Consider the following 57,671-nt stretch of genomic DNA (forward strand, 5'->3'; position numbering starts at 1 on the left):
AGCGTCCGACCCCGGCCGGGACGAAGAGGGGGGTGTCCCTGGGCAGTCTGCGCAGGGTGGGGGCGTCCAGGTGGTCGTAGTGGTTGTGGCTGATGAGGACCGCGTCCACCGGGGGCAGCTCGTCCCAGGCCACGCCGACCGGGGTGATCCTGGCCGGGGTGCCGAGGATGCGGCGCGACCAGACGGGGTCGGTGAGGACGGTGAGCCCGCCGACGCGGACGATCCAGCTGGCGTGTCCGGCCCAGGTGACCGCCGTGGTGTCCACGCCCACGGCGGGCAGCGGTGCGGGCGCGTAGGGCAGCCGGTGGATGCCCCGGAGCCCTTCGGCGTTGGGCCGGAGGGCTCGCTCGCGCGCCAGGCGGGTCATGCCCCTGACACCCGGGAGCGGAGCGGTGAGGCGGTCCGCGAAGCTGCGGGGCCAGGTACGGCGCTCACCGAGCGGGCGCCGCGCGTCGACGGGGCTGCCGATGGGCACGGGGCCGGCACCGGCGGGCGAGCGCTCGGTCTGTTCCGTCATCGAGAGGCTCCCGTCATCGGAGTTCGTCGAGGGCTGCTGCGAAAATGCTCAGTGCTCGGGCGACATGGGGCAATTCCAAGGGCTCCACCGCAGTGAGGGACTCCGTCTGCTCCTGGGGGGTCGAGCCGAGCAGCGGCCCGGTACCGAGCCGCACCCGGAGCGCGCCCAGCTCGTCCCCGAACCGATGGCCGCCGGGGGCGGGGGCGCCGAGTCGCTCCGTCAGGTACTCCTCCAGTTCCATGGAGTCCGTGACGCCCCGGTCGGCCAGCCGGGAACGGAGCGGGCCGAGATCGGCGTAGAGGTGGCGGCCGGCCTGCGGCGGCCTGGCCAGCGCACCGCAGGTGAGCACGGCCCGGTGGGCGGCCGAGGCGACCTGGGCGTGCAGGGCGGCGGCCTGCCTGCTCCGGACGGTCACGGCCTCGGGTTCACCCAGCGCGTGCGCGGCCGCGCGGGCCACGGGTTCCGCGACGAGGGCCCCGAGGGCGGTGAGGACGTCGAGGACGCGGGCGCGCCGGGCGGCCGCGCGTGCGGCGGCCGGGAATCGGGCGACGGCGACCGGCCAGGCGGAGGGGGTCAGCGAACCGGCCAGATCGGTGAGGACGGTGACGTCGTCGGGGCACATCTCGGCGGGACTGACCAGGACGGTGTCGTGGGGCCGGTGCAGCGTGTCGCGCCAGGTCTCGTCACTGACGATGTGCAGGCCCTCGGCGACGGCGGCCTCGCAGGCCTCCCTGACCAGCTCCGGCGGGGCGACGGTCGCGGTCGGGTCGTCGACGACCGAGAGCAGGAGCAGCCGGGGCCTCCCGCCCTCCGCGCGCACTCTGCGGACGGTTTCCAGCAGGGCGTACGGGTCGGGGATGCCGCCGCATTCCGCCGGGGTCGGCACATGGTAGGCGGGCCGTCCGAGCAGGCGCGCCTGCGGCGTCCAGGAGGCCGGGCAGGGGCGGGGCATGAGCACGTCTCCGCCGTAGGCGGCGATCAGCGCGAGCAGGAGGGGCTGCGCGCCCGGGGCGGCGGCGATGTCCTGCGGGGTGCAGTGCAGGCCCCGCCGGTGCCAGTAGGCGCAGGCCGCCTCCCGCAGGCTCGTTCCGCCACCGGGTGGCTCGGGCCTGGGGCAGGCCGCCGACGCGGCCAGTACGCCGGAGAGCTCGGGCAGGACGGGAAGACCGGGGTCGGGCGCCGGGGGGCCGTACCGGACCGGACCGTGGTTCTCCCCGACGGGACGGGACCGCTCGCTCGAGTGCATCCAGGGCCCTCCTCCGCCTGCCGACACCCTCAGGCCCCTTTATACGGAGGTTCTCCGCGGCCCGCCCCCGCACCCGGCCACCGCGGGCGTGCGGAAGGTCATCCCGCGAACGGTGTCCCCGGCAGACCGCGCCCCGCGTCCGGCACCACCAGCAGGGAACCCGACAGCGGATGGGGGGCGTCCTGCCCGGTCCGCGCGGTGGAGATGTACAGGTCACGGAGGTCCGCTCCGCCGAACGCGCACGCGGTGGGCCGCCGCACCGGCAGGCCCACCACCAGGTCCGGCCGGCCGTCAGGGGTGTAGCGCCGCACCGCCGCACCGTCCCAGAAGGCGACCCAGACGCAGCCGTCGGCGTCCACCGTCAGCCCGTCGGGCCATCCGGAGTCAGGCTCCACGGTGACGAACGGGCGACGGTTCGCGACGCGCGGACCGTCCACGTCGAACACGTCGATCCGCCGCGTCGGGGTGTCGATGTAGTACATGAGCCGGCCGTCCGGGCTCCAGCCGGTGCCGTTGCCGACCGTCACCGCGTCCGGGACGACCGTCACCGTGCCGTCCGGCGCGATCCGGGACAGGCTGCCGCCCGCCTCGCGTTCGTCGTACCGCATGGTGCCCGCCCAGAGGGCGCCGTCCGGCGCCACGGCCGCGTCGTTGCCCCGGCGCCCGGGGACGGGGTCGTGGACCAGCCAGGAGAAGGCCCCGTCGGCGTCGTACAGCCCCGTGCCGTCACGCAGGTTGACGACGAGCCCGCCACCGGCCCGCGGTTTGGCCGCACCGACGTGCTGTCCGGTGGTCATGACCGTGCGGCGCCCGGTCGACGGGTCGTACGTGTGGACGCGGGCGGAGAGTATGTCCACCCAGATCAGCCGCCCGGTCGCCGGGTCCCAGGTCGGGCCCTCGCCGAGCTCGGCCTGCTCACGCACGGCCACCTCCCAGGCGGACGTCACGCCTGCCCCCGGTGGTGTCCGAGCCTGCCGGACAGCGCGTCGGCGCCGCCCGAGGCGAGCTGGGCGAGCTCCGCCTCGCGCTCCTCGCTCCAGCGGATCATCGGTACGGAGATAGAGAGCGCGGCGACGACACGGCCGGAACGGTCCCGGACCGGCGCGGCCACACAGCTCACGTCCGGATTGGACTCACGGTGCTCGACCGCTATGCCCCGCTTGCGCACCACGGCGAGCGCGGCCCGCAGCTCCGCGGCGTCGGTGAGGCTGTTGTCGGTCATGGCGACGAGTTCGCGTCCGTCGAGGCGTGCGTCGAGCTCCGCCTCCGGGAGCGCGGCCAGCAGCAGCTTGCCGACGGATGTGCAGTGGGCGGGCAGCTTGCGGCCGGCGGCCGAGACCATGCGGACCGCGTGGGTGGAGTCCACCTTGGCGATGTAGATGACCTCGGTGTCCTCCAGGATCGCCACATGGACCGTCTCACCACAGGTCTCGGCGACCTCGCGGGCCACCTGCTGGCCCTCCGCCGCCAGGTCGAGCTGTTCGGCGTACCGGCTGCCGAGCTGGTACGTGCGCACGCCGAGGCGGTAGCGGCCCGGCTGTCCGGGGACCGTGACCAGGTAGGACCGGGCCGCGAGGGTGGTGAGCAGTTCGTGCACGGTGGTTCGTGGCAGTTGGAGCTTGCGCGTCACCTCGGGAGCGGAGAGGGTTCCCTCGCCCTGGAGGAACAGCTCGAGTACATCCAGCGCCCTGGTCACCGCAGGGACGAGTCGTCCCATGTTCGCCCACCCATCGTGTTCGACACTCCGGCCAATGACCGGAATAACGAACGCAGGCTAGCGGCAGGGAACTTGTCCGGGCAACGTACGCGACGCGGCGATGGGGTAGGGCACAGGAGTGATTCGCCGTATGTGTACCGATATATTTGGATTACTCCGTGGTGCGATGGGCGCGCCTCCTGATTCGCCGCCCGGCGCCAGGGTATTCGCTGTCCCATGCCCACACCGAGCAGTCCTCCCTCGCCGCGCCGCTGGCGCGGCTGGCTCCACGAGCGCGATCTGGCCGCCTTCCGGAGCGTGGCCGAGAGACATTGGCCCGGCGCCGAACCCGTCCTGCCCCGGCTGAGCCGCAGCGCCAATCACGGGCTGCTGTGGTTCGGGGCCGCCGCGGGCATGGCGGCGCTGGGCACCAGCGCGCGGTCCCGCCGGGCGGCGCTGCGCGGGGTCGCCTCGCTGGCCGTCGCCTCCGCCGCGATCAACACGGTGGGCAAGGGGGCGGTACGCAGGGAGCGCCCGATCCTGGACATGGTTCCGGTGATACGGCAGCTGAAGCGGCAGCCGTTCACCACGTCCTTCCCGTCGGGGCACGCCGCGTCGGCGGCCGCGTTCGCGACGGGTGTCGCCCTCGAGTCGAAGGGCTGGGGTGCGGTCGTGGCGCCGGTGGCGGCGGCCGTGGCCGCGTCCCGCGTCTACACCGGCGTCCACTATCCGAGCGACGTACTGGCCGGCGCGGTGCTGGGCGTGGGGGCGGCGTTCGCGCTGCGGGGCGTCGTACCGACCCGTGGACAGCTGCCGGCCCCGGGCCGGCCGCCCGGTGAGGCCCCGGCCCTGCCCGCCGGGCAGGGCCTGGCGGTGGTCGTCAACCGGGAGTCGGGCTCGGCGCCCGCGGCGGCGGCCCTCATCCGGGACGTGCTGCCCCTGGCCGAGGTGACGGTGTGCGCCCCGGCCGAACTGCCGGAGTGCCTGGAGCAGGCGGCGGGCCGGAGCGAGGCGCTCGGTGTCTGCGGGGGTGACGGCACCGTCAACATGGCGGCGGCCGTGGCGGCGACGCACGGCCTGCCGCTCGCCGTCTTCCCCGGCGGGACCCTCAACCACTTCGCGTACGACCTCGGCATCGAGACGGTGCACGACACCGCGGCGGCACTCGCCTCGGGGGACGCGGTCCGGGCCGACCTGGGCCGCTTCCGGCCGGGACCGCAGGGGCCGGACGGGGCGCCCGGTTACTTCCTCAACGCCTTCAGCCTCGGGGTGTACCCGGAGCTGGTACGAACCCGGGAGCACTGGGCACCCAGGATCGGCGGCTGGCCCGCAGGGGTCCTGGCCGCAGCCGAGGCCCTGCGCGGCGCCCGCCCCCTGACCGCCGAACTCCAAGGCAGGAAAAGGCCGTTGTGGCTGCTCTTCGTGGGCAACGGGCTGTTCCGGCGCGTCGGCCCGGCCCCCGGCCGCCGGCACAACCTGGCGGACGGACTGCTGGACGTACGGGTGGTGCACGGCGGCCGGACGCCGGGACTGCGCCTCCTGGCGGCAGCCGTCGCCGGGCCGCTGACCCGTTCACCGGTGCACGCCGCGGTACGGCGGCGCAGGGTGCGGATCTCCGGCCTCGCACCGGGCACCCCCTACGCGTACGACGGTGAAGTGGCGCACTCGCACGGCGAGTTGCTGGTCGACAAACTGCCGGAGGCGCTCACGGTCTACTGCCCCATGCACTTCTGAGCCCACCGGGCCGACATACCGAACAGCGAGACGTGCCGAATAGTGAGACGTCCATCTCAAGATACGACATGGCGGCGTACTGTCGTTCCACCGCTTGCGACTGAAGTCCGAGAGAGGACGTACGGCCATGCCTGAGGAAACCGCCGTCTACACCCATGGGCACCACGAATCGGTGCTGCGTTCCCACCAGTGGCGGACCGCCGCCAATTCGGCTGCCTACCTGGTCGCCGAACTCCGCCCGGGTCAGGCGGTCCTGGACGTCGGCTGCGGGCCCGGCACCATCACGGCCGACATCGCAGGACTCGTCGCACCGGGCCGGGTGACCGCCGTGGACACCGGCCGCGGCATCCTGGACAAGGCGGCCTCGGTGGCGGCCGGACGCGGCCTGGACAACGTCGAGTTCGCCACCGGAGACGTCCACGCACTGGACTTCCCCGACGACTCCTTCGACGTGGTGCACGCCCATCAGGTGCTGCAGCACGTGGGCGACCCCGTGCAGGCGCTGCGCGAGATGCGGCGGGTATGCCGGCCCGGCGGCATCGTGGCCGCGCGCGACAGCGACTACGCGGCGATGACGTGGTACCCGGCCACGGCGGGAATGACGCGATGGCAGGAGCTGTACGGCCGGGTGGCCCGCGCCAACGGCGGTGAGCCCGACGCCGGGCGCCGGCTGCTGTCCTGGGCCCGCCGGGCCGGGTTCACCGACATCACCCCGACCGCCGCGGCCTGGTGTTTCGCCACCCCGGAGGACCGTGCCTGGTGGAGCGGCCTGTGGGCGGACCGTACGACGGCCTCGGCGTACGCGAAGCTGGCGGTGGACGGCGGGCATGCGAGCCCCGGGCAGCTGACGGAGATCGCGGACGCCTGGCGCGCGTGGGGCGAGGAGGCCGACGGGTGGTTCATGGTGCCGCACGGAGAGGTGCTCTGCCGGGCATGACGCCCGGTGGGTGGCCGGGCCGGGGAATCGATCACATCCCCGGGGGCCGCCAACTACCCTGATGGGCATGGACATCCTGGGAACCACGCTGCGCATCTGCGTAGACGACCTGGAGGCCTCGGTGGCCTTCTACGAGGGCCTGACCAGCACTCCGGCGCAGCGCTTCGAGCGCGGCGGGGTCTCGGTCGCCGCGATCGGCTGCTTTCTGCTGATGAGCGGCCCGGAGACGGAGCTGGAGATCTTGCGGAAGGTCACCGCGACGATCGCCGTCAAGGACGTCGACGAGGCCCATGCTGCACTGACGAGGGTGGGCGCGAGGATCGTCGCCGGTCCGGTGCCGACCCCGGCAGGCCGCAACCTGATCGCCCTGCACCCGGACGGCTCCGTGTTCGAGTACGTCGACCGGAACGCGCACGCCTGAACCGTTCAGCTGCTCGACGTCATGGAAGTCCCCGGTCGGCACCTCCGCGCAGTTCCGCAGGACGAAGCCGGTCTGCTCGGGGTCGTGGACCGGTGCGTCAGGCATGCGCCGGCGCAGCGGCCACGAGCGTCGTCTTCCCGCTGCGGGAGGCACAGTTGACCCGGATGATCACCGGGGCGACTTCTCCGGCTCCGGTCCGGTGAGGGCGGCGACGACCAGGTCGGCGAGCAGGGCGCCGGCACTGCCGTCGGGGTCCAGGTCGGGGTCGTAGATCGTGACGTTGAGCCCCGCGCAGTGCGGCGAGCGGACCAGGGTGCGCAGCAGCGGTTCGAGTTCCTCCGGGAGCAGCCCGCCGTCGTCGGGGCTGTCGACGGCGGGCATGACGCCCGGGTCGAGCGCATCGGCGTCGAGGTGCACCCAGAAGCCGTCCAGGGCCTGGACCTCCAGCGTCCGGACCACGGCGCGGGCGATGTCGTCGGCGCCCCGCTCCCTGATCTCCCCGACCGTCGCATGCGTGATCTTCAGCGCGGTCAGCTCGGCACGGTCCTCGTCCCCGTCGCGCATACCGAGGAGCCGGATGTCCTCGTCCCTGAGGTAGGGCCCGAGCCCTTCCAGGTCGGCGAGGTCCGCCTGGCCGCGCCCGGTGGCGAGGGCGAGCTCCTCACCGGCGGCGGCGCCGATCCGGGTGCTGTTGCCGGGGTGCCGGAAGTCCGCCGAGCCGTCGATCGCGGCGAGCCCGTAGCGTCCGATGCGGCGCAGGGCGAGGGTGGCGCCGAGCTGGATGGAGCAGTCGCCCCCGAGGACGAGCGGGAATGCGCCGGCCTTGACGTGGCCCTCGATACGGTCGGCGAGAGTGCGGGTGTAACGGGCGAGCGCGGCGGCGTTGAAGACCCCGTCGCCCTCCTGCCAGTCACCGCGGTCATAGCGCGGAGGGACGACGACACCGCCCTCGAACGCCCCGAGGCGCTGCACGATCCGCTGCTCGCGCAGCGCACCGGCCAGTTTGCAGCAACCGGGCACGGTGCCGGGGGCCGGGGGCCTCAGCCCCAGGTTGGACGGGGCGTCGAGGACCACGATATTCCGCATGCGCGCCATCCTTGCCGTCGTACCCTTCGTCTTCAACGGGTGTCGAGCAGAGGACGGCAGGACGATGGGCACGCAGCACACGTACCGGGTGATCGTGCGGGGAACCTGGGAGGGGCTGCCGGAGAGCGACCGCTTCCGGTTGCTGGCGGAGGTGGAGGAGCACGGCCTCGCGGCCATGCGCTTCACCGAGGAGGGTTCGCTCACCTACGACGCCGCGCTGAAGCACTTCAGTTTCCGGTACGTGGTGACCTCGGACGCCGAGGACGGCGACGAGATGGCGGCGGCGATCGCCGAGGACCGCGCGCAGACGACGCTGCGGGAACGGGGCCTCGGTCACGGCGAGCTGCGCTCCACCGTCACGGACCTGGACACGATGAAGATCAACTACAAGGGGCGGCGGGGGCCGGGCGCGGTGTGACGGCGCACAGGAGGCTGCTGTCGCCGGACGGCGGGCCGCCGAAGGGCAGGCTCCACCAAGAGCCGGCCCACCCGTCGTCCGCGGTCCACGTCACCCCCTCACCATGTGGGCCGTCCACCGCTTCCCGAACCCGCGCTTCGTTGTCACAGCCGTTGCCTCTGCGTCAGACGATCGGGCGTCAGACCATCGGGCGTCAGACCACCGGGCGTCAGACCACCGGGGCGAAGAAGAAGGTGTCGCGGCTGCGGAACGTCCCGTTCTCGGAGAACGTGAAGAAGTCGGCGAAGCGCAGTGACACCTGCCGCTCGTCCTGCAGCGTTCCCTCGAACGTGCCGTACACCGCCGCAGCGTCCTCGTGCACCAGCACGGCCCTCACCGGACCTCCAGGAAGCCCGACTCGTACGCGATCACCACGGCCTGGGTGCGGTCCCGGGCACCCAGTTTGGCGAGGGTGCTGCTGACGTGGGTCTTGACCGTCTGCACCCCCAGACACAGCTCCGCCGCGATCTCCGCGTTCGACATCCCCTGCCCCATCAGGCGCAGCACCTCGGCCTCTCGTTCAGTGAACTGCACGTGGCCCAGCGCGCTCTTGGAGGCCCTCTTGAGCCTCCCCGAGACCAGGCCGCGGATGGCGGTGGGAAAGAGCACCGAGTCCCCCGTGGCCACGGTGTGCACCGCCTGGACGATCTCGGCCGGCCGGGAGCGCTTGAGCAGAAATCCCGAAGCCCCCTCCCGCAGCGCTTCGTAGACGTAGTCGTCGCGCTCGAAGGTGGTGATCATCAGGACGCGCGGCGGATCCGGGACGGTCGCCATCAGTTCGCGGGTGGCGGTGATGCCGTCGACCCGGGGCATCCGGACATCCATGATCACCACGTCCGGCCGCAGTTCCAGCACCTTGGCGACGACCTCGGAACCGTCGGACGCCTCGCCGACGACGGTGATCCCGTCGCTGTTGCCGAGGATGGCGGACATTCCGGTCCGCACGAGTTCTTCGTCGTCGACGAGCAGGACAGAGATGGTCATGTCAGGATCCCAATCGTAGGGGCAGGGAGGCGCTGACGATCCAGCGCCCCGACTCGGCTCCGGCAGCGGCATTGCCGCCCAGGAGTGCGGCTCTCTCCCGCAGGCTGCGCAGGCCCTTCCCCGTACCTGACGTCTGCCCGGCTGTCTCCACCAGCGTATTCGCCACGGAAAGCTCCAACTGTTCCTCCCTTATCTCCAGAACGACGTCCACGGCCGACCCGGGGGCGTGCTTCATGGCGTTGGTCAGCGACTCCTGAAGGATGCGGTACGCCTCGCGGGTGACCACGCCCGGCACCCCCTCGAAGCTCGCGGCCGCGCGGCACGTGACGATCACCCCCGCCGCGCGGCTCGCCTCCAGCAGTGGGCCGATGTCCGCCAGCGTAGGAGCCGCCGTATGGGCGGTGCCGCCCTCCTCCTGCTCCTTCAGATAGCCCAGCGTGCGCTCCAGGTCCTCCAGGGCGCGCCGGCCGACCTCCTCGATGGCGGTCAGCGCGCGGACCGCGAAGTCCTTGTTCACATCGATCAGTTCGCGAGCGGCGCTGGCCTGGAGGACGGTCGCCGTGAGGGCGTGGCCGATGGAGTCGTGCAGTTCGCCGGCGAGCCGGTTGCGGGCCAGCAGGTCGTCCGCCCGGCGCTCCGCATCCGCGAGCCGTTCCGCGGCGGACGGCCCCAGCAACCTCTTGGCGAACGCGAGTTGCAGCTTCCCGGCGCCGACGAGGACGGCACCGAGGAGCAGCAGCAGGGGTGGGACGAACACCAGGTACCAGATGTGCTCGCGGCCCCCCGGAATGTCGAGTCCCAGGACCCGGCGGGTCTGCTCGGCCGCGGGTACGGTCGCCACGGTCCCGGTCACCGACAGCAGCTGGGCGAGAACGCTCACGACGAGGAGCCCCCACCACACCCGAGCGACGAGCCACACACTGGTGCGCCAGCGTGCGGCGAAACCCTTCCCCCCAGCCAGGCTGATCTCGTTCTCGTCCGTCGGCGCGAGCAGTTGCCGGGCCTGGATCCCCTCCGCGCGCCGCACACCCGGCAGCATCCCGAGGAGCAGCAGGACGGGCAGGGGGACGAGCGCCGAGGCGATGAGGGTCCGTGGGAGGGACGGCGAGAAGCCGGGATAGATCAGCACGCACACCGGTCCCACGGCCGCGCCGATGAGCAGATGCAGGCCTCGGGTGTAGGTACGCCCCTTGGCCATGACGGAGAGATGCGTGGTCAACGGTGGCCTGACAGCCATCTCGGGTTCCTCCCTCCCCGGAGGGAGGAGATTCCCGCCCCCGGGGGATCCGCTGCGCGCGGTGAAACGATTGACTCAGGGACATGAAGAGCGACAAGGAATCCACGAACAATACGGGAGCCGGACCCGCCATCGACGTGACAGGTCTGGTCAAGACCTACGGTGACAAGACCGTGGTGAACGGTCTGACCTTCCAGGTACAGGCCGGAGTGGTCACCGGTTTCCTCGGCCCCAACGGTGCCGGGAAGTCGACGACCATGCGGATGATGCTCGGTCTCGACCGACCGACCGAAGGCCGGGTGCTCATCTCGGGCCGGGCCTACGAAGACCTGGGCGAACCGCTGCGGCACGTCGGTGCCCTGCTGGACGCGGGAGCCGTCCACCCCGGCCGGACCGCTCGCGATCACCTGCTCTGCATCGCCCGCGCCAACCGCATCCCCGACTCCCGGGTCGAGGAGGTGCTGGAGCAGGTCGGCATGACGGCCACGGCCAAGCGGCGCATCGGTGGTTTCTCCCTGGGCATGCGCCAGCGTCTGGGCATCGCCGCAGCGCTGCTCGGCGACCCGCAGGTGCTGATTCTGGACGAGCCGGTGAACGGCCTCGACCCCGAGGGCATCCGCTGGCTGCGGCACTTCCTGAAGGACCTGACGGCGCAGGGCCGGGCGGTGTTCATCTCCAGCCACCTGATGACCGAGATGGCGCTGCTCGCCGACCGCCTGATCATCATCGGCAAGGGCAGCCTGCTGGCCGACGTCTCCATGGCCAAGTTCGCCGAGGAGTACGGACGCAGCCGGGTACGGGTGAGGTCCACCGAGCCGGTGCGGCTGCAGGCGGCCCTGGTACGCAAGGGCCTGCGCGTGGAGTCCGTCGCCGACCACAGCCTGGAGGTGTACGCGGTCGGAGCCGACGAGGTCGGCCGGATCGCCGCTCACGAAGGAACCCCCGTCCTGGAGTTGTCGCAGGTCGAGGACTCATTGGAAGACGCTTTCATGCGCATGACCGCCGACTCGGTGGAATACGCGGCACGACCCCTGGGAGAGGTGGCCTGAACATGTCCGTCAACGCAGTTCTCTACTCGGAGTGGACGAAGATCCGCTCGGTTCGTTCGGTCGCCTGGGCCCTGCCCCTGTCCGCCGTCCTCCTCATCGGCATCGGCGCAGGCGTGTGCGGCTCGGTCGGCGCCGCCGAGTCCGACGCCGAGAGCTTCGACCCGGTCCAGCTCGGCTTCTACGGTCTCTTCTTCGCTCATGTCGTCGTGATCGCCTTCGCGGTCCTGGTGGTGGGCAACGAGTACAACACCGGTGCCATCCGCACATCCCTGGCCACCGTGCCCCGGCGCGGTCTCTTCTACGGCGCCAAGCTGACCACCGCGGCGGCCCTGGCCCTCGTGGCAGGAGCGGTCGCCTCGGCCGGCACCTTCTTCGCCTCGCAGAGCTTGCTGGGCGAACACGGTGTCGCGTTCGGTGACGAAGGCACCGTCCGCGCGGTCATCTCCGGCGCCCTCTACTTCCCGCTCCTGGCCATCATGTGCATGGGCATCACCGCGATGCTCCGCAGCCAGATGCTCTCCATGGGCCTCCTGGTGCCGGTGCTCTTCCTCGTCTCCCCCGTCCTGGCCGAGATCCCGGGCCTGCGCGAACTGGCCTGGTACCTGCCGGACCGCGCCGGCCAGTACGCCCTGCGGGTCAACCTCGACCCGGCCGCTCCGTACAGCCCGGTGACCGGCCTGCTGATCCTGGCGCTCTGGGCGGCCGCGGGGGCGGTGGGCGGCTGGCTCGTGCTCCGCAAGCGCGACGCGTGAGCGCGGGCAGGCAACCGAGCAGCAGCTCCGGGAGGCCGCTGGATACAGCGGGAGGGGACGGCGGAACCACCTGCCCTCCCCTTCCGTCGTTCACGGCTCCCGGGCGTGGAGCCGTGTGAGCGGCAGGAACGCGTATCCGTCACCGGCCTCCGCCGGGGGTTCCAGCAGTTGCCGGTCGACCAGCTGCTCCAGCTCCTCCTCGGCCTCCCATGCCCCGCGGCGCAGGACCACGGCCGCCTCACGCGCCGTGAACGCCCGGACGGCGCCTCGTGCCAGAACACGCAGCGTCTCCCGCAGGGCCGGCCCCGGGCCGTCGTGCGCGAGGGGACCCAACTGGACCAGCCGAACTCCATGATGTCGACCCGGCTGCCGTCGTCCACCGGGAGTTCGTAGGCGGCGCCGCGCCGCAAGACGGCCATGCCGAGCAGCACTCCTTCCCCGGCGCACCGGTCGGCCGTCGCTATGCGTTCGGCGATCGAACCGGATACCTGCAACTCGATGTCCGCGCGGGTTGACGTTCCACCGTCTTCCTGCGGGCGGACCCGCTGCCCGCCGTCCCGGCGGGATCCGGCGCGCCCCCCTCTTCCGGCTGGCCCGCTTCCCCCGCCCCGCGCCGCCGCGGCAGCCCTCGACAGCCGGTTTCGCGAGCGCCCTGGTGGCCGCCGTCCCCGCACGGGTGCCCGGGCGGGCCGTCCGGACCCTCCTGTCGATCGCTCGTGGGGTGGCACCGCCGGGTCGGGCGCTTTCGCGGCACGGACCGAGGAGGGTGAGCCGCATGACGCACTGGCTTTTCGGCGACCAGCTCGGACCACACTTTCTGCCGTCGGACGACGCCGGCCCCGGCGATGACACGCCGCTGCTGATGATCGAGGCGCTGTCCGTGTTCCGGCGGCGCCGCTTCCACCGTGCCAAGGCCCATCTGGTCCTGTCGGCCATGCGGCACCGTGCGGCCGAGCTGGGCGACCGGATCACGTACGTCAAGGCGGACACCTACCGGCAGGGGCTCGCGCGAGCGGTCGGCGACTCCGCCGTCAGCGTGCATCACCCGACGTCCCGCGCGGCCCTGCGGTTCGTCCGCTCCCTGCCGCAGGTGACGGTGGGCCCGGCGCGCGGCTTCCTCGTCCGGACGACGGATTTCACGGCGTGGGCCGACGGGCAGGGCGGCGAGCGGCTGCGGCAGGAGGACTTCTACCGGTGGGTGCGGCACGGGCACGATCTGCTGATGGAGGGCGACCGGCCCGCCGGTGGCCGGTGGAACCTCGACCACGACAACCGGCAGTCGCCGCCCCGCAAAGAAGCCACATTGCCGGTGCCCGGCCCCTACCGTCCCCGTGAGGACGCGATCGACGACGAGGTACGGCGGGATCTGGACCGCTGGGAGAAGGACGGCAGCGTCTCCTTCGTCGGCCGGGACGGGCCCCGCCTGTTTCCGGCCACGCGCACGGAGGCCCGTCGCGCTCTGGAGCGTTTCGTCGAACAGCGGCTGCGCACCTTCGGTCCGTACGAGGACGCCATGCTCGCCGCCGACCCCGTGATGAGCCACAGCCTGCTGTCCTCCTCGCTCAACCTCGGCCTCCTCGATCCGGCGGAGTGCGTCGAGCGGGCCGAGACGGCCTGGCGGGAGGGCCGGGCTCCACTCAACAGCGTCGAGGGCTTCGTCCGTCAGGTCGCCGGCTGGCGTGAGTACGTGTGGCAGCTCTACTGGTACTTCGGCGAGGACTACCGGCACTCCAACGTCCTGGGTCACACCGCCCCCCTGCCCGGATGGTGGAACGACCTGGAGGCGGACGACGTACGGGCACGCTGCCTGGCCACGGTCCTGGCCCAGGTGCGCGACACCGGATGGACCCATCACATCCCCAGGCTGATGGTGCTGGGGAACTACGCGCTGCAGCGCGGATGGGACCCCGCGGAGCTCACGGACTGGTTCCACCGGTGCTTCGTCGACGGCTACGACTGGGTGATGCTGCCCAATGTCGTCGGCATGTCCCAGTACGCGGACGGCGGCCGGATGACCACGAAGCCGTACTCGTCCGGGGGCGCCTACATCAACCGGATGAGCGACATGTGCGGGCCCTGCGTCTACCGCCCCACCGATCGGGTCGGCGAACACGCCTGCCCCTACACGGCCGGTTACTGGGCCTTCATGGACCGGCACCGGGCCCGTCTGGAGCACAACCACCGCACGGGGCAGGCGGTGCGGGGCCTGGACCGGCTGAACGATCTGGCCGACGTACTCGCCCAGGAACGGACGCGCGGTGAGGGGCCGCCCTGACGAGGCCGTCCGCCGGCCTGCGCGTGGGCTCGCCGGCGCCAGGGTTCCGGGCCGGGAGCCTGTGCCGGCACACGATCGGCGTCGGTTCGGCCAGGGGCGGCGCCGAGCTCGCGATCACGCCTTCCTCGGGTCGCGGGCGGGCAGCGCACACGCCGCCGTGCCCCCGGGAAGACGATGCCGGTTGTCCGCCACGAGCCGGTACACACCGTGGGCCACCCATCTCAGCGGCGCCAGGGTGAGCAGGGCCCCCAGCACCGGCCATCCCGCCCGCGAACGGAGAAGGAGCTTGGCGACGGCCTCGGATCCGCCGTACACCGGCCCGGCCGGGGTCACCCACAGCACCTCGTGCTCAGCACGCTGCTGCGTCGTACCGAGCGCTTCCAGATCCGCCCACTGCCAGGGGACGGTCACGCAGCGTGGACCGAGGAGTCGCTGCACGACCTTCACCGAGGTGGTGCAGAAGCCGCAGTCCCCGTCGTAGACGAGCACGGGTCGAGTCCGCACGGTCACCTCCCACGCCGGTACCGGAAGCTCATGCAGTCGACGCTACCTCGGCCCGGACCCCAGGCGTGCCGGGCCGGGCCGGCAGCCGGGGCCCTCCCGGGTCGTGCCCCGCCCCCGCGCGCGACGACGGGCCGCGCCCCGGACGACCGGTCCTCATTCGCCGGTCCTCCGCCGTGCGTGCCTATGGTGGAGGGGGCCGCCTGCCGCCGGAGCGCGCTTCGCAGCGGCGGGCCCCGCGTGGCCCTCGTACCGTCGGCCGCCGAACGACAGATCCCGGAGCAGCTATGGACACCCCTCAGCGACACGGCGTGGTTCAGGATCCCGACGCACTGTTCGACCTCGGGGAACTCCGCACCGGACCGGAGGTGCGACGGGCTGCCGGACCGCTCGTCCGTGACTCGGAGCAAGCTCGCCGCATGCTGTCGGTGCGGGAGATCCATGCCGAGCCCGGGGCGGCGGCCTCACCGCGGGGCAGGCAGATCCTCGCGAGGTTCCCGGACGCCGTTGTCCTGCCCACCAGCTCGCACTGGCGCATCCCGGCCCTGCACGGCAACCAGGGCAACGCCGAACGCTGGGTGAGGATCAAGAGCACGGTCCTGGTGCTCGGTGAGAAGAAGACCCTCACCGTCCGGCCCAACGGCCGGTCGGCCGACTGGATCGCTCCGGGAGCCGCCAACGGTTGTGCCATGGCCTGCGCCTACTGCTACGTCCCGCGGCGCAAGGGCTACGCGAATCCGATCACCGTCTTCACCAACGTCGACCGCATCATCGCCCGGCTGGCACGCCACGTCGCCGGCCAGGGACGCAAGAGCGAACCGAACCAGTGCGACCCGAGCGCCTGGGTCTACGACGTGGGAGAGAACAACGACTGCTCGGTCGACGCGCTGATCAGTGAGAACACCGCTGACCTGGTGCACGCCTTCGCCCGGTGGCCCACGGCCAAGGCGTCGTTCGCGACCAAGTTCGTCAATCCCGACCTCCTGCTGCTCGATCCCCGTGGCCGGACCCGGATCCGGTTCTCCCTGATGCCGCCGGACGACTCGCGGCTGCTGGACATCCGTACCAGCCCGGTCGAGAGCCGCATCGCGGCGGCAGCGGACTTCGTCGAGGCCGGGTACGAGGTCCACTTCAACCTCTCCCCCGTCGTCATCAGGCCCGGCTGGGAGCAGGCGTGGTCACTGCTCCTGCAGCACATGGACGACGTCCTGCCCCTCGCGGTCAAGGAGCAGGCGGCGGCCGAGGTCATCATGCTGACGCACAACCGCGACCTGCACGACGTCAACATGGCCTGGCACCCGCGCGCGGAGGACGCGATCTGGCGACCCGACATCCAGCAGGCCAAACGCTCGGAGAACGGCAGCTGGAACGTGCGGTACCGCAATGCCACCAAGGCCGCGGCGGTGGAGACCGTGCGCGACCTGGTGCGCACCCACGCCCCGTGGCTTCCGATCCGTTACGCGTTCTGACCCCCGGCCGCGACGGACGGCCGCCGACGGGACCGCCGGAGGTCCCCGGCCGGGCGGCGAACTGGAGAGGAACATCAGCCGGCACCACCCGGCCGGACCGCAGCGCGCCTGCGTGTGAGCCGGCCGGGAGCCCGGGCCGTCCGGGGCACTTCCGCCGGAGCCGGCCGTCAGCCGACCACCGGCAGCTCCAGGACCCCCGTGTCCTGCGGTGCGCTGACGACCGTGACCGGTTTGATGCCCCGGTTGCCGAAGTACGCCGTGTCGCCGGCGGCGATGACGAACTTCAGCCGGTGGCCCGCCTCGTACCGGTGCACGATGCCCGGGAGTTCCACCGTGAACGGGCGGGTCACGTCCGGGACGCGCACCGGCGCCACCAGGCGGTTCACCAGCTTCTGGGTGCCGTCGGGCGCCACGTCGTACACCTTGGCGAACAGAACCAGCTTGTCCGCGGCGTCACCGCTGTTCTGGACCCGTTCCGTCTTCGGCGAGACGACCTCCAGGGTGGCCTTCGGCGCGCCGACGACGTCCAGCGGTGCGGCGAGCGGGGCACTGGTCCAGCCGAGGTAGGTGCCCGCGGTGTCGTACGGTGCGGGGTCCGGGATTCCGATGAGTCCGGCCAGCGAGCTCTCGGAATGGCTGGTCGGCAGCAGCCAGTTGGTGTACTGGCGGCTGCCACGGACGACCTTCGACCGGCTGTCCACCAGGGCACCGTCCCCGGAGAGGTACATCGTCCGCGAGAGGCCCGGCACGGCGGCTGCCGTGCCGTAGCCGCTCGTCCAGTCGCGGTAGTAGGCGAAGGCGGGCCCGGTGTCGGCGTCCTGGTCGTGGTGGAGGTAGCGGTCGAACCAGCCGAGGATCCGCTGTCCGACGTAGCTGGTCTCCAGATTGCCCGTGGCGAGGTCCAGTTCGCCCGCCACCTGGCCGCCGCTGTGGCCCCACGCCTGCCAGATCATCTTCGTCGTGGTGCCCTGGGCCTCGAGCGCCCGGTAGGTGGCGGTGGCCTCGTTGAGGTTGAAGAGGCTGTCGGCCTGGCCCTGGACGAGCAGGGTGGGCGCGGTGACGCCGGGCAGGTACGAGGCGGGCGAGACGCTGCGCGCGTACGTCAGCATCGCGTCGGTCCTGTCGGCCGGATAGCGGCCGGAGTTCAGGAGGCGGATGGTGTCGCAGGCCCGGGGGGCGAAGTGCAGGCAGGTGAGGCTGCCGAAGCGGGACGGGTCGAGGCTCGGCACCAGGAGCGGCTGGCCCTCGCCCATCAGGTAGAAGCCGTTGGTCCACTGCCACTTGAAGACACCGGGGGTGTCCGAGGAGACGCCCCGGGACGCCCCGGCCGCATTGGGGGCGAGCGAGTACGCCAGGTCGTTCCAGGTGATCAGCGGGACGAGTGCGTCGACCCGGTGGTCGACGGAAGCGGTGGCGAGCTGGACGGCACCGCCGTACGAGCCGCCGATCATGCCGACCCTGGGGTCCCCCGGGCCGTCGTCCGTCACGTAGTCGGCTTCGGTGCCGTCGTCGGCGGCGCGTGTCCCGGCGAGGAAGTCGACGAGCCCGGAGGCGGCCTTGCCGTCGATCGCCGGGTCGTCGAGCGTGATGAGGCAGCCGGAGCCACCGAACCCCAGGCCGGAGTAGACGAGGCTCACGTAGCCCCGGGAGGCGAAGGCCTTGCCGATGGCGTCGGTGGAGCCGTCGGACTTGCTGCCGCCGAAGCCGTTGGTCGCGAGGACCGCGGGGGCGGGGTGCTGGGCGTCGACGCCGGACGGGCGGTAGAGATCCGCGTCGACGGTGCAGGACCGGTCACCCGCGCGCACGGTGAACTTCAGCGGTGTGACGGTGTATTCGGAAGCGGCCGACGCGTGGGTGGCTCCCAGCAGGGCGAGGGGGGCCGTGAGCGCCGCCCCCGCGAGGAAGGTGAGTGGACGGCGGAACCTGGAGACAGCGCGCGACACGTGGACCTCCGTACCGAGGAACCTTACCGACTGGTAAGTACCGGGCTGGACCATGGTGTGACACACGTCATACCGCTGTCAACGCACGTGTCCAGCGTTTCTGACGGCTGAGCAGTCCGGCGGCGGGGCGCGGCGCTTCAGACCAGTGCGGGCACCTCGACGGTCAGTGTGCAACGACCGCCGTCCGCCGGTGCGTCCAGCACCGCCGGCACGCCCAGCGGGACGGTCAGCGCCGTGGGGCAGTGGCCGAAACCCAGCTCTTCGACGACCGGAACACCGAGTCCGCCGAGCCGGTCGGCGAGCACGGCCCGCACCTGCTCGTACGGTCCGCACTGCTCCCACGAGCCGCAGACGACCCCGGATATCCCCTCGAACGCCCCGCTGCGCAGCAGCCGGGTGAGAACACCATCGAGCCGGTACGGATCCTCCATGATGTCCTCGATCATCAGCAGCCCACCCTGCGCACGGGTGCGCGCCTGCGGGGTTCCCGCGTCGGCGGCGAGCAGGCTCACGCAGCCCCCGTAGGTGATCCCCCGGGCCGTGCCGGGCACCAGGGCGGCCGCCGTTCCCAGACCGAGCACGCGCACCGTCTCGGGCTCGAACAGGGTGGAGCGCAGGGCTTCCTGGGTGACGGCGTCCTTGAGGAACACCTCGGCCGCGACCATGGGCCCGTGCAGTGTCGAGAATCCGGCCCGCAGTGCGAACGCCTCGTGCAGCACGGTGATGTCGCTGTACCCGACGAACACCTTGGGGCCGGCCTCCCGTATCGCCGGCCAGTCCAGGAGGTCGACCATGCGATGTGCGCCGTAACCGCCCCGGGCGCACAGCACGGCGTCCACCGACGGGTCGCACCAGGCGTCCTGAAGGTCCCGGGCACGGGCCTCGTCCGTACCGGCGAGGTGGTCCAGCGCCGGGTGGGTGTCCAGGACATGGGCGCCCACCACCGGGTCGAGGTCCCAGCCGCGCAGCAGGTCGAGGCCCCTCGCCAGGCGGTCGGGAGGGACGGGACCGCTGGGCGCGACGACCGCGACCCGGGCGCCGGGCCGCAGCCGGGCCGGCCGGGCGAGGGGGCGGAGGCTCACTTCGTCAGCTCCAGTCGTGGCACGTCGGGGCGGTCGAGGCGGAACGTCTGGGAGTAGAGCGAGAGTTCGGCCTCCAGCGCCCGCCTCAGGGTATCCGCGCGGCGGAAGCCGTGGCTCTCGCCCTCGAAGGCCAGGTACGCGTGCGGAATGCCGCGGCCCTCGACCGCCGCGATGAACCGTTCGCACTGGGCGGGTGGGCAGATCGGGTCGTCCAGCCCCTGGAGCAGGACGAACGGCGCCGTCAACCGGTCGGCGTGGTTGACGGGCGAGCGCTCCCGGTAGCGCTCGGGCACCTCGGCGAACGGGCCGACGAGCGACTCGAGGTACCGGGACTCGAAGTCGTGCGTCTCACCGGTCGCCCACCCCTCCAGGTCGAGGATCGGATAGCTGATCGCCCCGCAGGCGTACACGTCCGTCGTCGTCAGGGAGGCGGCGGCGGTCCACCCGCCGGCGCTGCCGCCCCGGACGGCCAGCCGGTCACGGTCGGCCGACCCCTCGGCGGCCAGCGCCAGGGCGACGGCCGCGCAGTCCTCCACGTCGACGACGCCCCACTGTCCGCGGAGCCGTTCGCGGTAGGCACGGCCGTAGCCGGTGGAGCCGCCGTGGTCGACCTCGACGACGCCGATGCCGCGTGAGGTGAAGTAGGCGATCTCCAGGTCGAGTACGAGCGGGGATCGCCCGGTGGGCCCGCCGTGCACCCAGACGGCGTAGGGCGGCAGCTCGTCGTCGGGCCCGGTGCGGTCGGGGTGGTGCGGCGGATACACGTGCGCGTGGATGTCGCGGCCGCCGGGCCCGGTGAAGGTGCGGATCCGCGGCTCGGGGTAGTAGGCCGGGTCGACGGCGTCCCGGTGGGGTACGCCGATGGCCCGGGTGTGGCCCGTCGCGGTGTCCAGCTCCACCACCTCGTAGGAGGTGCGGGGGCTCGCGGCGATGCCGAAGACCCTGGTGTCCTGCACGGCCAGTGTCTCGGCCCACGCCGTCCAGGGGCCGACGGCGTCGACGAGTTCGCCGGTCTCGGGGTCGAGCACCCCCAACGCGGTGGTGCCCCGGCCGTGGACGACGGCGATCAGGCCGTTGCCGAGGAGGTGGAACCAGCGCTGGCCGATCTTCCAGAGCGGTCCGCCGAACTCCTCGCCCCGGCCGGAACAGAGCCGGCTGCTGGGGACGACCGCGCCGGCGACGGCGTCGGGCCTGATGCGATGCAGCTCCCACCAGCCACCGATGTCGGAGACGAACACCAGAGAGCCGTCCCCGTCCCACTCCACCTGGACGACCGATTCGTCGGTGCCGCCCACGAGTGGCCGCACAGCGGTGAAGGAGCCTTCCCCGGTCACCTCGGCGATCATCACGACGGTTCCGTCCCACGGCATCCGCGGATGGTCCCACGCGATCCAGGCGGCCCTGCGGCCGTCGTGGGAGAGCCTGGGGCCGGTGACGAACCGGTGCCGGTCGTCGCTGAGTTCGCGTACGGCGCCGCGGTCGCCGGCCGCCGAGCCGTCCAGCGGAACCGCTGCGATCACCCGTCGCACATCGGTGGGTGACTCGCCGGTGAACTCCTCCAGGACGCACCAGACCTCGTCCCGTCCGGGCGGCAGTTGCGGATCGACCCACCGCAGGCCGCCGCCGGTGCCGGACAGCGGGGTGAGCGGCCATGGCGCCTCCGGCCCGTCGGGGGCGTAGGCGTAGAGGCGCTGGTCGGCGTGGTGCACGAACACGACCAGCGGCCCGCCCTCCTCGCGCGCCCGGGCGGCCCACGGCACTCCGCCGTACTCGATCACACGGCTGCGGGGGTTCCACGGCTCGGGGAGGACGGAGTCGATGGTGCCGTCGGCCCGGCGGCGCACCAGGGCGCGGCGGCCGCCCTCGGCGGGTCGCGGTTCCGTCCACCACACCTCGTCGCCGACACTGCCGACGAACTCGGGCCGCCCGTCGTGTGCGGCGGCGAGTGCCGCGTCGATCGGTGACGGCCACGTTCCGTACGCCGCTGTGGTCACCATGGTCGATCCCCCCGTCGGTCAGGCGCTGCGCAGGAAGTGGTCCAGGACCCGGACGCCGAAGTGCAGGGCGTCGACGGGGACCCGCTCGTCGACACCGTGGAACAGCGCCTGGTAGTCGAAGCCGACGGGCAGCTTCAGAGGGGAGAAGCCGTAACCGGTGATGCCGAGGCGGGAGAACTGCTTGGCGTCCGTGCCGCCCGACATGCAGTAGGGGACGACGTGGGCCCCCGGGTCGAACAACTCGACCGCGGCACGCATCTTCGCGTACGTCGGGGAGCCGACGGGTGCCTGCAGGGCCACTTCCCGGTGGTCGTACTCCCAGGTGACGCCGGGCCCGGTCAGCCGGTCCAGGGTCTCGCGGAACTCGTCCTCCCCGCCGGGGACCATGCGGCCGTCGATGCGGGCGGTGGCCCGGCCGGGGATGACGTTGACCTTGTAACCGGCTTCCAGCATCGTCGGGTTGGAGCTGTTGCGGACGGTCGGCTCGACGAGGGCGGCGGCGGGGCCGAGCTTGCCCAGCAGCTCGTCCACGTCGAATCCGGGTGCGTCGAGGTCGACGGGGATGTTGTGGAGCGCGGCGATCTCCGTGAGGGCGGCCCGTACGGTCGGGGTGAGGCGCACCGGCCACTCGTGCGCGCCGATCCGGGCGACGGCTGCGGCGAGCGCGCTGACGGCGTTGGCCCGGTTCACCTTCGAACCGTGCCCGGCCTTGCCCTCGGCGGTCAGTTTCAGCCAGCCCGTACCGCGTTCTCCCGCGGCGATGGGGTAGAGCGACATCCCGGGCCCGGCGTGGAAGGTGAAGGCCCCGGACTCGCTGATGCCCTCCGTGCACCCCTCGAAGAGCTCGGGGTGCACGTCGGCCAGGAAGCCGGAGCCGTCGTTCGCGCTGGCCTCCTCGTCGGCGGTGTAGGCGATGACGATGTCCCGGCGCGGACGGACACCGGCACGCGCCCATGCCCGGACGACGGCGAGGACCATGGCGTCCATGTTCTTCATGTCGACGGCGCCGCGCCCCCACACGACCCCGTCGCGCACCTCACCGGAGAACGGGTGCACCGTCCAGTCACCGGCCTCGGCGGGTACCACGTCGAGATGACCGTGTACGAGGAGCGCGTCGGCGGAGGGGTCGCTGCCCGGGATCCGGGCGACCACGTTCGTCCGCCCGGGGGTGCGCTCCAGGAGGGCCGGCTCGACTCCGGCGTCGGCCAGCCGTTCGGCGACGTACTCGGCGGCCGGGCGTTCCCGGCAGTCGCCGTCGCCCCGGTTGGTGGTGTCGATGCGGATCAGTTCGGAGGTGAACGTCACCGATTCGTCGAGCGCCCGGCCGTCGACCGGTCCGGACGGGTTGGTCACGTCAGCCATACTGCTCCTCCACGGCGGACGACACGATCGTCGTGACCGCCTTGAACGTGCGAATTCCGTCGTACATGTTCCCGCTGGTGTAGGCGACACGCCGCTCACCGGTCGGCGCCACGCCGGGTACGACCGTCGCGGCCGCGGCCAGATGCTCGGCGTCGAACTCCAGCTCCACAGTGAAGGAGTCTCCCACCACGGGCGTGCCGCGCACGGCGAGCGCGGTCGCCTCCTTGGCTGCGGCCCGGATGTCGGCGGCCGTCCGGGCCGGGGTGCGGCAGACCGCGGCGTAGCGCGAGACGTGGTCCTTCACGGCCACCTTGCGGGCGCCTGGCGCGTAGGTGTCGGCGTCCTTGCAGGTCAGGTCGTCGCCGGTGACCAGGACGACGGGCACGCCGTACTCCGCCGCCACATGGGCGTTCAGCAGACCCTCGCTCGCGCGGACGCCGTTCAGCCAGACGCCGGTGACGGAGTTGGCGAGGTAGGTGTGGGCGAGCACGCCCTCCGTACCGGCGCCGGTGTGGTAGCCGACGAAGGCGACGCCGTCGACGTCGCCGTGCTGGATGCCCTCGACCATGGAGAGGGACTTGTGCTTCCCGGTGAGCATCTGGACACGGTCGTCGAGTCGCTCCAGGAGCAGGTTGCGCATGCTCCAGTGGGCCTCGTTGACGAGCACCTCGTCGGCGCCCCCGTCGAAGAAGCCGAGTGCCGCCGCGTTCACGTCGGACGTGAACATGGAGCGGCACCGCTCCCACTGCGGGGTGCCGGGCAGCACGTCGGCCGGCCAGGTCACTCCGGTGGCGCCCTCCATGTCGGCGCTGACGAGGATCTTCACGGTGCGCGGTCCTGTCGCTGGTCGGTCGCTCCTCTTCCCGCGCCGCGGGAAGAGGATCTTCGTGCCGCCTCACCGTACGCGCCGCGACCGCGGCGGACCAGAGCTCCGGGCATCTGCCAACGGTCCAGTCCGGTGGTGCCGTCCGCCGCGGGGCCCCGGCCTGCGGCCGGCACCACCGCCGGCCGCCGCGGTCGCCGGATCAGGGGCGGCCGATGCCTTTCACGAGCTCCTCGATCCGGGCGAGCTCCTCCTGGCCGAACTCGAGGTTCGCGGCCGCCGCGACGCTGTTCTCCAGCTGGGCGACGCTGCTCGCGCCGACGACCGCGGAGGTGACCCGGCCGCCGCGCAGCACCCAGGCCAGCGCTATCTGGGCCAGCGACTGGCCGCGCTCCCGGGCCAGCTCGTTCAGCGCGCCCAGGCGGTCCACCAGTTCGGGGGTGACCGCGTCGGCGGACAGGAACGGGCTCGCGCCCGCCGCCCGGGACCCCTCCGGGATGCCCCCCAGATAGCGGTCGGAGAGGATGCCCTGCTCCAGCGGCGAATAGGCGATGGAACCCGTGCCCAGCTCGTCCAGGGTGTCCAGCAGGCCGTCCTCGACCCAGCGGTCCAGCATCGAGTAGCGCGGCTGGTGGATGAGGAGCGGGGTGCCCAGCTCGTTCAGGATCCGGGCGGCCTCGCGGGTCTGCTCGGCGGAGTAGTTGGAGATGCCGGCGTAGAGCGCCTTGCCCTGGCGCACCGCGGTGTCGAGCGCGCCCATCGTCTCCTCGAGCGGGGTGTCGGGGTCGAAGCGGTGCGAGTAGAAGATGTCGACGTAGTCGAGTCCCAGCCGGGTCAGGCTCTGGTCCAGGGACGAGCGCAGGTTCTTGCGGGACCCCCACTCGCCGTACGGGCCCTCCCACATGTGGTAGCCCGCCTTCGTGGAGATGACGATCTCGTCCCTGAGGTGGGCGAAGTCCGTCTTCAGGGCCCGGCCCATGGCGATCTCGGCGGAGCCGGGCGGCGGGCCGTAGTTGTTGGCCAGGTCGAAGTGGGTGATGCCCAGGTCGAAGGCCCTGCGCAGGATCGCGGCCTGGGTCTCGGGGGTCCGGTCGCCTCCGAAGTTGTGCCAGAGCCCGAGGGACAGCGCGGGAAGCAGCAGGCCGCTGCGTCCGGTGCGCCGGTAGGGCATGGCGGTGTAGCGGTCGGCGGACGGAAGGTACATGCGAGCACTCCGCGGGAGAGGTCCGGGGAACGCGCCAGGTCTGGTGCGCCTTTCCCAGCCTGACGGAGAACGATCCAGCGGTCCAACAGGAGATTCCGCTGGGATTCATCGCTAGGATCGCTCAATCATGGAACTGCGTCAGCTGGAGCACTTCGTCGCCGTCGCCGAGGAACGGCACTTCACGCGCGCGGCGGAGCGTCTCGCCGTGTCCCAGTCCGGGCTGTCCGCGTCCGTACGGGCGCTGGAGCACGAGCTGAGGACGCCCCTGTTCAGCCGCACCACGCGCACCGTGCGGCTCACCGAGGCGGGGCAGGCCCTGCTGGTGGAGGCGGAACGCACGCTGGCCGGGGCCCGGGCGGCCCGGGACGCCGTCGACGCCGTACGGGGGTTGCTGCGCGGCACCCTGACCCTCGGGGTCGAGCAGTGCGTGGCCGGTGTCAGCCCCGCACGGCTGCTCGCGGCCTTCCACCGGGAGCACCCGCACATGGAGATCCGGCTGCGGCAGGAGGGGACGTCCAGCCTGCTGGAGGGGGTGGCCGGCGGGCGCCTGGATCTCGCGTTCGCCGCCACCGTCAGCCCGCCGGAGTGGCGGGGTGAGCTGATGCCGCTGGCACGGGAGGCCATGGTCGTCCTGTGCGAGCCGGGCCACCGTCTGGCGCGGGAGGGACCGCGGGTGGCGTGGGCCGCGCTGCGGGGCGAGCCGTTCATCGACTTCCACCCGGACTGGGGGCCGAGGCGCGCGGCGGACGAGGCCTTCGCCGCGGCCGGGGTGCGCCGCACGGTGGCGCTCGAGGTCAACGACGTGCACAGCCTGCTGGAGCTGGTGCACGAGGGTCTCGGCATCGCGGTGGTGCCCCACCACTTCTCGCGCAAGCCGGAGGCCGCGGGGCTCGTTGCCGTGGAAATCGACGGTGTCCACGACGTCGCGTACGAGAGCGTGGTGGTCCTCCCGCCGGCCGGGGCGATGAGTCCGGGGGCCAGGGCGCTGATGGCCCTGGTACGGGAGGCCCCGCTGCGCTGAGGTCGCCGCCCGGCGCTCCGGCGCACGCGCAGCGGCCGCTCAGCCGCCCAGTGCCTCGGCGAACGCGCCCGCCTCCTGCTCGACCCCGCTGCACGTGTCCGAGGCCGTCGTCGCGTCCGTGCCGTCGGGGCACGCCCGGTCGCGGAAGGCGGCCCACACGGAGAGCTCGCCGACACCCCGGCGGGTGGCGAAGCTACGCAGGGACGCGGCGTCGGCCAGGGTGAACGTCTCCCCCGCGACGTCGTTCACCCCGATCATCACGGTGACGTGCAGCGCCTTCCAGGCCGCTTCGTCCGGCAGCCCCAGGAGGTCGGCGAGCTGGCCGTGGGCCGCGGTGGCCGCCTGTTCGGCGTAGTCGCCCATGTCACCGTCGTGGGTGGTGCTGTAGTTCATCGCCATGATGTTCACCGCCGAGACGTCGACGCCCTGTCCGGCCGCGTCCTCGATCACGGCGAGCCCGGTGTCCTCGAGCCCGTCGGGCATCACCGGCAGGGTGTACGTGACGTCCAGGCCGCGTTCCTTCTGGAGGAGGACGAGGGCCTCGTCGCGGCGGGTGATCGAGGCGGTGTCCGTGAGCGCGTCGCCCTCGATGTCGAAGTCGGCCTCGGTGGCCCCCACCGCGTCCAGCACCGTCGCGTAGGCGTCGGCCAGTTCCCGCGCGCTGTCGCATGCCAGCGCCGCCTCGGTGCCGGCGGCGCCGCCGAAGGAGACCCGGATGCCGGCGCCCGTGCCGGTGAGCTTCTCGGCGCGGGCTTCGACCGCGTCACTGCCGACCGGCGTGGTGCCGCCCCAGAGCGGCGTGCAGCCCGACGCCCCGGAGGTGACGAAGGCCAGGTTGTACGCGTCGGGCGACCCCGCTCCGTCGGTGTCGGCCGCTGTCGTGGCGCTGACGTACGGCGTGTAGGCGGTCCGCGCGGTCGTCGGCGGGGGCGTCACCGAACCGTTCGCCTGATCGGCGACGCCGCCCGTGGCGCAGCCCGAGCAGGCGAGGCCGAGCGCGATCGGCCCGGCAAGGACCGAGGAAACGCGTGTGCGCCTTTGCATGACGTATGTGCACCTGCTCTCGGTGAGTCGCCCGGAATGGCAGCAGGTGCTGCCGGGACACCATGAACCTCTCACACCGGGGGCCCGTCGCAAGACACAGGAAACCCATGGGGAAGGCCGGCACGCCGCCGCCGTTCGTGCCCAACTCCCCTGCTGGAGCGGTCTCCGAGGGCCCGGCGGAGGCGTATCGCACCCGCCCGCACTCTCAGCGGCCCCACAGGTTCACGGCCGTTCCACAGCGTGCGGCCAGGAAAGCTCCAGACTTCGCACAACGAGCTTCGCCACCATGCGCACATGCAATCCGACCCCGTCATCGAGAAAGACCCGGCACCACGCGGCCGACGCCGGGCACACGCCGGTCCGGCCCGCTCGACGGAGCGGCGCGGCGCGACCGTACAGCCCCAGGAGGGGCCCGTCTTCGTGGACAGCTCCGGGCGCCGGGCCAAGCTGCTCCGCCGCGCGGGCACGCTGCTGGGCGTCGTCTGCGTGGGTTACGCCGCCGTGCTCGGGCTCGCCTTCATGGGTGGCATCTCCGTGGCTCCCTCCCGGTTGCTCCCCTTCGACGGCGGCCCGGCCGCCGAAGCCGGCCCGGGCGGGCGGGCGCAAGCCGGGTACGGCATGCCGCCGGCCGGCACCGCGCCTCCGAGCGGCGCGCCGGGCGGCATACCGACGCCGCCCGCGTCCGCCCGGGCGACGGCATCCGGTGAGGCGAGCTGATGGCCGCTTCCCGCCGCCGGCACGCCACTCCCGGCGTGATCGGCCGCGTCCGGCGCCAGGCCGTTCCCGGGCCCCGCGTGATCATGGCCCTGCTCCTCTTGCTGGCGCTCGTCAGCGTGATGCTGCTGGACGGCTACCTGCGCGCCGAGGTCGGCGACGACCGGCGGGTGCGGTCCGCAGCCTCCGCGGACACGGTGCCCGGCGACGTGCTGGAGGGCGGACCGCTGCTGAGCTTCCCCGGCGGCACCGCCCGCACGCAGTCGGTGCCGGACAAGACGATCGTGCTGACCTTCGACGACGGCCCCGACCCCGAGTGGAGCGACAAGGTCCTGGACATCCTGGGGGAGAACGACGTTCCGGGCACCTTCTTCCTCGTCGGCTCGATGATCTCGCGCTATCCGGACGTCGTACGCAGGATGGTCGACGAGGGCAACGAGGTGGGGGTGCACACCTTCACCCATGTCGACCTCTCCTATCAGAGCGAGGCCCGCGTCAAGCGGGAGATCGCCCAGACGCAGCTCGCCCTGGCGGGCGCCGCGGGTATCACGACGACCCTGTTCCGCGCCCCGTACTCCTCGAAGACCGACGCGATCGACGACTACAGCTGGCCCGTCTACAAGCGTCTCGGCGCGATGGGCTACACCAGCGTGTTCATCGACACCGACAGCGAGGACTGGCAGCAGCCCGGAGTCGACAAGATCGTCAAGTGGGCGACACCCGAGAAGGGCAAGGGTGCCTCGGTGCTCTTCCACGATGCGGGCGGCGACCGCTCCGAGACGCTGGCCGCGCTGCCGGAGTACATCAGGAAGATGAAGGCGAAGGGGTACACCTTCACCACCGTCAGCGGCGCCCAGCAGCAGGCCGGCCCGGACGCCGCGCAAGGCGGCGACGCACAGGACGGCGCCGCACCGGCGGGTGGCCCCGCGCAGGCGGGTGCCTCCCGGGGCAACGCCGAGCAGGCCGCCCACCGCCGGGCGGACACGGCCTCCGAGTGGGAGGGCCGCGCCCTGCTCGCCGCGGTCGCGGTCGCGGAATGGACGGTGCCGGGCCTGGCGGTGGTGCTGGGTGTCGTCGGGGTGGCCGTCCTGGGCCGCTTCGGCATGATGCTCCTGCTCGCCCGGCGCCACCACCGGCAGCGCAACGGACGCCGGTTCACCTGGGGCCCCGAGGTGAGTGGGCCGGTGAGCGTGATCGTGCCCGCCTACAACGAGAAGGAATGCATCGCCGGTACGCTCAACTCCCTCGCCGCGAGCACCCACCCGATCGAGATCGTGGTCGTCGACGACGGCTCGACCGACGGCACGGCGGAGATAGCCGAATCACTCGGACTGCCCAATGTCCGGGTGATCCGGCAGGAGAACGCCGGCAAGCCTGCCGCTCTCAACAACGGTGTGCGGCAGGCGCGTCACGACATCGTCGTGATGATGGACGGGGACACCGTCTTCGAGCCCGACGCGGTGCACCAGCTCGTCCAGCCGTTCGCCGACTCCCGGATCGGCGCCGTCGCGGGCAACGCGAAGGTCGGTAACCGGTCGACGATGATCGGCGCCTGGCAGCACATCGAGTACGTGATGGGCTTCAACCTGGACCGCAGGATGTACGACCTGCTGGGCTGCATGCCCACCATCCCCGGCGCCATCGGGGCGTTCCGCCGCCAGGCGGTCCTGGAGGCCGGCGGGATGAGCGAGGAAACGCTGGCCGAGGACACCGACATCACCATCGCGCTGCACCGCGCCGGCTGGCGGGTCGTCTACGCCGAGCACGCCCGCGCCTGGACCGAGGCCCCGGCGTCCCTGGGACAGTTGTGGCGTCAGCGCTACCGGTGGAGCTACGGCACGATGCAGGCGCTGTGGAAGCACCGCCGGTCCGTGACCGACCGGGGCCCCTCCGGGCGGTTCGGCCGGGTCGGCATGCCGCTGGTCGTCCTCTTCCAGATCGTCACCCCGGTCTTCGCGCCGCTCATCGACGTCTTCACGCTCTACGCGATGGTCTTCGTGGACTTCCGTGCCTCGCTGCTCGCCTGGCTGGCGGTCCTGGCCGTGCAGCTGTTCTGCGCGGCGTACGCCTTCCGGCTCGACCGGGAGAAGTACCGGTTCCTGCTGATGCTGCCGCTCCAGCAGCTCGCGTACCGGCAGCTGATGTACCTCGTGCTGATCCACTCCTGTGTCACCGCCGCGACCGGCGGCCGGCTGCGCTGGCAGAAGCTGAAGCGCACCGGCGAAGTGGGCACGCCCCCGGCGGGCGTGTCGTAATGGGTGGCGCGCACCGCAGGACGGCGCTCGCGCCGTCCCCCGCGGCCGTCACGGGTACCGGCGGCCGGGACCGGTCCTTCGACGTACTGCGGGCCGTCGCGCTCGTCCGGGTGGTGTCCTACCACACCTTCGAGTGGCCCTGGCTCGGGTTCGTCTTCCCGTCCATGGGCGTGATGTTCGCGCTCGCCGGCTCGCTCATGGCCCGTTCGCTGGAGCGGCCGGCTCCCGGGGTGCTGCGCAGCCGGCTCCGGAGGCTGCTGATTCCGGTGTGGCTCTTCGGTCTGCTGCTCGGTGCGGCGATGCTGCTGCACGGCTGGGTGCCGGGGCCTGATGCCCTGTACTGGGTGTTCCCGGTCGGTGATCCGCCCGGAAACGCTTGGGGTGAGCAGGCCTGGGCGGTGCTCTGGTACCTGCGCGCGTACCTCTGGTTCGTGCTGCTCTCGCCGCTGCTGCTGCGCCTGTTCCGGCTCGCTCCCCTTGCGGCGCTCGCGCTGGCGCTGGTGCCCGTCGCGGTGCTGGAGACGGTCACGGGCGTGCCGGAGGGGCGGCTGGGCAATGGGCTCAGTGACCTTTCGGCGTTCCTGTTCTGCTGGCTGCTGGGCTTCGCGCACCGCGACGGCGTCCTCGACCGGTTGCGCCGTTCCGGGGTCCTCGCCGCAGGCGTGGCCCTCATGGTGGCGGGAACCTGGTGGGCGGTGGGCCACCCGGTGGACGGCACGGTCGACCTGGACGGCATTCCGCTCGCCCAGGCCCTGTGGTCGGCGGGGTTCGTGCTGCTCCTGCTGCGCTGCCGGCCCCGCTTCGGCGCTCTCGCGCGTCACCCGGTGGCCGACCGTGCCGTCACGGTGTTCAACGCCCGCGCCGTGACGGTGTACCTCTGGCACGAGGTGGCGCTCATGGCCGCGGTACCGGTGGTCGACCTGATGTGGGAGGTGCCGGCGCTCGAGCGGCATCTGGCACTGGACAGCCTGTGGGTGCAGTTCGGTGTCGCCTGGGTGCTGGTGGCCGTGGCCGTCCTCTGCTTCGGCTGGGTCGAGGACGTGGCGGCAGGACGGCGGCCCCGCCTGGTGCCGTGAGCTCGGCGGGTGCGGGCTCCCGCGCACCCGCCGCAGGCCTCAGTCCTCGTGCCCCAGCTGGAGGTCGCGTTCGGTCCGGCCGCCGCCGGGCACCTGGAGCACCGTGGCGACCGGCGGGTAGCCGGCCGCGATCACGGTGTACTCACCGGTCGACAGGTCGATGAAGCGGAACGCTCCGTCGGGCCCGGTGGTCAGGGTGCCGGCCACGTTCCCCGCCGCGTCGAGCAGGGTGACCCGGGCGTCCTCGACCACCCGCCCGCCGGGGGCGCGTACGACTCCGCGCAGGACGGCGCCGCCGGCCAGTTCGATGTCCTGCCGGGTCTCACGCGCCGCCTGCACACTGACCGGCAGCGCGGCGGGGCGGAAGGCCGGGGCGCTGGCCGCCAGGGTGTACTCGCCCGCCACGAGTTCCGCGATCACATAACCGCCCTCCCGCCCGGTGCGTGTGGTCGCGACGACTTCTCCGCGCACATCGGTGAGGGTGACGGCGGCGTCGCGCACCGGCGCTCCGTCGGGTGTGACGACCGCGCCGGCGAGCCGTCCTGCCCCTCCGAGGACCACGTCGAGGTCCACGGGCCGCTCTCCGACCGTGACGCTGACCGCCTGCGGCTGGTGACCGCCCGCGGCGGCGATCAGCACGTACGAGCCGGCGCCGGGCACGCTCAGCGCGTAGCGGCCGTCCTCGCCGCTGGCACCCCGTCCGACCTGCTGCCCCTGGCCGTCGATGAGGGTGAGTGCGGCCCGGGCCACCGTCGTGCCGTCAGGGTGCTGGACGCTTCCGCAGACCGGGAGCCCCGCGAGGCGGGTGGGGTGTGACGGGCCCTGGACGGCGCGGGCCGTCGGGATCGTCGTCTGCGTGGTGGCCGGGTCGGCGGCCGGATGGGGGGTGTGGTGGGACACCAGCGGTTTCTCCTTGAGGAAGAAGGCGAGGAACAGGCCGAGCAGGAGCACCGGCACGAGGTACAGGAAGATCCGTGGCATGGCGTCGGCGTACGCCTGGATGTAGGCGTCTCGCAGGGCGGGCTCCATGGCGTGGACCAGTTGCGGGGTGATGGACTCCGGATCGGGCAGGCTGGCGCCGGACGGAAGCCGCACCTCGAGGGCGTCCGCGAGGCGTCCCGCGAACAGGGTTCCGAAGATCGCGGCGCCGACGCTGCCGCCGATCTGCCGGAAGTAGTTGTGGGCGCTGGTGGCGGTGCCGAGGTCTCCGGGGCGTACGGAGTTCTGCACGGCCAGCACCAGGACGGACATGACGAGGCCGATCCCGATCCCCAGGACCGCCTGCCAGATGCCGTACTCCAGCGCCGAGGTGCCGGTGCCGAGGAAGGACAGCAACCACATGCCGACGGCCGAGACGGCCGCGCCCACCAGCGGGTAGACGCGGTAGCGGCCGGTGCGCGAGACCAGCTGCCCGGAGACGACGGAGGCGATGACGATGCCGCCCATCATGGGCAGCATCAGCAGCCCCGACTCGGTGGCGGACACCCCCTCCACCATCTGCAGATAGGTCGGCAGGTAGCTGGCGGCCCCGAAGAGCGCGACGCCGACGACCGCGCCCACCAGCGAGGTGACGCCGAAGACGGAGTCACGGAACAGGCGCAGCGGGATGATGGGTTCGGCGGCCCGGTGCTCGACCACGAGGAAGAGCAGCGCCGTCCCGGCGGCCCCGGCGGCCAGCCCGAGAACGGTCCGCGAGCCCCAGGCGTATTCGGTGCCGCCCCAGCTGGTGAGCAGCACCAGGCAGGTCGACGCGGCGGCCAGCAGCAGCGCCCCCAGCACGTCGAGGCGGGGGCGGACGGCCGGTTTGGGCAGCTTCAGTACGAGCGCGATGACGGCGAGGGTGACGAGGCCGAACGGCACGTTGATGTAGAAGCACCAGCGCCAGGAGGCGTGGTCGGTGAAGAATCCGCCGAGGAGCGGTCCCGCCACGGATGCGAGACCGAAGACCGCCCCGATGAGGCCCATGTAGCGGCCGCGCTCCCGGGCCGGGACGATGTCCGCGATGATCGCCTGGACGCCGATCATGAGCCCGCCGCCGCCGATGCCCTGGACGGCCCGGAAGGCGATGAGCTCGTCCATGGTGCGCGACCAGCCCGCGAGGGCGGATCCGATGATGAAGACGACGATCGCGAACTGGAAGACGCCCTTGCGGCCGAAGAGGTCGCCGAGCTTCCCGTAGACCGGCAGGCCGATCGTGGAGGCGAGCAGATAGGCGGTGACCGCCCAGGACATCTTGTCCAGGCCGTGCAGCTCGCCGACGATCTTGGGGAGGGCGGTGGCGACGATCATCTGGTCGAGCGCCGCGAGCAGCAGGGTGAGCATCAGCCCGAGGAAGACCAGACGGACCCGCCGGGGGGTGGCCTCCTCGGGCGGGGAGGCCGGCGGTGCGGCGGCCGGTGCGTCCGGTGGTGGCGCGGGTTCGGCCGCGGGGCCTCCCGCACCGTCCGGCTCGTCCTTCACCAGAGTGATCCCACCCACCACGTGACGCTCCCCTCATCGCAGCTGCGCCGCCCATTTCTCGCATCAGGCTGCAAGGCGGGGCAAACGCGACCGGGCGTACGCACGGCGCACACTGAGGGCTTATGCGCCGGTGGGAGGCGTTGCGGCGCACAACCGGCCGTCCCGGAGAACCACCCGTTCCGGTGAGGCCGGCCGTGACGCCGACAGCGGGCGCGGGAGCGTTACTTCTCGATCTCGGTGGCGAGGTTCTGCAGCAGTTCGTCGTAGATCCGGCCGAGCCCCTTGGGCGCGAAGGTCTTCTCGAAGAACCCGCCGATGCCGCCCGCCCCGTTCCAGACGGTCGACACGACGGCCCGGGACCTGCCCTCGCCGGCCGGGGTGACGGTCCAGGTGGTGACCATCGAGGAGTTGCGGTCCTTCTCCACGAGCTGCCCGTCCGTCGGCTCATGGACCTCCAGCAGGCAGTCGCGGACCCGCTTGCTGGTGGCTTGGAGCTTCCAGTGCACGAGGGTTCCCTCGCCGTCTCCGCCCTCGCGCACCTCGTACTCGCTGAAGTGACCGGTCAGCACCTTGCCCCGGACCTCCTTGTAGTCGGCCAGCGCATCGAACACCGTCTCTGCGTCCGCCGCGATGATCCGCTCCGTCGTGGCCTCGACCTGCGCCATGCCTACTCCTCCAGCACTCGGTTGTTCGGGGTCCCGCTGAGCCAACCACCTCGGGCACGGACCCTCAAAATCGGGCCCGGTATCCGGCCGCGCACGATCAAGGGAACATATGTTCTATTCTCTGCGCAGTGCTACCGAGGAGGCGTCCATGCGCTGGGACAACCTGGCAGAAAACACCGCACAGAGCCCGACATCCGAGCTCGGTGCGCTTTTCGCCGCGGACGCGGTGACCACGCGCACCTTCGACACCCCCGAATGGCGGGGGATCACCTTCCACGAGATCCGGGCCCGCTCGATCGTGAACCGGGTGCCCGGCGCCTCACGGATGCCGTTCGAGTGGACGGTGAATCCGTACCGGGGCTGTTCCCACGCCTGCGTCTACTGCTTCGCCCGCAAGACCCACAGCTATCTGGACCTGGACACCGGCCTCGGCTTCGACTCACAGATCGTCGTCAAGACCAACGCCGCCGAGCTGCTCGACCGCCACCTCTCATCCCGCCAATGGCGGGGCGCACACATCGCGATGGGCACCAACGTCGACTGCTACCAGCGGGCCGAGGATGGTTGCACACTCGCAGTAGGGCCCTCTGGCCAGGCAAAAGCCCCCGCCATGCACCACGGGGGAAGTGCACAACGGGGGCCGCACCGACTCCCTGAACTGTCTTGCTCGCCGTCGCTCAGCGAGTCGGCATAGGTCCCGCACTGGTGGGCCCAGAGGGTCCGGGGGAACGTCCACCAGGGCGGGGGCTTACCAGCGGATCAGTTCAGCGTCACCGCCAACACAGGCCGGGCAGGGACGCTTGAACGTAAAGCCGCACAGGTCGCATCTGGCGAAGCCACAGCACCCGTCACACCAGATGGCGCGGTGGCCAGCGCACGTTCCGCACAGGTCCCCGTCAGTCCACAGCGACCAGCGGGGCTCACCTCCGGTCCTGCCAGCACGCGGCTTGGGGTGCACTGGGGCTTGCCCCTCCGGGCGCACTCCCGAACGCCTCACAAGGGCCGTACGTGGCCTCTCCGGGGCCGTAGTCATCAGTGCCCGTCAGGGTGCCTAGCCATCAGGACGTTGCAATCCGTGATGGTCGTCTGGTCATTGCCAGCGCGGGCCTGGTCTCGAACCCTGGCTAGCAAAGTAGGTGACCCCCTATGCCATACCGCCCCCGGCGTCCCTGCCCTGTGCTGCCCAACTGCCCCAACTCCATAGCCGGTAAGGAACGGGCCTGCCCTACCATGTGCACATGCTGACTGCCCGACGCGCCGAGAAGGGGACCAGCGCATGGGGAACTGCACCAGCGCATGAGGGCAGCCGGGTTCACGGGCATCGACGACACGGAGGCGTTGGCGGAGGGCTAGCAGGTCACGGACTTCGACGACGCCGGACGGCCCAGCCTCGCGAACCTCGTCCAACGAACGGGGGCGCCGGCCGTCATGGTGTCCTTCCTCGACAGCGATGTGGGTTTCATCGAGGCCCTCACGCCGGACGGGAACAGCTGGGAGGGCCTGCTCAACCGGGGGATGGCGAAGAGCTACGAGATACCTCTGGAGCACTTCCCCATCGAACCGGCCGTGGCCGGCGCTCTCACCTGGTCGGCCGCTGCCGGACTGACGCCCGACGAGGAAGCCATCCGGCAGACGCTCACCGGTCGGCCCTGTTCGCGGAAGAGCTCTCCTCAGCCCTCATGATTGCCCTGGGGCTGCCCGGCGCAACCTAGCCCTTCAAGCCAGGACCTGGGGAATCACGTGAACTTACCCCTCGGGAATAACGCGATCGTCCACACGGCGGACAGGGCCTGCCGCTACCCGGAGAACAACGCCACCTTCGTTCGCTACGACGAGGCCCTCGACGCCGGATGGTCCATCGCCAGCGGCGTCGTCGAAGGAGCAGCACGTCATCTGGTGGCCGACCGTCTCGATATCACCGGCAGTCGGTGGAGCGTCCCCGGCGTCGGAGCCGTCCCGACCCTGGGGCTCTCATCAGCAACGGCGGTACTGGACCTTCCACACCCACAAAGAACACGAACGCCTCTACCCCCGGCCCGACCAGCCCGACTACGAACTCCTGGCCTGACCGGCGCGACCTCACTTCAGAAGAGCCACACCCAAACCCGTTCGGGCTCCGCAGCGATGGGGGAAACCGTCGCCTGACGCCATTGGACCTGTCCCGCGGCCGCGACGACGGGCGGCTCGTCCGTGCTCCTCCACCGGGCGGCAGGAGAACGGCGGAGCGGTCCGAACTCGACGAACTCGCCCGGGCCCGGGCCGAGCGGGCCCGGGCGACGGTACGGCGCCGTGTGTACGAACTGCTGCGTGAGCGGCCCGAGGGCTTCCCGAGGTGGAGGTCGAAGGGGTGCCGCTGACCGGCTGGACCGTGATCGACAGCGACGGGACGCTGATTCCGGCACCGTCAGGGCAGCTACGGCATCGTCAGCGCCTACATCAGGGAAGAAACGCACGTCAAACCCCGGCCGGTTCACCGCACAACCCTGGCACCCCATCTGGTGGCCAGAAGGAGGTGGCCTTTTCCACGGTGTACCGGCGGCGCCCCCGGCGTACAGAACGCGCCATGCGGCAGCGGAGAGTGACAGGAAAGATTCGCGGATGGCCGGGGATCTACTGGCGTCCGGCCCAGGCCGACACAAGAATGGCCGCATGGGCAGCGGCCATGACGCGCACGTTTTGCAGGACAGGGTCTGGTGCGCGCGCCGTGCCCGCCCGTTTCTCCCTGACAGCGTCGGTCCCACACCCCTGGAGAGAGTCACGTGCACCTCAGAGAAATCTGGCGATTCCCCGTGAAGTCCATGCGCGGCGAGCGGCTGAAAAACGTCGAACTCACCGAGAACGGTCTGACCGGCGACCGGCACATCCACATCCGTGACTCCCGCGGCCTGCTGACGGCCCGGGCGCGTTCCCGACTGCTCGGCCTCTCCGCGACCACGGCGATGGACGGCAGCGTGCTCGTCGACGGCCACCCCTGGGACAGCCCGGAGGCAGCGGAGTTGGTGCGGGGCGCGGCCGGCCCCGACGCGGAAGCCGTCTACTACAGCGGGCGCGAGCGGTTCGACGTCCTCAACCTCACCGTCATCACCGACGGCGCCGCCGAAGCCCTCGGCCACGATCCGCGTCGGCTCCGCTCCAACCTGGTGATCGGCGGTGTCCCCGGCCTCGCCGAACGCGACTGGCCCGGCCGCACCCTCCACATCGGAGACACCGTCATCGGCGTCTGCAAGCTGCGCTCCCGCTGCGTCATGACGACCATCGACCCCGACACCGGAGAGCGCGACCACGACGTCCTGCGCGATATCCACCGGCTGTACGACGGCGTCTTCGCGCTCGACTGTTGGGTGGCCTCGCCCGGGACCATCGCCGAGGGCGACGAGGTCAGACTGACCGACGAGCAGTGGCCGGAGCCGGTCCGCGGCGGCTGGATCGTCGGGGCGCCGTACCTGGTGCCCTGAGCCCAGACCGTACTTTGTCTTCCTCACGCCTCGTGTCCACACGCTCTCTCCGACCTCTATGCCTCTACTGAGGAAGTTCATCGTGATTCGTGCAGGTCACCGGACCTGGTGTGACAAGTCGTTGGGGTGCTCGTTCAGCTCATCGCGGTGATCGTCGCGAGGAGATCGTCCGTCACCGCGCGACTTGGTGGTGCGTCAGCACCACCAGGGTTCGCACAAGCTCGGTCGCATGTCGCGGGTGCAGGCGCACCTTGGCCAGGATCCCGAAGGTCTTCAGGCTCGCGAAGTCGTGCTCAACCGGCGCTCGCAGGCTGCTGATCAGCCGGTTCACGACCTTCTTCGGTGACGACAGGCGCTTGCCCCCGCTTGCCTGGAACCCCGTGATGACCGCCGGCTACTCCCCGGCCCCGTCCTCCAGACCGACGAACCCCAGGTCGGCCACCGCACCCAGCTGAAGCTCCCGCAGCCGCGTGCACAGCTTCTCGTAGCGGGCGGCCGTGATCTCGTACAGGAAGTTGCGCATTACGTCCTCGCACAGGTCCGGGTGCGAGGGCCGCAGTCGGCTCCAGTCCCGCGAGTCGACTGCCGCCCATCGGTCGTCGGTGAACTTCTGGCCGCAGTCGGCGCGCACCGGCCGCTGCGCCTCCCGTTCCACGGCTTCCTGCTCCGCGCGGCGCCGTTCCTGCTCGCGGGCCGCCTTGCGGCGGCGGGCGAGGGCAGCGTCCCGGCGGGGGTTGCCGATCGCCTCCAGCAGCGGCTCGTGGTGGTCGCGGCCGAAGCGCCGGAACGCGGGGCCGGCCGGACTGTACTCGCAGCAGCTCCGGTGTGGTCGCCACGACCGGGATGCGGCCGTCGTAGGAGTGGTAGCCGCCTTCGCGATGCCACCGGCCCTGCCAGTGGGTACGGGTGAGGTCGGCGACCTTGACCATCTGGCTCTTGGCGGAGCGCTTGCCTCCTTGGTGGAAGACGAGCACGCACCTGTCCACGCGGCAGCGGCACCGTCTTCCTCGCCTCGCTCCGCGCCTTGCCGGACCGCTTCCTCGGCTGCTGTCCGGGTGCCGTCTTCGCGGCCTTCTGTGCCGGGGTCTGTCCCACGCGCGGATCGTAGAAGCGGCAGGCAGGCGACGACGACCGCGAGCCACAGCCGCCACGTACGGACCGACCGGGCGCGCTCTTGGCGGCGGCCCGTCTTGCGGGGGCGGATCAGAGGAAGGACGCCAGGCCGGCGAGGAGCCGGTCCACGTCCTGCGCCGTGTTGTACGGAGCGATGCCGGCCCGCAGGGCGGGGCCCTCCAGTTTCAGCGCCGTGAAGGGCTCATACGCGTAGAACTGCCCGGCCGTCGCCAGCACGTTCCGCGACGCCAGGTGGATCTGTGCCTCGCGCTCGTCACGGCCCACCAGCGTCATCAGCAGCGTCGGGGTCCGCTCCGCAGCCCTGGAGTGCAGCGTGACCGCGTCGCCGAAGGACCGAAGACCTTCCTCAAGGCGCGTACGGAGCGTCGACTCGTGCTCGTGCAGCGCGGTCAGCGACGAGGCCAGCCGCTCTCTGCGCGTGGTCCCGGCGCCCGGGTCCACCGCGGCGAGGAAGTCCACGGCGGCGCGGGCGCCCGCCAGGATCTCGTAGGGCAGCGTGCCGAACTCGAAGCGCTCCGGCACCTCGTCGGAGGAGGGAAGCAACTTGTCCGGTCGGAGCGTCTCGAGGAGTTCGGGCGCGGCCGCCAGCACGCCGCAGTGCGGGCCGAGGAACTTGTAGGGCGAGCAGACGAAGAAGTCCGCCCCGAGTGCCGGCACGTCCACCAGTTCGTGCGCGGCGTAGTGCACTCCGTCGACGTGGACCAGAGCGCCGATCTCGTGGGCCCGGTCGGCGATGTGGCGGACGGGCGGCTTGGTGCCCAGGACGTTGGAGGCCGCCGTGATCGCGACCAGCCGGGTGCGCGGGGAGAGGGCCCGCTCGAAGGACTCCAGGTCGACCTCGGCCGTCGCCGGGTCGATCTCGATCCAGCGGACCATGGCGCCCGCGTGCTCGGCGGCCTGGATCCACGGCCGCACGTTGGTGTCGTGGTCCAGGCGGCTCACGACGACCTCGTCCCCCGCCCGCCACTCCTGTGCGAGGGTGCGCGAGAACTCGTAGGTCAGCTGGGTGGCGCTGCGGCCGTGGACGATCCCGCCGGCGGGCATGTTCAGCAGGTCCGCGTAGGCGGAACGGAACGCGGCGACGGCGCGTTCGGCGTTGAGTTCGGAGGGGCTGACGGTCCCTCGGTTGGACAGCGGTCCGGTCAGCGTCTTCGCGATGGCGTCGGCGACGGGTCGGGGCGTCTGGGTTCCACCCGGCCCGTCGAAGAAGGCGAGACCCCCGTCGAGCGAGGGGAAGTGGGCCCGGAGGGCGGTGATGTCGATGGCCATGGCCTCTGCTTTCTGTCGGGCGGCGTCGGTGGTGCACGCGTGGCAGGGCGGGGCGGGGCGCCCTGTGGGGCACGCCCCCAGCGCCGGTCCGCGTGCCGGGATCGGGGCACGGCTGAGCGGCCCCGGTGCCGGGTCGTCGGTCCGGACACCGGGGACGGGGGTGTTCTCCGATCGTGCCGAGCTTGCGTCTGATCGACAAGGACGCCCCCGGGGGAGGCGGGACGGACCTACCGGGTCACACCGTACGAACCGGCGGCGGGCCGGACGACGGCACGGTCGGCGGCCGTCCGCGTCGCGGCGGTGGCCGGAGGGCGCACGGAGCTGATGTCGTGCGCGTACGTGCCCACCGAGTTGGCGATGACGTCGATGTTTTCCTCGAGCATCGTTGGGCTGATGTTGTTGATGTCGTCACGCGCCCCGTGGTAGTTCGGGTCGAACGTGGCCCCCGCCGTACCCCCGAAGACGGCCGCCTCGGCGGGCGTCTTGAGCGCCTCCGCGCCGGCGAACGTTCCGCCGGCGGGGATACCGGCGTCGAGGAACGGGCCGTAGTCGAAGCGGGCGACGAACGGGGTGCCCGCGTGCGGCCGGCCCTGCTTGCCGAGGAACGCGGCTATGTTCTGCTCCAGGCGGTCCGAGCCCGCGGGCGCGCTCTGGGTGTTGGCGCCGTCGGAGTTGTCGCCGTCGTAGACGAACATGGCGCCGTTCGTGGAGGCGATCAGCTCGAAGTTCAGGTAGAGCTTGATCTCCTGTTTGTCGAGCGGCAGAAGGTTCGCGACGTAGTGGTGCGAGCCGACCAGGCCGCTCTCCGCAGCGGACCACCAGGCGAACCGCACCTTGTTGCGGAGGTTCTTCTCCTGCTTCGCCAGCTTCAGCGCGACGTCCAGCAGGGCGGCCGAGCCGGAGCCGTTGTCGTTGATGCCGGGACCGGCGTGCACCGAGTCCAGGGAGGCGCCGAGCATGACCGTCTCGGCGGCGTTGCCGCGCGCGGTCTCGGCGACGACGTTGTTGGTGGAACGGTTCTCCTGGAGCTGGCGGATCTCGATGGAGACGTTGACCGGGCCCGCGGCGAGGTCCGCAGCGAGCTTCTCGCCCTCGGCCTTACTGATGCCGCCGGTGGGAATCTTCGCGGCGGACGGGTCGCCGAGGGTGCCCGAGAGGGGACCGTACCCGGCGTCGATGTTGTTGTAGATGAGGGCGCCGATCGCGCCCGCGGCGGCGGCCTGCTGCTGCTTGACGGCGAAGGCGCAGCCTCCCCGCTTGATCAGGGCGATCCTGCCCGTGTAGCTGCCGGAGGCGAAGTCGCCCGGCTCGCAGCCGGTGGTGCCGTCTGCGTCGACCGGGACGGCCGCGAGGTCGGCGCGGATACCGCCGGCCGGCGTCGACGTGGTGTACGTCAGCGCGCGTATCTCGATGTCGTGCGGGGCGGGCGTCACAGTGGAGAGTTTTTCGGCCAACGTCTGCGTGTAGACGAAGTCGAACCTCTGGTACTCGACGTTGAAGCCCGCCTTCTTCAACTGCTGGTAGACGTAGGCGGCCGAGGCGTCGTGGCCGAGCGAGCCGGCGACGCGGTGACCGCCGGCCGAGTCGGCTATCGCCTGGAACTTCTTCAGGTGCGTTAAGGCGTCCTTGGCCGACGCCTCGCGTACCAGCGCCCTGGAGAGCGCGGCGGCGTCCTGGCCCGGCCGGTGCTGCCAGGAGGAGGCAGGAGAGGCGGAGGCCAGCAGGAGCGGGGTCGCGAGAGCAACTGCGGCCAGGGCGGTCACGGCTCTGCGAGCTGATGCGTTCACAGAAGTCCTTCCCATGCGAACAAAGTTGAGGGGAAGTTAGCGATCCCTGAGGGACTTTGTGAACAGAATGCCGGAACTCATCTCATCTGATGCACAGTTGTGGTTGTCTCGCGGAGGGTGGATGCACGGAGGTGAAGTTCCCCCTTGTCACCGCGGTCGTCCGGGAGCTCGGCGTGAGTTCCGAGGGCCTTCGCGGCTGGGTGAAGCAGGCGAATATTGACCGTGACGAGGGGCGCCCGGCGCGCTGACCACGGCGGAGAGGGAAGAGCTCCAGCGGCTGCGCAGGGAAAGCCGGGAACAGCAGCAGCCGATCGAGATCTTGATAACGCGATCTGGGACGCCGGGTGTGGCGTCAGCAGCCGGGGCCCCCGTATCACCGGAGTGATGGTTCGGGGCCTCCCCGCCGCCTCTGGCCACACCCCCATGGCCAGGTCGTAGGGATTCCGCCCACCTGGGACGGATCGCATACGGGATATGCGTCGCCGCCCAGGACGCGAAAGCGGAGGAACCAGTGCACCCAAGACCGTTCGGGGCGCGCTGGTGAGACAACTGGCGGGGTGGTGGTGCCGCGGCTGTTCTCGTAGTCGAAGTGGCCGAGGTAGCGGTCCATGGAGGAGACGGTCAGCCCGGTCTCCTCCCGCGTATCGCGGCGGGCCGCGCCCAGGATACTTTCCCCTGCGTCCACATGCCCGGAGGGGATCTCCCACATAAGTCTCCCGGGCTTTCCCCTGTGCGGAGGTTCCCCGGCCTCCCTCGTCGATTCGGCCCTCTGTAGCGGGCCGCCCGCAGTAGAGTCGGCCGACCGCGACGCGGAGCGACCGGAGGGCGGACCATGGCCGACTACCACGACGGGGAACTCGCCGTTCAGCACCGGGCGGGACTGCGCGATCCGGCGGCCGGCTCGCTCCGCGCCATCCGCGACACGGTGCCCGACGCCGCGGCGGTGTTCCTGACCCGGCAGCCGATGATCGTCGTCGGTGCCGCCGACGCGTCCGGACGGCTCTGGAGCACTCTACTCACCGGCGAGCCCGGCTTCCTCGGGGTGCCGGACCCCCGGACCCTGACGATCGGCGCGCTGCCCGCGGCCGACGACCCGCTCGGCGCGGTGCTGCGGGAGAGCGGCTCCCAGGTCGGCATGATCGCCATCGAACCGGCCGCCCGGCGCCGTATCCGCCTCAACGGGATCTCGGCGCCCGAGGCCGACGGCGTACGGGTCGCTCTCGACCAGGTGATCGGCAACTGCCCCAAGTACCTCCAGAAGCGGAACTACGCTCTGCTCCCGCCGGACCGGGGCGGCCGTCGAGCGGCGATCCGCCAGGGGGACGCGCTGACCACCGTCCAGCAGCTCACCCTCGCCACCTCCGACAGCTTCTTCATCGCCACCGCCTCCCCGAACGGTGACGCGGACGCCTCGCACCGGGGCGGCAACCCCGGCTTCCTCCAGGTGCTCTCGCCCACCCGGCTGCGCTGGCCCGACTATGCGGGCAACGCCATGTTCCTCACTCTGGGGAACCTCGAACTGCACCCGCAGGCGGGCTTGTTGGTGCCCGACTGGGAGACCGGCGCGCTCCTTCAGCTCTCCGGTACCGCCCACACCGTCTGGGACGGCGCCGAGGCGGCCGCCGTACCGGGTGCGCAGCGCATCGTGGAGTTCCGTATCGAGGCCGTCCAGGAGACCCAGAACGCGGTACCGCTGCGCTGGAGCGAGCCGGACTTTTCCCGGTTCAACCCGCCGGTGGTCCCGGGGTAGTCAGCAGCACGGGCTGCGTGGCATCGGCCGCGGACCCCGCCACCCCGGCCTTCTGCTCCAACAGCCCGGCGACGACGGCTTCGAGGCCCGTCCGGTGGTCGTCCCGGGAGGTCAGTCCGGCCCACCGCCTGCCGACCGCGTTCAGCCGGGGGAAATACACCGAGTCCAGGAACTCCAGGGAGTGTTCACGGTACTCCGGGTGCTCCGCCCGGGCCTGGACGCGCTCCCGGCTGACGCGGATGGCCAGTTCGCCCGTTGTGTAGTGCCAGATCACGCGGTAGGCGTACACGGCGTCCTCCAGATCCATCCCGCACTCGACCGCCGCGTCGATGATGCTCTCCACGATCCACAGCGCGGACTCGCTGACGAAGTCGTCGAAGGAGAGAACCTCCACGATCCACGGACAGTCCGCGAGGAGGTCGTGCAGTACCTGGGCGGAGGCGAGGAGGCGGGTGCGCGGTTCGCTCGGCAGCTCCGGGCGCGGGTAGCGCCTGGCATGCGCGTCGAGCAGCAGCAGAAGGAGCTCGTCCTTGTCCTGCACATGGTGGTAGAGGGCCATGGCCGTACTGGACATCTCTCTGGCCAGCCGGCGCATGGACAGGTGCTCCGGGCCCTCCGTGTCGAGAATGCGCTGTGCGGCGACGAGTATCGCCTCCTGGGAGAGACGTGGCGGGCGGCCGGTTCGGCCGGGGCGTTGTTCGCGGGACTCCATACATCCATCTTTCTTCGCGAGGCAACCTGCTAACCGGCCGGATCGGGCCGGTTGTTCCGGCCGCTCCGGTGAATCCGCGTCCTGGGCAGGAAAGGCGGCGACGTCATACCGGGCGGTAAACCTCTGGAAGGGAAAGGTTGACAGAAGGGTGCTGCACATAAACTGGACGGCCGGAGAATGTGCGGCCACCGCAGTGAAGTGCGCGTACGCGTCGGGGATCACCTCGCGTGCCGCCACGGGGATGCCACACAGGGCGAGTTGCCCCGCAGCGACAGTGCAAAAAGGCGTGAGTGACAACCAACTATCGCCCCGCTACTGTTATCTTACGCGTACGTCTTATGGATACAGGCATGGCTGGAAGAGAGGCGCCTGAAGTGGTCATCGACGGCGAGGCCGTGTTGATCGTTAAGGCAGGGACGGGCTGGGAAAGGGAACGAGCCGCCCGCGATCCTGTCGGGTGTCTGAATTCCACCCGATGTCCCCGGCGGGAAATCGCCGGGGAAACGTCCACACGTTGCGCGATGTCGCGGGCGTGTCTGGGCCACTGGCCCTGAGCTGCGCCGGCTCGGTTCCCGGGCGCGACCACCTGGAGCCGTCCCGCTCCACCGCCCGGCCCGCCCTTCCCGGAGGGCTTCCGGGTCGGACTGATCGGTCCCGGAGCCATCTCGTGGATCCGGGCACCGTCGCGGCGCCTTTGGGGCGCCCCACCGGGGCCGTGCGCGAGCCGCACCCCGGACCATCACCCAGCCACCGTACCTACGCGGTGCGGTGCGCACTCATCACGATCTCTGGAGGCGACCGAGTGTTGGCCACGTCGGGGGAACCGTTGCGCATACAGCTCTTAGGGCCGGTACGTGTATGGCGGCAGGGCCAGGAGGTGCCTCTGGGTCCGCCCAAACAGCGCGCGGTGCTCGCTCTGCTCGCCAGCCGGGCGGGCGAGGTGGTCGGTGTCGACAACATTGTCGACGCGCTCTGGGACGATGACCTCCCGCAGACCGCGACGAACGCAGTCCACACCTACGTGGCCGGGCTGCGGCGCGCACTGGAGCCGGGGCGCAGCAGGCGCGAGGCGGGAGCGATCCTCACCTCGGTCTCCGGCGGCTACTGCCTGCGGATGGAACCGGAGCAGGTGGACGCCACGCTCTTCACCCGCCGCCACGCCCGGGCCCGCAGGTCGCGGATCGGGGGGAGCCCGGACGAGGCCGTGCTGTGCTACGAGGAGGCCCTCGCGCTCTGGCGCGGTGACGCGTACTCCGGGGTTCCGGGACCGTTCGCCGCCGTGGAGCGGACCCGGCTGCGGGACCTCAGGCTGACCGCCATCGAGGAGTGGGCCGCCGACATGCTGGAGGCGGGGCGCCACGCGGAGGTGGTCACCGAACTCTCCGCCGCCGTGGGCGAGGAGCCCCTGCGCGAGAAGCTGCGCTGGCTGCTGATGCTCACCCTCTACCGCAGCGGACGCCAGGCGCACGCCCTGGCCGTCTACACCGAGACCCGGCAGCTGCTCAACCAGGAGCTGGGCATTGAGCCGGGCCCCGAACTGCGCAGCCTGCACCAGCAGATTCTGGCCGGTCACCCGGCCCTGCGCCGGAAGGGGGACGCCGCGGCGGTCAGACCTCCGCGAAGACACGCGGGCGGTGCCCCCGACCTCTCCCGACCGGTACAACTTCCCCCGCTGGCACGCGGCTTCGCCGGACGCACCGCTGACCTCACACGCCTGGAAGAGCTGTTGGACCACGAGCGCGGCGGGTACGGCGCGAGCACCCCCATCGCCGTTGTCGACGGCCCCGCGGGCGTCGGCAAGACGGCGTTCGTGCTGGAGCTGGCCCACCGGCTGCTGGACCGCTTCCCGGACGGACAGCTCTATGTGGACCTGTGCGGCACGGGCCGTCAGGGCCGGCCGCTGACTGCGTCGGACGCACTGGAACAACTTCTGGCCAGCCTCGGCGTGGAGCGCTCGCGAATGCCCGCCGACGTGGCCGGCCGTACCACGCTCTACCGCAGCCTCCTGCACGGCCGCCGGATGCTCGTGGTGCTGGACGAGGCGCTCGGCGCCGACCAGTTGAGGCCGCTGATACCGCGCGGTTCGTCCTGCGTCCTGGCCACCAGCAGGCAGCGGTTCAGCGGACTGGCCGCCCGCGACGGCGCCCATGTGCTCACGATGGGCCCGCTGGCCGACCATGATGCGGCGACCCTGCTCACCAGCCTCTGCGGGGGCAGGCTCCGGGGGCAGGAGGCGGCCGCGGTGCGGCTGGTACGGCTGTGCGGCGGACTGCCGCTGGCCCTGCGGATCGCGGCCGAGGAACTGTCGGCCAACCCTGCCGTCCCGCTGTCCGTCATTATCGAACGGTTCGCCGCCGCCTGCGCGGAGCACGAGTCGCCGCCGAACCGCGAGGCGGCCCCGGTCCGCCCGGTCGAGTGGGAATCCGGGCCCGGGAGCGGGAGAGAGACGCCGACGTCCGTGCAGGACGACCGGGCGGAGGCCCGCGCCGTCGTCCTGCGGTAGTGGATGGCCGGCGGGGCGGACGCGGTTCACCGCACCCGCCCGCCGGAGACAGGGGACAAGCAGCTGGGTCAGGCCGGAAGCTCCTCCGGCCCGGTCGGCATGGTGCGGAGCTTCCCGACGGGCGACAGGATGATGGGGACAAGCATCGCTGCGGAGAGCACCCCCGCCAACCAGAGCGCCGCGTGCAGCCCCAGCACCCCGGCCAGCAGCCCGCCGACCGGGCCGCCGAGCGCCCCGCCGCCGTACAGCAGCATCCGCATCGCGGCCGTCATCCGGCCCATCAACGGCTGCGGGGTGATGCTCTGCCGCAGACTCACGATGATCACGTTGGAGATGCTGGAGCCGAAGTACTCCAGGAAGAACGAGGCGACGAACAGGCCCACCAGCAGCCACGAGGGGCCGCCCGCCGCCGGGATCAGCAGCGGGCCCAGGAAGATGATGGAGACCGACACCCGGTAGGCCGTCCCCACCGACAGGCGGCGCACCACCATCCCGGCGATCAGTGCACCGATCAGGCCGCCCACCGCTGCCGCGCCCATGACGAAGCCGACCGTCGCCGCCGACAGCTCCTTGTCCCGCACCGCGTACAGCAGGAACAGCGACTGCACCATGGTGAGGAAGAAGTTGCAGGAGCAGCCGACGAGCCCGATCGCGCGCAGCCACCGGTTGCCGAACACCCAGCGCAGCCCTTCCGCCAGCTCGGTGCGCAACTGCCGCTTCGTGGTGCGGGCGGGAGGGTCCGGCTCCGGCGCCCGGACCAGCAGCAGCGAGATCACCGAAAGGGCGTACGAGAAGGCGTTGGCGGCCATCGCCGCGGGTGCCGAGAAGGCGGTTACCAGCGTGCCCGCGATACCGGGGCCAGCCACATCGGCCGACGACAGCGTGGCGTTCAGCTTGGTGTTGGCCTCCAGCAGGCTGCGCCGGTCCTTCACCAGCACCGGTACGTACGACATCCAGCTGACATCGAAGAGCACCGCCGCCGTGCCGACCCCGAGCGCCAGCACGTACAGCAGCGGCAGCGTCAACAGGCCGAAGTGGTACAGCAGCGGCACCAGGCCGATGAGAAACATCCGGACGATGTTGGCGCCCAGCATCACCGGGCGTTTGCGCACCCGGTCCACCCATACGCCGAAGACGAGGGCGAGCACCAGGAACGGCACCAGCTGGGCGAAGCGGAGCATGCCGAGCTGTCCGGGACCCACCTGGAAGACCAGGACCGCGGTGAGCGGCAGGGCGAGGTTGGCTATCTGGGTGCCGTACAGGGAGAGGCCTTCCCCTACCCAGAACACCATGAAGTCCCGGTTGTGCCACAGGCTGCGGGGCGGCGGAGCCTCCGCCTCCTTCGCCGTGGCGGTGCGCCCATCGGTACGGCCGCTGTCCTCGCTCACACCGAAGCTCCCCTGCGCAGTATCTGGTTGACGATGTCCGCGATGGCCGGGAGCCCCGGCTCCCGCCAGATGGAGTGGTGGTCGCCCGGCACGGTGTGCTCGGTGAGCCGGCTCGCGTACGGCTCCCAGCGCAGCAGGTGCGGCTCCGACTTCTCGGCCTTGACCAGGGTGGTCGGGCCATCGTGTACGCCGTCGATGATGTGGTCCACCATCGCGTGGGCGTGGGCCCGGAACAGGGTGAACCGCTCCAGCAGGAACTCCGCGTCGAACTCCTCCGGTACGGTTCCGGAATCCGCGATGGCCTCCAGCCGCTCCTGCGGCCCGGCCTCCGGATCGAATGCCGCCAGCGCCTTGTCCAGCTCCGGTGCCCCGCCGCTCACCAGCCCCAGGAAGTCGTGGAGGAAGTACCGGACCAGAGCGGGCCCCGGTGGGAAGGGCTGGGTGCCGGGCAGCGCCGCGTCGATGACGACCAGCAGCGGCACCTCCTCACCTTCGGCGGCCAGGAGCCGGGCCATCTCGAAGGCCACGACGCCGCCCAGGGACCAGCCGAGCAGCTGGTAGGGCCCGTGCGGGCGGGCTGCCCTGAGCGTGGCGGTGTGCACCTCGGCCAGTTCCCGGATCGACTGGACGGGCTCGTCGATCCCGTCGAAACCGGGGGCCTCGAAGCCGAACACGGGTGACCCGGGGTCGATGCGCCGGGCCAGGTCGGCGTAGCAGTACGGCGACCCGGAGACCGGGTGGATGCAGTACACGGGCGGCAGGTCGCCGTCCGCGCGGAGCGGGACGAGGCTGTCTTCGGGGATGGCGGTCACCGTTTCCGGCCTCCGTCGTTCGGTGCGGTGGAGTGTGTGGTGGAGCTCAGGAGCTGATCGATGGCGGCGGCGACACCGCTGACGGTGCCACCGCCGTGGAGCAGACGTACGTTCACCTTGATCCCGAAGTGTTTGCTGAGCCGGTTGACCGTCCGCACGGCCTGGAGCGAGTCGCCACCGGCCGCGAGGAAGGAGCTGTTCGCCCCGATCTTCGGGGCCGATAGTACGGTGGAGAAGATGTCGGCGACCGCTTTCTCGGTCGGGGTGGTCGGCGCGACGTAGGCCGCCTCCCGGTCCTCCGGGGGCGGCGGTGCGGGCAGCGCCTTGCGATCGGTCTTGCCGTTGGCGGAGAGCGGCAGCCGGTCCAGTACGAGGACCGCGCCCGGCACCATGAACTGCGGCAGGGAGCCCGCTAGATGGGCGCTGATCACCCGGGGCCGGACCGTCCGACCCGGCTCCGGGACGACGTAGCCGACCAGCCGCAGGTCACCGGCCGCGTCCTTGCGGGTGGCGACAACCGCCTCCCTGACCGTCTCGTGGGACCTCAACGCGGCCTCGATCTCGCCGAGTTCGATGCGGTGGCCGTTCACCTTCACCTGGAAGTCGGACCGGCCGAGCAGTTCGATCAGCCCGTCGGGGCCGTGCCGGGCCACATCGCCCGTCCGGTAGAGGCGTTCGCCCGTGACCTCGCCGCAGGACCAGTCGAAGAACCGCTCCCCGGTCAGCTCGGGCCGGTCGAGGTACCCGGTGGCCAGGCCGATGCCCGCCAGATGGAGTTCACCCGGGACACCGGGCGGCACCGGTTGGAGGGCGGAGTCCAGGACGTACGTGCGCTGGTTGGCCATCGGCCGTCCGTACGGGATGCTCGTCCACCCCGGGTCGACCTCGCCCACCTCGTACAGCGTGGAGTGGATCGAGGACTCCGTGGCCCCGCCGAGCGCCACGAACCGCAGGCCCGGAGCGGCCCTGCGCGTCCGGCCGGGCAGTGAGAGCGGCACCCAGTCCCCGCCCAGCAGCGCCAGGCGCAGGGCGTCGAGCGGCGGGGCTCCACTCTGCTCCAGCTGCTCGACGACCAGTTCGAGGAGGGCGGGCGCCGAGTTCCAGACCGTGATCCGGTGCGCGGCCAGCAGATCGGCCCAGTGCTGCGGGTCCTTGGCGAGCGCGGGCTCGGGCAGCACGACCGTGCCCCCGGCCACCGTCAGCCCGAGGAACTCGTAGACGGACATGTCGAAGCTGGGCGACGACAGCGCGAGCACCCTGTCCCCGGGGCCCACCGAGAAGCGGGAGTTGAGGTCCGCGATGTTGTTCATCACCCCGCGGTGGCGCAGCGCGATCGGCTTGGGCGCGCCGGTCGACCCCGAGGTGTGGATGACGTACGCAAGGTCCCCGGGCGCCACCCCGCTGCGGACGTTCTCCGGCGAAGCGGAGGCCCACAGGGCGGCGTCCCGGTCCAGCTCCACGATCTGCGGGCCGGCCTCGGCGAGCCGCGACGAGAGCCCACTCCGGCTGACGATCACCGCACACGAGGTGCCGGTGACCATCGCCGCGATCCGCAGCTCCGGATAGTCCGGGTCCAACGGCACATAGGCAGAACCCGACTTGAGGACCCCCAGCACCGCCACGAGCAGGTCGGGCGACCGGTCCAGGCAGATGCCCACCCGGCCACCGGGGCCCGCGCCGAGCCCGCGCAGATGACGCGCCAGCCGGTTCGCCGCCGCGTTGACCTCGCCGTACGTCCACTCTTCCGCGCCCCTGACCAGGGCGACGGCCTCGGAGTCGGCGGCCGCCCGCTCCTCGAACGCCTCGTGCAGGCAGCGTTCGTAGGGGAGTTCGGTTGCCGTGTCGTTCCAGTCGACCAGAGTGCGGCGCAGCTCGCCGTCGGTGAGCAGCCGCAGCCGGGAGACGGCGACGTCCGGGCGGCTGAGGGCGTCCTCCACCAGCGTACGGAAGTGGGTGAGCAGGCGCAGGATGGTGTCCGGGTCGAACAGCGTGGCATCGTAGCGCAGCTGCACGATGCGGTGGACGTAGGATCCGTCACTGCGCGGCAGCAACACCAGTTCGAAGTCGGCCGGCTGCCCGCCGTCCGTCACCGGCTCGCGGCCGTCCAGGACGGATCGGGCCAGCCCGGCCGGTGTCGTCCCCTCGCCGAGAGCACAGCTCAGCCGGAAGGAGCCCGCACCGGGCGTGCGGACGCGGAAGCCGAACTCCTCCTGGCCCGTGTACCGGTGGAGCAGCGCGGCGAACCCGGCGAGCAGCAGCTCCTCCGGGGCCGCCCCGCCCGCGCCGTCGAACACCACCCGCTGCCGGGCGCTGCACCCGGCGGGCACGCTCTGCCGCGGCCGGTCGGTCGGCAGCAGCGCGGGCGGCGCCGAACCGTGCCCGACGCCCCTTTCTCCGTCGAGCGTCACGGCACCTCTCCCGCCCGCAGGCCAAAGACCGCGGGAACAGCGGAGACCGGCCCGTCGAGCACCCCGGACACCGGCCCGAGCGGCAGCGGATAGCGGGCACACAGCTCCGCCACCCCCGCCCGCACCGCGTCGCGCTCCCCGGCGTCCAGGACGTACTCCCGCTCGCCCCGGACCACCGTCGCCTCGAGGACCCGGTGCAGCAGCGCGGCGCAACTGCGCATACCGGCCGGGCCCATGCCCCGCTGGGCCAGGATGTTGGTGCCCAGGCGCAGCCCGCTGGTGACGAGCGGCGGCCGGGTGTCGTCCGGGACCCGGTTGCGGTTGGCGAGGATCCCGCACTCCTCCAGGGCACGTTCGGCGATCACCCCGGTCATCGGCCGGCCCGTCAGGTCGATCAGCACCATGTGGTTGTCGGTGCCGCCGGTCAGGACCCGGTGGCCCAGCGCTGTCAGGGAGTCCGCGAGGGCCGCCGCGTTGTCGACGACCAGCCGCATCGTCTCCTTGAACGCAGGCTCCGCGACCAGGGCGAGGGCCCGCGCCTTCGCGGCGATGGCCGCCGGACTCGGCGTGCCCTGCGACAGCGGGAAGACCGCCCGCTGCATCAGCCGCGACAGCGGGGTGCGGCCGTCGGGACCGGGCGTGGCGTGCTCACGCCCGATCAGGATCAGCCCGCCGCGCGGACCGCCGAGTTGCTTGTACGTACTGGTCGTCGTGGCGTGCGCCAGGTCGATCGGCGTGGGGTGCTCCCCGGCCGCCACCAGCCCGGCGATGTGCGAGATGTCGGCGACGAGGTACGCGCCCACCGAGTCCGCGATCGCCCGGAAGCGGGCGAAGTCGAGCGTACGGGGGTGGGCACTGGTCCCCGCGATGAGCACGCTCGGCCGGTGCTCCTCGGCCAGCGCCGCCACCTGTTCGTAGTCGATCCGGCCCTCGTCGTCCAGCCCGTAGTGCACGGCCCGGTAGTACATCCCGGTCACCGAGGCCGGGGAGCCGTGGGTGAGGTGCCCCCCGGAGTCCAGGTCCAGGGCGAGTATGGTCCCGCCGGGGCGGACCAGCGCGGCCAGCACCGCCTGGTTCGCCGAGGAGCAGGAGTGCGGCTGGACGTTGGCGTACGCCGCGCCGAAGGCCTGCTTGGCCCGCTCGACGGCGAGCCGCTCCACCAGATCGAACTGCGAGGCCCCTGGGTGGTAGCGGGCCCCCGGGTAGCCCTCCGCCGTGACGTTGGAGAGCGCCGCTCCGGCGGCCGCCAGCACCGACGGGTCCGCGATGCTGGTGGACGCCACCATGGCGAGCGTCGCGTGCTGCAGCACCACCTCGGCGTCCAGCAGCCGTGCCAGCTCGGGGTCGGCCGCACTGAGCGCCGCCGCCCCCCGGTGCAGCAGCTCCGCCTGCGGCGGGACGGGTTCAGGCACGGGTTCCGGCCACCTTTCCGGCCTTCGCCACCAGCTCGTCGATGGCCGTCGAGAGCGCGCCGACCGTGGCACCGCCGTACAGCAGACGGACGTTGACCTTCACCTTGAAGTGTTTGTTCAGCCGGCTCACCGCCCGCATCGCCTGGAGCGAGTTGCCGCCCAGCTCGAAGAAGCTGGCGCCGGTGCCGACGCGCTCCTGCGCCAGTACGGTCCCGAAGACCTCGACGACCTTCTCCTCGGTCAGGGTGACGGGGGCGATGTACGAGTCCGCCGCGCCGCCCACGCTGACCGGCGCGGGCAGCGCCGACCGGTTGATCTTGCGCGCCGGGGTCAACGGGAACTCGCCCAGCTCCACCCAGGCGGTCGGCACCATGTACTCGGGCATCGTGCGCCCCAGGTGGTCCCGCAGCTCCGCCACCGTCGGAGACTGGTCCCCGAGGACCGTGTAGTACGCGACGAGCTGCTTCTCCCCGTCGTCCTCGCGCAGCAGGACCAGCGCCATCCGGACCTTCGGGTGGGTCAGCAGCCCCGACTCGATCTCACCGAGCTCGATGCGCAGACCGCGCAGCTTCACCTGGTTGTCGAGGCGCCCGATGAAGTCGATCTGGAGGTCGGGCGTCCAGCGCACCAGGTCGCCGGTGCGGTAGACGCGCCCCTCGCCCAGGAACGGGTCGGGGACGAACTTTTCGTCCGTCAGCTCCGGCAGGTTGAGGTAGCCGCGCGACAGGCCCTCGTCCCCGCCGATCAGCAACTCACCCGGGACGCCGACCGGCATCAGGTTGAACTCCTTGTCGACCACGTAGTGCAGCCGGCTAAACTCCGGCCGCCCGATCGGCGGCGAGGACTTCCACTCGCGGTGCTCGCACAGGTACTCCGTGGTCGCCACCGACGCCTCGGTCGGCCCGTAGAGGTTCACGAACTTGCGGCCCGGCAGGTTCCACTTGTTGACCAGCTCGGCCGGGAGCGCCTCCGCCCCGCCCATGATGTATTTGAGGTCCGGGTACGGCTCCGCCTCCACCAGCGAGAGGATCGCCGGGGACAGCCCCGCGTAGGTGACCCGCTGATCGCGCATCAGCGCCCCCAGCGATTCCGGGGACGAGGCGTCTTCGGGCGCCACGAGCACGATCACGGAACCGCTGATCAGCCCGGCGAAGATCTCGCCCTGCGACATGTCGAAGGTGAGCGCGGGCAGTTGGAGCAGCCGGTCCTCGTGGCCCCACTCGCCGAAGGTGCGCCGGTAGGCCTCGATGAACATGCGCAGCCCGCGCTGTTCGATCATCACGCCCTTCGGCTTGCCGGTCGATCCGGAGGTGTAGAGGACGTAGATGAGGGATGCGGGCTCCGCCCACTCCTCCAGTGGTACATCGTCGGGCTCGGCCTCCACGGTTGCCCACTCGGTGTCGATCCGCAGGACCTCCCACCCGCTGGAGGGCGGCAGATCACCGACGGAGGCGTCCCGGGTGATGACGAGCGGCGCCGCGGTGTCCCGCAGCATGTGATCCAGGCGCGCGTTCGGGTGCGAGGGGTCGATGATCGTGTACGCGGACCCGGAGACCATCACGCCGATGATCGCCACCAGGGCGTCCAGATCGCGGTCCATCGCGATCGCGACGACCTGCTCCTGCTTCACGCCCCGGGAGCGGATGTGCCGCGCCAGCTTGTCGGCCCGCCGCATCAGCTCGCTGTACGTCATCTCCTTGCCGCGGCAGACGGCGGCGACCAGCTGAGGGTGCTCACGCGCGATCCGGGCGATGGTGGTGTGCACCGGCTCGGTCGGGTAGTCGAAGTCGGCCCCGCGCCCCGCTTCCAGCAGCTCGCGGCGCTCTTCCTCGGAAAGCAGGGGGAGCTTGCTGACCGGGGTGTCCGGGTCGGCCGCCGCCGCGGCCAGCACGGTCCGGAAGTGCTGGACCATCGCCTCCACCCGGCGGCGGTCGTACAGGTCGGTGACGTACTCGACGATGAGCCGCAGCCGGTTCGCGCCCTCGATGAAGCTGAAGGACAGGTCGAAGCGGGAGCGCCCGCCGGAGACCACGATCGACTCGGTCTCCAGCCCGTCCAGCTGGAGCGCGTCCCCGGTCGTCGTCTCGCCGAGCAGCTGGACGGCGATCTGGAACAGCGGGTTGCGCCCCGCGTCCCGCACCGGCTGCACCCGGTCGACGACATGGTCGAAGGGCACGTCCTGGTTGTCGTACAAGTCCAGGTTGTTGTCGGCGATACGCTCGATCAGCTCGGCGAAGGTGATCCCGCCGGAGAGATCCGAGCGCAGCACCGTCATATTGATGAACAGGCCGACGGTGTCTTCCAGTTCGGGATCAGTACGGCCGAGCATCGGCACGCCGATCGCGATGTCGTCCTGACCGCTGTACCGGCTCAGCACCACCTTGAGCGCGGCTGCCATCACCATGTACAGCGAAGCGCCCTGCTCCTGCGCCAGGGAACGCGCCTGGCCCAGCAGGTCGGGCGGGAAACTGACGGTGAAGGTCTCGCCGTTACGGGTGGGCTCCGCCGGGCGGACCCGGTCGGCGGGCAGCTCCAGCGCCTCCAGACCGGCCAGCCGCTCCTGCCAGAAGTCCAGCTCGCTCTCCCACTGCCCCGAGGCGCGCTGCTCCCGCTGGCGCTCCACATGGTCGGCGTAGGTGGCCGGCGGAGCCGGCAGATCGGGGGTAAGGCCCGCCCTGAGCTGCCGGTACGCCTCGGAGATGTCCCGGCTGATCACACCGCCGGACCAACCGTCCGTGACGATGTGGTGGTAATTCAGGGAGAGCACGTGCTCGTCGTCGGCCAGTTTGAACAGCTGGAACCGGCGCACCGGACCCGCCGCCAGGTCGAACGGGGTGTCCGCCTCCGCCCGCAGCGCCTCGTCGAGCGCACGCTCCCGCTCATCGGGCGTGAGCCCCGACAGGTCGGTGAGTGGCAGAGGGGTGTCCTCGGCCGGAGCGACGACTTGGTACGGGATGCCGTCCACCGCGTGCAGGGTCACCCGCAGCTGGTCGTGGCGGGCCACGAGGAGGTTCAGCGCCCCCTCCAGCGCGGGCAGGTCCAGCGGGCCGCGCAGCCGGTAGGCAGTGGGGACGTTGTAGGTGGTCTCCCCGGGGTTCATCTGGTCCAGGAACCACAACTGCTCCTGCCCGAAGGACAGATGCATACGGGGCTCGTCAGCGTCCGACGCGCTCATGGTCACAGGACTCCGTTCGGCAGATTGCTGTTCTGTCCGCTGAGTGCCGCAGCGGACGGGGGATCTTTGGGGGAGGGGCGGAGCAGCGGTTCGATCCGTCTCAGTCCCTCGGTCACGGCCTCGGGATCGCGGGCGAAACAGATCCGGAAGCCGTCCGAGGCCCCGAGGGTCTCGCCCGGCATCAGCAGCACCCCGGCGTCCAGCACCCGGCGGCACAGCGCGAGCGGCTGCTCCCCGGTGGTCAGCCGGAGCCAGGCGAAGGGGGTGTTCTCGGGCTCCACGAGCTGCACGGCGTCGGCGTTGCGCTCCGCGAAGTCCCGTACGAGCTTGAGCCCCTGGCCGGTCAGCTCCGCGTAATGGCGCAGATACCGGTCCCGGTGGTCCAGGACATCACAGGCCAGAGTCTCGCAGAGGACCGAATTAGCAATGGTGGAAAGGAACTTGCGCCGCGCGCACCCCTCGACGACCTCCGGCGGCCCGTACAGCCAGCCGACGCGCAGCCCGGGGAAGCCGTACACCTTGGAGAGGCTGGAGACGGAGATCACCCGATCGCTGCCGCGCGCGGGGGAGTCCTTCAGGTCCAGCGCGTACTCCTCGTCGAGCAGCAGATGGGCGTCGTGCCGCTCCGCCAGCTCCAGCAACCCCTTCAGGTCCGCGTCGGCGATCCGCCGACCGGTGGGGTTGCAGGGGGAGTTGGCGACGATCAGCCGCAGACCGGGGCCGGCCAGCGCGGCGGCGGCCTCCACGTCGAAGGTCAGATCCTTGCGGTAGGGGGCGCAGTCGACCTGGCAACCCAGATCGGCGGTGATGTCCCAGGACTGCTGCCAGCCCGGGCGGAAGACGATCACCTGCGAACCGGGAGCGAGCAGGGAGGCATAGACGAGGTAGAGGGCCTGCTGTGCCCCCTGGGTGATCAGTACGGAGGCGGTGTCACCGTCGTAGAGGGCCGCGACCCGGTCGCGCAGCGCGCCGATGCCCCGGTCATGGCCGTAGTCCAGCTCCAGGCCCGGGGGCACGGAGAGCTGGTCGAACCGCCCGGGGAGCATGTTGCTGTCCCCGAGGTCGATGTCGAAGCGCCCCGCGGCGTCCTCGAACACCCACCGCTGCATCGGGTAGTCGCCAGCCGTTGCGGCTGCGGCGGTCACTGGACGGTCTCCGGGGTGCGGTCCAGCCGGGCGCGCAGTGGTGGGGCGAACACACCGGTCGCCACCTGCTGGGCGTCCCCGGTCAAGGTCACCGCGCCGTCCGGGGCGATGGCGACACTCACGCTGCCGCCGGACATCCTGACCTCCACCCGGTCGTCGCAGAGCCCCAGTTCGCGGGCGGCGGAGGCAGCGGCGCAGGCGCTGCTGCCCGAGGCCAGCGCGTAGCCGGCGCCGCGTTCGTACACCTCGATCTCCAGGACGTCGCGGCTCACCACCCGCAGGAACTGCACATTGGTGCGGTGCGGGAAGCGGGCGTGTCCGGCGATCTCGGGTCCCAGGCTCCGGGCGAGTTCGGCGGTCGGCTCGGCCACGGGCACCACAGTGTGCGGGTTCCCGTTGTGAAGAGCGGTCACCGTCAGCTTCCGCTCCCCGACCGTCAGCGGTACGGAGAGCGTCGGTCCCTCGGCGGGGGTGCCGTCCTCGTTCAGCAGCGGCAGTGCGGCGGCGTCGAACCGGGGCCTGCCCAGACCGACTTGAACCCGTCCGGTCGCCGCGTCGAGGATCTGTACGGGGCTGTCGCCCGCAGCGGTGCGGAGCGTGAACGCCTCACCGCCCGCCCAGGTCTCCGGCTCCCGCTCGGCCAGGTGCAGGGCAAACATCCGCAGCCCGTTGCCGCTGCGCTCGCAGACGGAGCCGTCCGAGTTGAACAGGGCC

At 71.5% G+C, this 57,671-nt stretch carries 48 protein-coding genes and 1 pseudogene (2 of these 49 running past the window's edge); 17 read left to right on the forward strand and 32 right to left on the reverse strand.

From position 1 onward, the window contains the following. The 4 genes from QFZ58_RS06890 to QFZ58_RS06905 all read right to left on the reverse strand — a co-directional run. Positions 1-517, reverse strand: partial view of an MBL fold metallo-hydrolase gene (locus QFZ58_RS06890; protein ID WP_307124020.1) — the 5' portion only. It extends 509 nt beyond the left edge of the window; only the first 517 of its 1,026 coding nucleotides appear in the window; the start codon lies at positions 515-517; the stop codon falls past the left edge of the window. Positions 518-530: 13 nt separating this feature from the next. Further along, positions 531-1,763: an aminotransferase class I/II-fold pyridoxal phosphate-dependent enzyme gene (locus QFZ58_RS06895; RefSeq protein WP_307124021.1), complete on the reverse strand. Its 1,233-nt coding sequence runs from the start codon at positions 1,761-1,763 to the stop codon at positions 531-533. A gap of 98 nt (positions 1,764-1,861) precedes the next feature. After that, entirely contained in the window at positions 1,862-2,710 is an 849-nt protein-coding gene (locus QFZ58_RS06900; protein ID WP_307124022.1) for an SMP-30/gluconolactonase/LRE family protein, read from the reverse strand. After that, positions 2,707-3,480, reverse strand: coding sequence for an IclR family transcriptional regulator (locus QFZ58_RS06905; RefSeq protein WP_307124023.1), 774 nt, complete (start codon positions 3,478-3,480; stop codon positions 2,707-2,709). The genes QFZ58_RS06900 and QFZ58_RS06905 overlap by 4 nt, the downstream gene beginning before the upstream one ends. A 216-nt stretch (positions 3,481-3,696) precedes the next feature. Here QFZ58_RS06905 and QFZ58_RS06910 point away from each other — a divergent pair, with 216 nt between their 5' ends. The 3 genes from QFZ58_RS06910 to QFZ58_RS06920 all read left to right on the forward strand — a co-directional run bounded on the left by QFZ58_RS06910 (position 3,697) and on the right by QFZ58_RS06920 (position 6,551). Beyond that, the gene (locus QFZ58_RS06910) at positions 3,697-5,193 is read left to right on the forward strand and encodes a bifunctional phosphatase PAP2/diacylglycerol kinase family protein (protein WP_307124024.1); all 1,497 of its coding nucleotides are present in this window, start codon (positions 3,697-3,699) and stop codon (positions 5,191-5,193) included. Positions 5,194-5,320: 127 nt separating this feature from the next. Further along, on the forward strand, positions 5,321-6,130 hold the full coding sequence (locus tag QFZ58_RS06915) for a methyltransferase domain-containing protein (RefSeq protein ID WP_307124025.1): 810 nt from the start codon (positions 5,321-5,323) through the stop codon (positions 6,128-6,130). 67 nt (positions 6,131-6,197) lie between these two features. Further along, complete coding sequence (locus QFZ58_RS06920) at positions 6,198-6,551, forward strand: VOC family protein (RefSeq protein WP_307124026.1); 354 nt, start codon at positions 6,198-6,200, stop codon at positions 6,549-6,551. A gap of 168 nt (positions 6,552-6,719) precedes the next feature. Here QFZ58_RS06920 and QFZ58_RS06925 read toward each other — a convergent pair whose 3' ends face one another. Then, the gene (locus QFZ58_RS06925; protein ID WP_307124027.1) at positions 6,720-7,637 is read right to left on the reverse strand and encodes an arginase family protein; all 918 of its coding nucleotides are present in this window, start codon (positions 7,635-7,637) and stop codon (positions 6,720-6,722) included. 64 nt (positions 7,638-7,701) lie between these two features. On the opposite strand from QFZ58_RS06925, the gene QFZ58_RS06930 reads away from it, so the two are divergent. Beyond that, on the forward strand, positions 7,702-8,055 hold the full coding sequence (locus QFZ58_RS06930; protein ID WP_307128789.1) for a DUF6204 family protein: 354 nt from the start codon (positions 7,702-7,704) through the stop codon (positions 8,053-8,055). 208 nt (positions 8,056-8,263) lie between these two features. Here QFZ58_RS06930 and QFZ58_RS06935 read toward each other — a convergent pair whose 3' ends face one another. Genes QFZ58_RS06935 through QFZ58_RS06945 form a run of 3 tightly spaced genes read right to left on the reverse strand, consistent with a single transcriptional unit; the run spans position 8,264 to position 10,315 of the window. After that, on the reverse strand, positions 8,264-8,431 hold the full coding sequence (locus QFZ58_RS06935; RefSeq protein WP_307124028.1) for a hypothetical protein: 168 nt from the start codon (positions 8,429-8,431) through the stop codon (positions 8,264-8,266). Continuing rightward, positions 8,428-9,078, reverse strand: a complete 651-nt coding sequence (locus QFZ58_RS06940) for a response regulator transcription factor (RefSeq protein ID WP_307124029.1) — start codon at positions 9,076-9,078, stop codon at positions 8,428-8,430. Before QFZ58_RS06940 ends, QFZ58_RS06935 begins: the two co-directional genes overlap by 4 nt. 1 nt (position 9,079) lies before the next feature. Next, on the reverse strand, positions 9,080-10,315 hold the full coding sequence (locus QFZ58_RS06945; RefSeq protein WP_307124030.1) for a sensor histidine kinase: 1,236 nt from the start codon (positions 10,313-10,315) through the stop codon (positions 9,080-9,082). A gap of 83 nt (positions 10,316-10,398) precedes the next feature. On the opposite strand from QFZ58_RS06945, the gene QFZ58_RS06950 reads away from it, so the two are divergent. Continuing rightward, positions 10,399-11,364, forward strand: a complete 966-nt coding sequence (locus QFZ58_RS06950; RefSeq protein WP_307124031.1) for an ABC transporter ATP-binding protein — start codon at positions 10,399-10,401, stop codon at positions 11,362-11,364. A 2-nt stretch (positions 11,365-11,366) separates the two neighbouring features. Then, entirely contained in the window at positions 11,367-12,116 is a 750-nt protein-coding gene (locus QFZ58_RS06955) for an ABC transporter permease (protein ID WP_307124032.1), read from the forward strand. A gap of 90 nt (positions 12,117-12,206) precedes the next feature. On the opposite strand, the gene QFZ58_RS06960 is transcribed toward QFZ58_RS06955, so the two are convergent. Next, on the reverse strand, positions 12,207-12,449 hold the full coding sequence (locus QFZ58_RS06960; RefSeq protein WP_307124033.1) for a hypothetical protein: 243 nt from the start codon (positions 12,447-12,449) through the stop codon (positions 12,207-12,209). Positions 12,450-12,891: 442 nt separating this feature from the next. Between QFZ58_RS06960 and QFZ58_RS06965 the strand changes: the two genes are divergently transcribed. After that, entirely contained in the window at positions 12,892-14,391 is a 1,500-nt protein-coding gene (locus tag QFZ58_RS06965) for a cryptochrome/photolyase family protein (RefSeq protein WP_307124034.1), read from the forward strand. A 114-nt stretch (positions 14,392-14,505) separates the two neighbouring features. Here QFZ58_RS06965 and QFZ58_RS06970 read toward each other — a convergent pair whose 3' ends face one another. Further along, positions 14,506-14,895 carry a thiol-disulfide oxidoreductase DCC family protein gene (locus tag QFZ58_RS06970; RefSeq protein WP_307124035.1) on the reverse strand — a complete coding sequence of 130 codons (390 nt, stop codon included), beginning with the start codon at positions 14,893-14,895 and terminating at the stop codon, positions 14,506-14,508. Between the two features lie 284 nt (positions 14,896-15,179). Here QFZ58_RS06970 and QFZ58_RS06975 point away from each other — a divergent pair, with 284 nt between their 5' ends. Then, positions 15,180-16,361 carry a spore photoproduct lyase family protein gene (locus QFZ58_RS06975; RefSeq protein WP_373428528.1) on the forward strand — a complete coding sequence of 394 codons (1,182 nt, stop codon included), beginning with the start codon at positions 15,180-15,182 and terminating at the stop codon, positions 16,359-16,361. A 167-nt stretch (positions 16,362-16,528) separates the two neighbouring features. On the opposite strand, the gene QFZ58_RS06980 is transcribed toward QFZ58_RS06975, so the two are convergent. From QFZ58_RS06980 to QFZ58_RS07005, 6 genes are all read right to left on the reverse strand, one after another. Continuing rightward, a complete protein-coding gene (locus tag QFZ58_RS06980) occupies positions 16,529-18,358 on the reverse strand; it encodes a CocE/NonD family hydrolase (protein ID WP_307124037.1) in 1,830 nt (609 codons plus the stop codon). 83 nt (positions 18,359-18,441) lie between these two features. Further along, a complete protein-coding gene (locus QFZ58_RS06985; protein ID WP_307124038.1) occupies positions 18,442-19,386 on the reverse strand; it encodes an LD-carboxypeptidase in 945 nt (314 codons plus the stop codon). Then, entirely contained in the window at positions 19,383-21,383 is a 2,001-nt protein-coding gene (locus QFZ58_RS06990; protein ID WP_307124039.1) for a prolyl oligopeptidase family serine peptidase, read from the reverse strand. The genes QFZ58_RS06985 and QFZ58_RS06990 overlap by 4 nt, the downstream gene beginning before the upstream one ends. A gap of 18 nt (positions 21,384-21,401) precedes the next feature. After that, positions 21,402-22,745, reverse strand: a complete 1,344-nt coding sequence (locus QFZ58_RS06995) for a M20/M25/M40 family metallo-hydrolase (RefSeq protein ID WP_307124040.1) — start codon at positions 22,743-22,745, stop codon at positions 21,402-21,404. Beyond that, positions 22,738-23,571, reverse strand: coding sequence for a M55 family metallopeptidase (locus QFZ58_RS07000; protein WP_307124041.1), 834 nt, complete (start codon positions 23,569-23,571; stop codon positions 22,738-22,740). The genes QFZ58_RS06995 and QFZ58_RS07000 overlap by 8 nt, the downstream gene beginning before the upstream one ends. Before the next feature lie 199 nt (positions 23,572-23,770). Beyond that, positions 23,771-24,772 (reverse strand): aldo/keto reductase, encoded by a 1,002-nt coding sequence (locus QFZ58_RS07005; protein ID WP_307124042.1) that lies wholly within the window; start codon positions 24,770-24,772, stop codon positions 23,771-23,773. A gap of 127 nt (positions 24,773-24,899) precedes the next feature. Between QFZ58_RS07005 and QFZ58_RS07010 the strand changes: the two genes are divergently transcribed. Further along, a complete protein-coding gene (locus QFZ58_RS07010; RefSeq protein ID WP_307124043.1) occupies positions 24,900-25,793 on the forward strand; it encodes a LysR family transcriptional regulator in 894 nt (297 codons plus the stop codon). Between the two features lie 39 nt (positions 25,794-25,832). Here the strand turns inward: QFZ58_RS07010 and QFZ58_RS07015 are convergent, their stop codons facing one another. After that, positions 25,833-26,837 (reverse strand): chitinase, encoded by a 1,005-nt coding sequence (locus QFZ58_RS07015; RefSeq protein ID WP_307124044.1) that lies wholly within the window; start codon positions 26,835-26,837, stop codon positions 25,833-25,835. Between the two features lie 294 nt (positions 26,838-27,131). Between QFZ58_RS07015 and QFZ58_RS07020 the strand changes: the two genes are divergently transcribed. From QFZ58_RS07020 to QFZ58_RS07030, 3 genes are read left to right on the forward strand one after another with little or no spacing between them, the layout of a single operon-like run. Continuing rightward, positions 27,132-27,554, forward strand: a complete 423-nt coding sequence (locus QFZ58_RS07020) for a hypothetical protein (protein ID WP_307124045.1) — start codon at positions 27,132-27,134, stop codon at positions 27,552-27,554. Further along, positions 27,554-29,806, forward strand: coding sequence for a bifunctional polysaccharide deacetylase/glycosyltransferase family 2 protein (locus tag QFZ58_RS07025; RefSeq protein ID WP_307124046.1), 2,253 nt, complete (start codon positions 27,554-27,556; stop codon positions 29,804-29,806). Before QFZ58_RS07020 ends, QFZ58_RS07025 begins: the two co-directional genes overlap by 1 nt. Further along, positions 29,806-30,882 carry an acyltransferase family protein gene (locus QFZ58_RS07030; protein WP_307124047.1) on the forward strand — a complete coding sequence of 359 codons (1,077 nt, stop codon included), beginning with the start codon at positions 29,806-29,808 and terminating at the stop codon, positions 30,880-30,882. Before QFZ58_RS07025 ends, QFZ58_RS07030 begins: the two co-directional genes overlap by 1 nt. A gap of 39 nt (positions 30,883-30,921) precedes the next feature. Here QFZ58_RS07030 and QFZ58_RS07035 read toward each other — a convergent pair whose 3' ends face one another. Both QFZ58_RS07035 and QFZ58_RS07040 read right to left on the reverse strand, forming a co-directional pair. Continuing rightward, the gene (locus QFZ58_RS07035; protein WP_307124048.1) at positions 30,922-33,363 is read right to left on the reverse strand and encodes an MFS transporter; all 2,442 of its coding nucleotides are present in this window, start codon (positions 33,361-33,363) and stop codon (positions 30,922-30,924) included. A gap of 200 nt (positions 33,364-33,563) precedes the next feature. Then, a complete protein-coding gene (locus QFZ58_RS07040) occupies positions 33,564-34,007 on the reverse strand; it encodes an SRPBCC family protein (RefSeq protein ID WP_307124049.1) in 444 nt (147 codons plus the stop codon). 148 nt (positions 34,008-34,155) lie between these two features. Between QFZ58_RS07040 and QFZ58_RS07045 the strand changes: the two are divergent. From QFZ58_RS07045 to QFZ58_RS07060, 3 genes and pseudogenes are all read left to right on the forward strand, one after another. Beyond that, a pseudogene (locus QFZ58_RS07045) lies at positions 34,156-34,590 on the forward strand (radical SAM protein); the annotation flags it as partial. An 845-nt stretch (positions 34,591-35,435) separates the two neighbouring features. Then, positions 35,436-35,690 (forward strand): hypothetical protein, encoded by a 255-nt coding sequence (locus tag QFZ58_RS07050; protein ID WP_307124050.1) that lies wholly within the window; start codon positions 35,436-35,438, stop codon positions 35,688-35,690. Between the two features lie 1,076 nt (positions 35,691-36,766). After that, positions 36,767-37,462, forward strand: a complete 696-nt coding sequence (locus tag QFZ58_RS07060) for an MOSC domain-containing protein (RefSeq protein ID WP_307124051.1) — start codon at positions 36,767-36,769, stop codon at positions 37,460-37,462. Positions 37,463-37,634: 172 nt separating this feature from the next. Here QFZ58_RS07060 and QFZ58_RS07065 read toward each other — a convergent pair whose 3' ends face one another. The 5 genes from QFZ58_RS07065 to QFZ58_RS07085 form a co-directional block, all read right to left on the reverse strand. After that, the gene (locus tag QFZ58_RS07065) at positions 37,635-37,847 is read right to left on the reverse strand and encodes a transposase family protein (RefSeq protein ID WP_307128790.1); all 213 of its coding nucleotides are present in this window, start codon (positions 37,845-37,847) and stop codon (positions 37,635-37,637) included. Between the two features lie 9 nt (positions 37,848-37,856). After that, entirely contained in the window at positions 37,857-38,117 is a 261-nt protein-coding gene (locus QFZ58_RS07070) for a hypothetical protein (RefSeq protein WP_307124052.1), read from the reverse strand. Between the two features lie 548 nt (positions 38,118-38,665). Then, a complete protein-coding gene (locus tag QFZ58_RS07075) occupies positions 38,666-39,865 on the reverse strand; it encodes a cysteine desulfurase-like protein (protein ID WP_307124053.1) in 1,200 nt (399 codons plus the stop codon). A 227-nt stretch (positions 39,866-40,092) separates the two neighbouring features. Then, a complete protein-coding gene (locus QFZ58_RS07080; protein ID WP_307124054.1) occupies positions 40,093-41,652 on the reverse strand; it encodes a M28 family peptidase in 1,560 nt (519 codons plus the stop codon). Between the two features lie 373 nt (positions 41,653-42,025). Continuing rightward, complete coding sequence (locus QFZ58_RS07085) at positions 42,026-42,523, reverse strand: NUDIX domain-containing protein (protein ID WP_307124055.1); 498 nt, start codon at positions 42,521-42,523, stop codon at positions 42,026-42,028. Between QFZ58_RS07085 and QFZ58_RS07090 the strand changes: the two genes are divergently transcribed. Further along, a complete protein-coding gene (locus QFZ58_RS07090) occupies positions 42,485-43,402 on the forward strand; it encodes a pyridoxamine 5'-phosphate oxidase family protein (RefSeq protein WP_307124056.1) in 918 nt (305 codons plus the stop codon). The genes QFZ58_RS07085 and QFZ58_RS07090 overlap by 39 nt on opposite strands. On the opposite strand, the gene QFZ58_RS07095 is transcribed toward QFZ58_RS07090, so the two are convergent. Beyond that, on the reverse strand, positions 43,377-44,114 hold the full coding sequence (locus QFZ58_RS07095) for a TetR/AcrR family transcriptional regulator (protein ID WP_307124057.1): 738 nt from the start codon (positions 44,112-44,114) through the stop codon (positions 43,377-43,379). The genes QFZ58_RS07090 and QFZ58_RS07095 overlap by 26 nt on opposite strands. A gap of 877 nt (positions 44,115-44,991) precedes the next feature. On the opposite strand from QFZ58_RS07095, the gene QFZ58_RS07100 reads away from it, so the two are divergent. Beyond that, positions 44,992-46,617 carry a BTAD domain-containing putative transcriptional regulator gene (locus QFZ58_RS07100; protein WP_307124058.1) on the forward strand — a complete coding sequence of 542 codons (1,626 nt, stop codon included), beginning with the start codon at positions 44,992-44,994 and terminating at the stop codon, positions 46,615-46,617. 68 nt (positions 46,618-46,685) lie between these two features. Here the strand turns inward: QFZ58_RS07100 and QFZ58_RS07105 are convergent, their stop codons facing one another. The 7 genes in view from QFZ58_RS07105 to dapF are tightly spaced (at most 2 nt apart) and all read right to left on the reverse strand, a layout consistent with a single transcriptional unit that may run on beyond the window. Continuing rightward, positions 46,686-48,005 (reverse strand): MFS transporter, encoded by a 1,320-nt coding sequence (locus tag QFZ58_RS07105; protein WP_307124059.1) that lies wholly within the window; start codon positions 48,003-48,005, stop codon positions 46,686-46,688. Continuing rightward, positions 48,002-48,817, reverse strand: a complete 816-nt coding sequence (locus tag QFZ58_RS07110; protein ID WP_307124060.1) for an alpha/beta fold hydrolase — start codon at positions 48,815-48,817, stop codon at positions 48,002-48,004. The genes QFZ58_RS07105 and QFZ58_RS07110 overlap by 4 nt, the downstream gene beginning before the upstream one ends. Beyond that, on the reverse strand, positions 48,814-51,225 hold the full coding sequence (locus QFZ58_RS07115; protein ID WP_307124061.1) for an amino acid adenylation domain-containing protein: 2,412 nt from the start codon (positions 51,223-51,225) through the stop codon (positions 48,814-48,816). The genes QFZ58_RS07110 and QFZ58_RS07115 overlap by 4 nt, the downstream gene beginning before the upstream one ends. Then, entirely contained in the window at positions 51,222-52,637 is a 1,416-nt protein-coding gene (gene glyA, locus QFZ58_RS07120) for a serine hydroxymethyltransferase (RefSeq protein ID WP_307124062.1), read from the reverse strand. The genes QFZ58_RS07115 and glyA overlap by 4 nt, the downstream gene beginning before the upstream one ends. Continuing rightward, a complete protein-coding gene (locus QFZ58_RS07125) occupies positions 52,630-55,812 on the reverse strand; it encodes an amino acid adenylation domain-containing protein (protein WP_307124063.1) in 3,183 nt (1,060 codons plus the stop codon). The genes glyA and QFZ58_RS07125 overlap by 8 nt, the downstream gene beginning before the upstream one ends. Positions 55,813-55,814: 2 nt before the next feature. After that, complete coding sequence (locus QFZ58_RS07130) at positions 55,815-56,957, reverse strand: pyridoxal phosphate-dependent aminotransferase (RefSeq protein ID WP_307124064.1); 1,143 nt, start codon at positions 56,955-56,957, stop codon at positions 55,815-55,817. Further along, positions 56,954-57,671, reverse strand: partial view of a diaminopimelate epimerase gene (dapF, locus tag QFZ58_RS07135; protein ID WP_307124065.1) — the 3' portion only. The gene runs 185 nt beyond the window's last position; 718 of the gene's 903 nt are visible here — the last part of the coding sequence; the start codon falls outside the window, past its right edge; its stop codon occupies positions 56,954-56,956. The genes QFZ58_RS07130 and dapF overlap by 4 nt, the downstream gene beginning before the upstream one ends.

This window comes from Streptomyces sp. B1I3 (assembly GCF_030816615.1).
Classification (GTDB): Bacteria; Actinomycetota; Actinomycetes; order Streptomycetales; family Streptomycetaceae; genus Streptomyces.

Bases quoted from the DNA above. Each gene is read 5' to 3' on its own strand.
- QFZ58_RS06980 (WP_307124037.1), bottom strand. From the start codon at position 18,358: ATGGTCCAGCCCGGTACTTACCAGTCGGTAAGGTTCCTCGGTACGGAG.
- QFZ58_RS07125 (WP_307124063.1), bottom strand. From the start codon at position 55,812: ATGAGCGCGTCGGACGCTGACGAGCCCCGTATGCATCTGTCCTTCGGG.
- QFZ58_RS06950 (WP_307124031.1), top strand. From the start codon at position 10,399: ATGAAGAGCGACAAGGAATCCACGAACAATACGGGAGCCGGACCCGCC.
- QFZ58_RS07050 (WP_307124050.1), top strand. From the start codon at position 35,436: ATGGTGTCCTTCCTCGACAGCGATGTGGGTTTCATCGAGGCCCTCACG.
- QFZ58_RS07075 (WP_307124053.1), bottom strand. From the start codon at position 39,865: ATGGCCATCGACATCACCGCCCTCCGGGCCCACTTCCCCTCGCTCGAC.
- QFZ58_RS06965 (WP_307124034.1), top strand. From the start codon at position 12,892: ATGACGCACTGGCTTTTCGGCGACCAGCTCGGACCACACTTTCTGCCG.
- QFZ58_RS06945 (WP_307124030.1), bottom strand. From the start codon at position 10,315: ATGGCTGTCAGGCCACCGTTGACCACGCATCTCTCCGTCATGGCCAAG.
- QFZ58_RS07090 (WP_307124056.1), top strand. From the start codon at position 42,485: ATGGCCGACTACCACGACGGGGAACTCGCCGTTCAGCACCGGGCGGGA.
- QFZ58_RS07040 (WP_307124049.1), bottom strand. From the start codon at position 34,007: ATGGCGCAGGTCGAGGCCACGACGGAGCGGATCATCGCGGCGGACGCA.
- QFZ58_RS06940 (WP_307124029.1), bottom strand. From the start codon at position 9,078: ATGACCATCTCTGTCCTGCTCGTCGACGACGAAGAACTCGTGCGGACC.
- QFZ58_RS06910 (WP_307124024.1), top strand. From the start codon at position 3,697: ATGCCCACACCGAGCAGTCCTCCCTCGCCGCGCCGCTGGCGCGGCTGG.
- QFZ58_RS06905 (WP_307124023.1), bottom strand. From the start codon at position 3,480: ATGGGACGACTCGTCCCTGCGGTGACCAGGGCGCTGGATGTACTCGAG.
- QFZ58_RS06990 (WP_307124039.1), bottom strand. From the start codon at position 21,383: ATGGTGACCACAGCGGCGTACGGAACGTGGCCGTCACCGATCGACGCG.
- QFZ58_RS06895 (WP_307124021.1), bottom strand. From the start codon at position 1,763: ATGCACTCGAGCGAGCGGTCCCGTCCCGTCGGGGAGAACCACGGTCCG.
- QFZ58_RS06920 (WP_307124026.1), top strand. From the start codon at position 6,198: ATGGACATCCTGGGAACCACGCTGCGCATCTGCGTAGACGACCTGGAG.
- QFZ58_RS06955 (WP_307124032.1), top strand. From the start codon at position 11,367: ATGTCCGTCAACGCAGTTCTCTACTCGGAGTGGACGAAGATCCGCTCG.
- QFZ58_RS07095 (WP_307124057.1), bottom strand. From the start codon at position 44,114: ATGGAGTCCCGCGAACAACGCCCCGGCCGAACCGGCCGCCCGCCACGT.
- QFZ58_RS07005 (WP_307124042.1), bottom strand. From the start codon at position 24,772: ATGTACCTTCCGTCCGCCGACCGCTACACCGCCATGCCCTACCGGCGC.
- QFZ58_RS06975 (WP_373428528.1), top strand. From the start codon at position 15,180: ATGGACACCCCTCAGCGACACGGCGTGGTTCAGGATCCCGACGCACTG.
- QFZ58_RS06915 (WP_307124025.1), top strand. From the start codon at position 5,321: ATGCCTGAGGAAACCGCCGTCTACACCCATGGGCACCACGAATCGGTG.
- QFZ58_RS06925 (WP_307124027.1), bottom strand. From the start codon at position 7,637: ATGCGGAATATCGTGGTCCTCGACGCCCCGTCCAACCTGGGGCTGAGG.
- QFZ58_RS07010 (WP_307124043.1), top strand. From the start codon at position 24,900: ATGGAACTGCGTCAGCTGGAGCACTTCGTCGCCGTCGCCGAGGAACGG.
- QFZ58_RS07025 (WP_307124046.1), top strand. From the start codon at position 27,554: ATGGCCGCTTCCCGCCGCCGGCACGCCACTCCCGGCGTGATCGGCCGC.
- QFZ58_RS07030 (WP_307124047.1), top strand. From the start codon at position 29,806: ATGGGTGGCGCGCACCGCAGGACGGCGCTCGCGCCGTCCCCCGCGGCC.
- QFZ58_RS07015 (WP_307124044.1), bottom strand. From the start codon at position 26,837: ATGCAAAGGCGCACACGCGTTTCCTCGGTCCTTGCCGGGCCGATCGCG.
- QFZ58_RS06995 (WP_307124040.1), bottom strand. From the start codon at position 22,745: ATGGCTGACGTGACCAACCCGTCCGGACCGGTCGACGGCCGGGCGCTC.
- QFZ58_RS06930 (WP_307128789.1), top strand. From the start codon at position 7,702: ATGGGCACGCAGCACACGTACCGGGTGATCGTGCGGGGAACCTGGGAG.
- QFZ58_RS07020 (WP_307124045.1), top strand. From the start codon at position 27,132: ATGCAATCCGACCCCGTCATCGAGAAAGACCCGGCACCACGCGGCCGA.